The 56715-nt window shown below is 63.9% G+C and carries 57 protein-coding genes (1 of these 57 only partly in view); 25 read left to right on the plus strand and 32 right to left on the minus strand.

What is annotated here, in order from left to right:
* Positions 1–249 precede the first annotated feature (249 nt).
* Positions 250–1497, plus strand: coding sequence for a DUF2254 domain-containing protein (locus tag ACSVIK_RS19925; protein WP_442445953.1), 1248 nt, complete (start codon positions 250–252; stop codon positions 1495–1497).
* A 60-nt stretch (positions 1498–1557) separates the two neighbouring features.
* Here ACSVIK_RS19925 and cysN read toward each other — a convergent pair whose 3' ends face one another.
* The 4 genes from cysN to ACSVIK_RS19945 all read right to left on the minus strand — a co-directional run bounded on the left by cysN (position 1558) and on the right by ACSVIK_RS19945 (position 5700).
* Positions 1558–3453, minus strand: coding sequence for a sulfate adenylyltransferase subunit CysN (gene cysN, locus ACSVIK_RS19930; RefSeq protein ID WP_442445954.1), 1896 nt, complete (start codon positions 3451–3453; stop codon positions 1558–1560).
* A 49-nt stretch (positions 3454–3502) separates the two neighbouring features.
* Positions 3503–3844: a four helix bundle protein gene (locus ACSVIK_RS19935; RefSeq protein WP_442445955.1), complete on the minus strand. Its 342-nt coding sequence runs from the start codon at positions 3842–3844 to the stop codon at positions 3503–3505.
* Between the two features lie 48 nt (positions 3845–3892).
* Positions 3893–4810 (minus strand): sulfate adenylyltransferase subunit CysD, encoded by a 918-nt coding sequence (gene cysD, locus ACSVIK_RS19940; RefSeq protein WP_442445956.1) that lies wholly within the window; start codon positions 4808–4810, stop codon positions 3893–3895.
* 131 nt (positions 4811–4941) lie between these two features.
* On the minus strand, positions 4942–5700 hold the full coding sequence (locus ACSVIK_RS19945) for a Nif3-like dinuclear metal center hexameric protein (RefSeq protein ID WP_442445957.1): 759 nt from the start codon (positions 5698–5700) through the stop codon (positions 4942–4944).
* A 111-nt stretch (positions 5701–5811) separates the two neighbouring features.
* On the opposite strand from ACSVIK_RS19945, the gene algW reads away from it, so the two are divergent.
* Positions 5812–6954, plus strand: a complete 1143-nt coding sequence (gene algW / locus ACSVIK_RS19950; protein WP_442445958.1) for a Do family serine endopeptidase AlgW — start codon at positions 5812–5814, stop codon at positions 6952–6954.
* A gap of 119 nt (positions 6955–7073) precedes the next feature.
* On the plus strand, positions 7074–7793 hold the full coding sequence (locus ACSVIK_RS19955) for a DUF4198 domain-containing protein (RefSeq protein WP_442445959.1): 720 nt from the start codon (positions 7074–7076) through the stop codon (positions 7791–7793).
* Positions 7794–7838: 45 nt separating this feature from the next.
* On the opposite strand, the gene hisC is transcribed toward ACSVIK_RS19955, so the two are convergent.
* From hisC to ACSVIK_RS20005, 10 genes are all read right to left on the minus strand, one after another.
* On the minus strand, positions 7839–8891 hold the full coding sequence (gene hisC, locus ACSVIK_RS19960; RefSeq protein ID WP_442445960.1) for a histidinol-phosphate transaminase: 1053 nt from the start codon (positions 8889–8891) through the stop codon (positions 7839–7841).
* 100 nt (positions 8892–8991) lie between these two features.
* Positions 8992–10302 carry a histidinol dehydrogenase gene (gene hisD, locus ACSVIK_RS19965; RefSeq protein ID WP_442445961.1) on the minus strand — a complete coding sequence of 437 codons (1311 nt, stop codon included), beginning with the start codon at positions 10300–10302 and terminating at the stop codon, positions 8992–8994.
* Between the two features lie 125 nt (positions 10303–10427).
* A complete protein-coding gene (gene hisG / locus ACSVIK_RS19970) occupies positions 10428–11063 on the minus strand; it encodes an ATP phosphoribosyltransferase (protein WP_442445962.1) in 636 nt (211 codons plus the stop codon).
* Positions 11064–11243: 180 nt separating this feature from the next.
* Positions 11244–12509 carry a UDP-N-acetylglucosamine 1-carboxyvinyltransferase gene (murA, locus tag ACSVIK_RS19975; protein ID WP_442445963.1) on the minus strand — a complete coding sequence of 422 codons (1266 nt, stop codon included), beginning with the start codon at positions 12507–12509 and terminating at the stop codon, positions 11244–11246.
* A gap of 22 nt (positions 12510–12531) precedes the next feature.
* The gene (locus ACSVIK_RS19980) at positions 12532–12771 is read right to left on the minus strand and encodes a BolA family protein (RefSeq protein WP_220802712.1); all 240 of its coding nucleotides are present in this window, start codon (positions 12769–12771) and stop codon (positions 12532–12534) included.
* Positions 12772–12896: 125 nt separating this feature from the next.
* Positions 12897–13205: an STAS domain-containing protein gene (locus ACSVIK_RS19985; protein ID WP_442445964.1), complete on the minus strand. Its 309-nt coding sequence runs from the start codon at positions 13203–13205 to the stop codon at positions 12897–12899.
* Complete coding sequence (locus tag ACSVIK_RS19990; protein ID WP_442445965.1) at positions 13202–13831, minus strand: MlaC/ttg2D family ABC transporter substrate-binding protein; 630 nt, start codon at positions 13829–13831, stop codon at positions 13202–13204. Before ACSVIK_RS19990 ends, ACSVIK_RS19985 begins: the two co-directional genes overlap by 4 nt.
* Positions 13832–13845: 14 nt before the next feature.
* Positions 13846–14316, minus strand: coding sequence for an outer membrane lipid asymmetry maintenance protein MlaD (gene mlaD / locus ACSVIK_RS19995; protein ID WP_442445966.1), 471 nt, complete (start codon positions 14314–14316; stop codon positions 13846–13848).
* Positions 14316–15113 (minus strand): lipid asymmetry maintenance ABC transporter permease subunit MlaE, encoded by a 798-nt coding sequence (gene mlaE, locus ACSVIK_RS20000; RefSeq protein WP_442445967.1) that lies wholly within the window; start codon positions 15111–15113, stop codon positions 14316–14318. Before mlaE ends, mlaD begins: the two co-directional genes overlap by 1 nt.
* Complete coding sequence (locus tag ACSVIK_RS20005) at positions 15113–15922, minus strand: ATP-binding cassette domain-containing protein (protein ID WP_442445968.1); 810 nt, start codon at positions 15920–15922, stop codon at positions 15113–15115. The genes mlaE and ACSVIK_RS20005 overlap by 1 nt, the downstream gene beginning before the upstream one ends.
* Before the next feature lie 241 nt (positions 15923–16163).
* Here ACSVIK_RS20005 and ACSVIK_RS20010 point away from each other — a divergent pair, with 241 nt between their 5' ends.
* From ACSVIK_RS20010 to ACSVIK_RS20055, 10 genes are all read left to right on the plus strand, one after another.
* A complete protein-coding gene (locus ACSVIK_RS20010; protein WP_442445969.1) occupies positions 16164–17138 on the plus strand; it encodes a KpsF/GutQ family sugar-phosphate isomerase in 975 nt (324 codons plus the stop codon).
* A complete protein-coding gene (locus ACSVIK_RS20015) occupies positions 17138–17659 on the plus strand; it encodes a KdsC family phosphatase (protein ID WP_442445970.1) in 522 nt (173 codons plus the stop codon). Before ACSVIK_RS20010 ends, ACSVIK_RS20015 begins: the two co-directional genes overlap by 1 nt.
* Positions 17660–17667: 8 nt before the next feature.
* A complete protein-coding gene (gene lptC, locus ACSVIK_RS20020) occupies positions 17668–18234 on the plus strand; it encodes an LPS export ABC transporter periplasmic protein LptC (protein ID WP_442445971.1) in 567 nt (188 codons plus the stop codon).
* Complete coding sequence (lptA, locus tag ACSVIK_RS20025; protein ID WP_442445972.1) at positions 18221–18760, plus strand: lipopolysaccharide transport periplasmic protein LptA; 540 nt, start codon at positions 18221–18223, stop codon at positions 18758–18760. The genes lptC and lptA overlap by 14 nt, the downstream gene beginning before the upstream one ends.
* Entirely contained in the window at positions 18760–19485 is a 726-nt protein-coding gene (gene lptB / locus ACSVIK_RS20030; protein ID WP_268178965.1) for an LPS export ABC transporter ATP-binding protein, read from the plus strand. Before lptA ends, lptB begins: the two co-directional genes overlap by 1 nt.
* A gap of 136 nt (positions 19486–19621) precedes the next feature.
* On the plus strand, positions 19622–21115 hold the full coding sequence (locus ACSVIK_RS20035; protein ID WP_442445973.1) for an RNA polymerase factor sigma-54: 1494 nt from the start codon (positions 19622–19624) through the stop codon (positions 21113–21115).
* A 101-nt stretch (positions 21116–21216) separates the two neighbouring features.
* Positions 21217–21525, plus strand: coding sequence for a ribosome hibernation-promoting factor, HPF/YfiA family (gene hpf, locus ACSVIK_RS20040; RefSeq protein ID WP_442445974.1), 309 nt, complete (start codon positions 21217–21219; stop codon positions 21523–21525).
* Between the two features lie 12 nt (positions 21526–21537).
* Complete coding sequence (ptsN, locus tag ACSVIK_RS20045) at positions 21538–22002, plus strand: PTS IIA-like nitrogen regulatory protein PtsN (RefSeq protein WP_442445975.1); 465 nt, start codon at positions 21538–21540, stop codon at positions 22000–22002.
* Between the two features lie 2 nt (positions 22003–22004).
* Entirely contained in the window at positions 22005–22862 is an 858-nt protein-coding gene (gene rapZ, locus ACSVIK_RS20050; protein WP_442445976.1) for an RNase adapter RapZ, read from the plus strand.
* A 15-nt stretch (positions 22863–22877) separates the two neighbouring features.
* Positions 22878–23150: an HPr family phosphocarrier protein gene (locus ACSVIK_RS20055; protein WP_442445977.1), complete on the plus strand. Its 273-nt coding sequence runs from the start codon at positions 22878–22880 to the stop codon at positions 23148–23150.
* Between the two features lie 284 nt (positions 23151–23434).
* Here ACSVIK_RS20055 and ACSVIK_RS20060 read toward each other — a convergent pair whose 3' ends face one another.
* The 6 genes from ACSVIK_RS20060 to pmbA all read right to left on the minus strand — a co-directional run bounded on the left by ACSVIK_RS20060 (position 23435) and on the right by pmbA (position 28725).
* Positions 23435–24316, minus strand: coding sequence for a ZIP family metal transporter (locus tag ACSVIK_RS20060; RefSeq protein ID WP_442445978.1), 882 nt, complete (start codon positions 24314–24316; stop codon positions 23435–23437).
* Positions 24317–24327: 11 nt separating this feature from the next.
* Entirely contained in the window at positions 24328–24939 is a 612-nt protein-coding gene (locus ACSVIK_RS20065; protein WP_442445979.1) for a superoxide dismutase, read from the minus strand.
* A gap of 12 nt (positions 24940–24951) precedes the next feature.
* Positions 24952–25404, minus strand: coding sequence for a hypothetical protein (locus ACSVIK_RS20070; RefSeq protein WP_442445980.1), 453 nt, complete (start codon positions 25402–25404; stop codon positions 24952–24954).
* A gap of 85 nt (positions 25405–25489) precedes the next feature.
* A complete protein-coding gene (locus ACSVIK_RS20075; protein WP_442446007.1) occupies positions 25490–26863 on the minus strand; it encodes a class II fumarate hydratase in 1374 nt (457 codons plus the stop codon).
* Position 26864: 1 nt separating this feature from the next.
* Positions 26865–27257: a FagA protein gene (locus ACSVIK_RS20080; protein ID WP_442445981.1), complete on the minus strand. Its 393-nt coding sequence runs from the start codon at positions 27255–27257 to the stop codon at positions 26865–26867.
* A gap of 121 nt (positions 27258–27378) precedes the next feature.
* Positions 27379–28725, minus strand: a complete 1347-nt coding sequence (gene pmbA, locus ACSVIK_RS20085; protein ID WP_442445982.1) for a metalloprotease PmbA — start codon at positions 28723–28725, stop codon at positions 27379–27381.
* A 137-nt stretch (positions 28726–28862) separates the two neighbouring features.
* Here pmbA and yjgA point away from each other — a divergent pair, with 137 nt between their 5' ends.
* Positions 28863–29381 (plus strand): ribosome biogenesis factor YjgA, encoded by a 519-nt coding sequence (gene yjgA / locus ACSVIK_RS20090; RefSeq protein WP_268178976.1) that lies wholly within the window; start codon positions 28863–28865, stop codon positions 29379–29381.
* Between the two features lie 105 nt (positions 29382–29486).
* Here yjgA and tldD read toward each other — a convergent pair whose 3' ends face one another.
* The 8 genes from tldD to mreB form a co-directional block, all read right to left on the minus strand.
* Entirely contained in the window at positions 29487–30929 is a 1443-nt protein-coding gene (tldD, locus tag ACSVIK_RS20095; protein WP_442445983.1) for a metalloprotease TldD, read from the minus strand.
* Between the two features lie 2 nt (positions 30930–30931).
* A complete protein-coding gene (locus tag ACSVIK_RS20100; RefSeq protein ID WP_442445984.1) occupies positions 30932–31777 on the minus strand; it encodes a carbon-nitrogen hydrolase family protein in 846 nt (281 codons plus the stop codon).
* 49 nt (positions 31778–31826) lie between these two features.
* Positions 31827–35645, minus strand: a complete 3819-nt coding sequence (locus ACSVIK_RS20105) for a YhdP family protein (protein ID WP_442445985.1) — start codon at positions 35643–35645, stop codon at positions 31827–31829.
* A gap of 14 nt (positions 35646–35659) precedes the next feature.
* Positions 35660–37117, minus strand: coding sequence for a ribonuclease G (gene rng / locus ACSVIK_RS20110; protein ID WP_442445986.1), 1458 nt, complete (start codon positions 37115–37117; stop codon positions 35660–35662).
* A gap of 218 nt (positions 37118–37335) precedes the next feature.
* Positions 37336–37932, minus strand: coding sequence for a Maf family protein (locus ACSVIK_RS20115; protein WP_442445987.1), 597 nt, complete (start codon positions 37930–37932; stop codon positions 37336–37338).
* Positions 37933–37981: 49 nt separating this feature from the next.
* On the minus strand, positions 37982–38470 hold the full coding sequence (gene mreD / locus ACSVIK_RS20120; RefSeq protein WP_442445988.1) for a rod shape-determining protein MreD: 489 nt from the start codon (positions 38468–38470) through the stop codon (positions 37982–37984).
* Positions 38470–39381 (minus strand): rod shape-determining protein MreC, encoded by a 912-nt coding sequence (gene mreC / locus ACSVIK_RS20125; RefSeq protein ID WP_442445989.1) that lies wholly within the window; start codon positions 39379–39381, stop codon positions 38470–38472. Before mreC ends, mreD begins: the two co-directional genes overlap by 1 nt.
* 201 nt (positions 39382–39582) lie before the next feature.
* Positions 39583–40620 (minus strand): rod shape-determining protein MreB, encoded by a 1038-nt coding sequence (gene mreB, locus ACSVIK_RS20130; RefSeq protein ID WP_268178983.1) that lies wholly within the window; start codon positions 40618–40620, stop codon positions 39583–39585.
* Between the two features lie 239 nt (positions 40621–40859).
* On the opposite strand from mreB, the gene gatC reads away from it, so the two are divergent.
* The 6 genes from gatC (at position 40860) to ACSVIK_RS20160 (ending at position 46376) form a co-directional block, all read left to right on the plus strand.
* Positions 40860–41147 (plus strand): Asp-tRNA(Asn)/Glu-tRNA(Gln) amidotransferase subunit GatC, encoded by a 288-nt coding sequence (gene gatC / locus ACSVIK_RS20135; protein WP_268178984.1) that lies wholly within the window; start codon positions 40860–40862, stop codon positions 41145–41147.
* Positions 41148–41162: 15 nt separating this feature from the next.
* Positions 41163–42614, plus strand: coding sequence for an Asp-tRNA(Asn)/Glu-tRNA(Gln) amidotransferase subunit GatA (gene gatA / locus ACSVIK_RS20140; RefSeq protein WP_442445990.1), 1452 nt, complete (start codon positions 41163–41165; stop codon positions 42612–42614).
* 124 nt (positions 42615–42738) lie between these two features.
* Complete coding sequence (gene gatB, locus ACSVIK_RS20145; RefSeq protein WP_442445991.1) at positions 42739–44184, plus strand: Asp-tRNA(Asn)/Glu-tRNA(Gln) amidotransferase subunit GatB; 1446 nt, start codon at positions 42739–42741, stop codon at positions 44182–44184.
* Between the two features lie 61 nt (positions 44185–44245).
* Entirely contained in the window at positions 44246–44665 is a 420-nt protein-coding gene (locus tag ACSVIK_RS20150; protein ID WP_442445992.1) for a septal ring lytic transglycosylase RlpA family protein, read from the plus strand.
* Between the two features lie 236 nt (positions 44666–44901).
* Positions 44902–45996: a calcium/sodium antiporter gene (locus ACSVIK_RS20155; RefSeq protein WP_442445993.1), complete on the plus strand. Its 1095-nt coding sequence runs from the start codon at positions 44902–44904 to the stop codon at positions 45994–45996.
* A gap of 2 nt (positions 45997–45998) precedes the next feature.
* Positions 45999–46376: a carboxymuconolactone decarboxylase family protein gene (locus ACSVIK_RS20160; protein ID WP_442445994.1), complete on the plus strand. Its 378-nt coding sequence runs from the start codon at positions 45999–46001 to the stop codon at positions 46374–46376.
* Between the two features lie 83 nt (positions 46377–46459).
* Here ACSVIK_RS20160 and ACSVIK_RS20165 read toward each other — a convergent pair whose 3' ends face one another.
* The 4 genes from ACSVIK_RS20165 to ACSVIK_RS20180 all read right to left on the minus strand — a co-directional run bounded on the left by ACSVIK_RS20165 (position 46460) and on the right by ACSVIK_RS20180 (position 50061).
* Positions 46460–46981 carry a hypothetical protein gene (locus tag ACSVIK_RS20165; protein ID WP_442445995.1) on the minus strand — a complete coding sequence of 174 codons (522 nt, stop codon included), beginning with the start codon at positions 46979–46981 and terminating at the stop codon, positions 46460–46462.
* 43 nt (positions 46982–47024) lie between these two features.
* Entirely contained in the window at positions 47025–47966 is a 942-nt protein-coding gene (locus ACSVIK_RS20170; protein WP_442445996.1) for an AEC family transporter, read from the minus strand.
* Positions 47967–48231: 265 nt separating this feature from the next.
* Complete coding sequence (locus ACSVIK_RS20175; protein ID WP_268178992.1) at positions 48232–48792, minus strand: response regulator transcription factor; 561 nt, start codon at positions 48790–48792, stop codon at positions 48232–48234.
* Between the two features lie 15 nt (positions 48793–48807).
* Complete coding sequence (locus tag ACSVIK_RS20180) at positions 48808–50061, minus strand: ATP-binding protein (protein ID WP_442445997.1); 1254 nt, start codon at positions 50059–50061, stop codon at positions 48808–48810.
* A 1165-nt stretch (positions 50062–51226) separates the two neighbouring features.
* Between ACSVIK_RS20180 and ACSVIK_RS20185 the strand changes: the two genes are divergently transcribed.
* From ACSVIK_RS20185 to ACSVIK_RS20205, 5 genes are all read left to right on the plus strand, one after another.
* Positions 51227–51940: an SIMPL domain-containing protein gene (locus tag ACSVIK_RS20185; protein WP_442445998.1), complete on the plus strand. Its 714-nt coding sequence runs from the start codon at positions 51227–51229 to the stop codon at positions 51938–51940.
* A 221-nt stretch (positions 51941–52161) separates the two neighbouring features.
* A complete protein-coding gene (locus ACSVIK_RS20190) occupies positions 52162–53760 on the plus strand; it encodes an ABC transporter substrate-binding protein (RefSeq protein ID WP_442446008.1) in 1599 nt (532 codons plus the stop codon).
* Between the two features lie 44 nt (positions 53761–53804).
* Complete coding sequence (locus tag ACSVIK_RS20195; protein ID WP_442445999.1) at positions 53805–55406, plus strand: ABC transporter substrate-binding protein; 1602 nt, start codon at positions 53805–53807, stop codon at positions 55404–55406.
* 158 nt (positions 55407–55564) lie between these two features.
* Positions 55565–56575 (plus strand): ABC transporter permease subunit, encoded by a 1011-nt coding sequence (locus tag ACSVIK_RS20200; protein ID WP_442446000.1) that lies wholly within the window; start codon positions 55565–55567, stop codon positions 56573–56575.
* Between the two features lie 114 nt (positions 56576–56689).
* A protein-coding gene (locus tag ACSVIK_RS20205; protein WP_442446001.1) for an ABC transporter permease subunit crosses the window boundary here: on the plus strand, positions 56690–56715 show its 5' end (the start). The gene runs 877 nt beyond the window's last position; the window shows 26 of its 903 coding nt (coding positions 1–26); it begins with the start codon at positions 56690–56692; the stop codon falls past the right edge of the window.

The raw sequence follows: 56715 nt of genomic DNA on the forward strand, positions 1-56715 counted from the left end.
CCGGATGATCGGGCGGAGGGTTTTGGTTACTTTGCCCGCAAAGTGACTCGCCCGGGAGGGCGAAACCAAAAACATCAGCAAAAACGCGGCTATTCGGAACAAACACAAGAGCAACTAACACCGTATTGCCAGTCCGGTGTCAACCAGCTACTCCCCTGAAAGTGCGAAGAACCTTATTTTTGCCCCACACATGCTCTACCGGGCAAGGCCAGCTATGATCGGAAGCGTTTCCCTCCCCAAGGACATCTCATGTCGCGCTGGCAATGGCTCCTGACAAGACTGACCCGGCAGCTCTGGTTTCGCGCCACGCTGATCGGTGCACTGGGCATCGCCGCCGCAGCCCTGGCCACCCTCACCGAATACCTGTTGCCCTGGAGCTTGCCAACCACCATCGGCTCCGATGCGGTGGACGGCATTCTCAATATCATCGCCTCGAGCATGCTGGCGGTAACCACCTTCAGCCTCAGCGTGATGACCTCGGCCTACAGTGCCGCCACCAGCAACGTCACGCCGCGCGCGATCAAGCTGTTGATCGAGGACCGCCTGACACAGAACGTGCTGTCCAGCTTCATCGGCTCGTTCCTGTTCAGCATCGTCGGTATCGTCGTGCTCAAGACCGGCGCCTACGGTGACAAGGGGCGCTTCGTCCTGTTCATCGTGACCATCGCCGTGATCGCCCTGGTGGTGGTCAGCCTGCTGCGCTGGATCGATCACCTGACCCGCCTGGGCCGTGTTGGTGAGACTACCGAGCGGGTCGAGGCAGCGACTCAGCGCGCCATCGATTGGCGCTGCGCGAACCCCTATCTGGGTGGCAGGCCGGCGCCCGCCAACCAGGCCATCCCCGACAGCGCTCTGCAACTGGCCGCTGAAACGGTCGGCTATGTGCAGCATGTCGACATGGCAGCCCTGGCGGCGCAAGCCGATTGCCTGGACAGCGATATCCACCTGCTGGCAGAGCCTGGCACCTTCGTCTACCCCGATACGCCGCTGGCCTGGATCCCCAGCCCGTGCCAGGGCGACGAGGCCGAGCAGGCACTGAAATGCATCCGCGAGGCATTCACTATCGGCAAGGAACGCAGTTTCGAGCAGGATCCACGCTTCGGCCTGGCCGTACTCAGCGAAATCGCCTCCCGCGCCTTGTCACCGGCGGTCAACGATCCGGGCACGGCAATCGACGTGCTGGGCCGCCAGGCGCGCATTCTCTGCACCTGGGCACGGGATCAGAAAACCGATCAGGAACCACGCTTCCCGAGGGTCTGGGTGGAGGCGCTGCACACGCAGAGTCTGTTCGAGGATGCCTTCAATCCCATCGCCCGCGACGGCGCTGCCCTGATCGAGGTGCAGATGAAGTTGCGCAGAACCCTCCTGGCGCTCAGCCAGATGGGTGATACGGCTTTCCGCCAGGCCGCCTTCGAGCAGGCGCAGCGCGCCCTCGAGCGAGCCGAGCAGGCCATGGATCACGAAGCGGACAAGCAGCGTTTGCGCGAGATTCGTTGACCACCGGCAGATAGCACAACGCCGGGCATGAACCCGGCGTTGCAGAAGTGAAGCAAGCGGTTAGATGGCGCCGCGGCTGCGCAGCAACTCCAGCACCGCCTTGACGCCCTCCTCGACCGACTGCGTCTGGGTATCGATCACCAGATCGGCATCCAGCGGCACGTCGTAGGGGAAGCCCTCGCCCGGGATGTTGTCACCGCCGGCTGCATACAGGCCCTGCGGGTCGCGCTCGGCGCAAATCTGCGGCGACGCCTGAACGTAGACAGTGACCAGACGTTCGCTGCCGATCAGCGCCTTGGCCTGCTCACGCCCCTCGGCATCCGGAGCGACGAAGGCCGCCAGGGCGATCAAACCGGCCTCGTTGAACTGCCGCGCCACGTGCGCGGCACGGCGCCAGTTCTCGGCACGCCCGGCACGATCCTGCGGCAAGCCCTTGTTCAGGTCGTGACGCAGGTTTTGGCCATCGAGCACGTAAACGGCACGGCCCATGTCGAACAGCTTGCGCTCGACCGCATAGGCCAGGGTGCTCTTGCCGGCGCCGGACAGGCCGCTGAACAGCACGGTGGCCGGCTGCTGGCCGAAGCGCGAGGCGCGCTCCTCGGTGGACACGTGGGCCAGACGGCCATGCTGACCACCGCCATGGCCGACCGGGTCGGCGATGATCATGCCGGCACCGACGGTGCCATTGGTCAGGCGGTCGATGACGATGAAGGCACCCGTGGTGCGGTTGTGCTCGTAGCCATCGAGGGCAATCGAGGCATCCAGCGCCACCTTGACCCGGCCGATCTCGTTGAGCTTGAGCTCGCTGGCGGCGCCCTGCTCCAGGGTGTTGACGTCGACGCGATGGACGATGCTGGGGATCGAGCCCGGCACGTAGCTGGTGGCGCGCTTGATGTCGTATTTCTTGCCCGGCAGCATCGGCTCTTCGCCCATCCACACCAGCATGGCCTCGAAGCTGTCGGTGACCTGCGGGCGATTGTCGGCATGCACCAGCATGTCGCCACGGGAGACGTCGATCTCGTCTTCCAGGGTCAGGGTGATGGCCTGGCCCGGGCCGGCGTGCTCCAGCTCACCCTCGAAGGTGACGATGGACTTGACCCGGCTGCTCTTGCCCGAGGGCAGCGCCATCACCTCGTCGCCCTTGCGCACGATGCCGCTGGCCAGCGTGCCGGCGAAGCCACGGAAGTTGAGGTTGGGGCGGTTGACGTACTGCACCGGGAAGCGCAGGTCGTCGAAATTGCGGTCGCCGGAAACCTCGACGGTCTCGAGAATCTCCATCAGCGACTGGCCGGTGTACCAGGGCGAGCGCTCGGACTTGTTCACCACGTTGTCGCCCTTGAGCGCCGACATCGGCACGAACTCAAGGGTGGTCGGACGCAGGTCGATCTTTTCGGCGAAGGCCAGGTAGTCGGCCTTGATCTGCTCGAACACGCCCTGATCGAAGTCCTTGAGATCCATCTTGTTGACAGCGACGACGATGTGCTTGATGCCCAGCAAGGAGGTGATGAAGCTGTGGCGCTTGGTCTGGGTCTGCACGCCGTAGCGGGCGTCGATGAGAATGATGGCCAGATCGCAGGTGGAAGCGCCGGTGGCCATGTTGCGCGTGTACTGCTCATGGCCGGGGGTGTCGGCGATGATGAACTTGCGCTTGGCGGTGGAGAAGTAGCGGTAGGCCACGTCGATGGTGATGCCCTGCTCGCGCTCGGCCTGCAGACCATCGACCAGCAGCGCCAGGTCGATGTCGTCGCCGGTGGTGCCGACCTTCTTCGAGTCCTTGGTGATGGCCTCCAGGTGATCCTCGTAGATCATCTTGGAGTCGTGCAGCAGACGGCCGATCAGCGTGCTCTTGCCGTCGTCGACGTTGCCGCAAGTGAGAAAACGCAGCAGTTCCTTGCGTTCGTGCTGGGCCAGATAGGCGAGGATATCCTCGCTGATCAAATCGGATTGGTGACTCATTCTTCGTAGCTCCAAGCTGCAAGCTTCAAGCGGCAAGCCAAAGCGGTGGCTAACCTGAGATTCTGTTGATCAACCCGCTGAGCATTCTGGAAAGCTCTCGGGTTTCCTGTATCCACTGTGCTGCAAGCGAAGCGGGAACGTAGCCTATTTCACTGCCTATCATCAGTTGGGTTCGCAGTTCCGCACACGAGCCCTTGGCAATGCGCAGGTAGTGGCACTTTTCCTTGCCGCTACCTCGCTCCATTCCCTCGGCAATATTGCTGGGAATGGACAAGGCCGAACGCCCTAGCTGATCACGAAAGCCATAATCACGGCAGTCCTGAAGCCCTCGGTAGATCTGCACGGCCAGTGACTTCGACCGTTGCCAGACATCCAGTTTCTCGAAATCCATTTCGCCCGGCTCCATTCCGCTTGAAGCTTGTCGCTTGCAGCTTGTGGCTTAGAAATATCCCTGACGTTTTTTCTCTTCCATCGATCCGGCGGCATCGTGATCGATCACTCGGCCCTGACGTTCGGAAGTACGGGTCAGGAGCATCTCCTGGATGATGTCCGGCAGCGTGGTCGCAGTAGATTCCACGGCACCGGTCAGCGGGTAGCAGCCAAGGGTACGGAAGCGCACCATCTTCTTGGTGATGCTGGCCTTCTGCTCGGGCGTCAGGTGTTCGAGAATGCGCTCGTCGTCGATCATGATCAGCGCGCCGTTCATCTCGATCACTTCGCGCTCGGCGGCGAAGTACAGCGGCACGATGGGAATCTGCTCGAGGTAGATGTATTGCCAGATGTCCAGCTCGGTCCAGTTCGACAGCGGGAAGACGCGGATCGACTCGCCCTTCTTCACCTTGCCGTTGTAGACGTTCCACAGCTCAGGGCGCTGGTTCTTGGGATCCCAACGGTGCTTGCTGTCGCGGAAGGAATACACGCGCTCCTTGGCCCGCGACTTCTCCTCGTCGCGGCGCGCACCACCGAAGGCGGCATCGAAGCCGTACTTGTCCAGCGCCTGCTTGAGGCCTTCGGTCTTCATCACGTCGGTGTGCTTGGCACTGCCGTAGGTGAAGGGGTTCATGTCCTGCGCCACGCCATCGGGATTGATGTGGGTGATCAGGTCGAGGCCCATTTCACTGACCATCTTCTCGCGGAAGCGGTACATGTCCTGGAACTTCCAGCGGGTGTCGACGTGCAGCACCGGGAACGGCAGCTTGCCGGGGAAGAATGCCTTGCGGGCCAGGTGCAGCATCACGGCGGAATCCTTGCCGATGGAATAGAGCATCACCGGGTTGTCGAATTCGGCGGCCACTTCACGAATGATGTGGATGCTTTCCGCCTCTAGCTGCTTGAGATGGGTCAGTTTGTCGAGCATGGCTACTCACGGTTTGCTGTTATGGGCCGGCGGGCCGTGGACGAGCGGGCACTCTAACACAGCGTCTGCTTATAGCCAGGACGCTGGTTAGACCAAAAGGTTCTAGCGTTATATCGAGAGGAAAGCCCGAATCACACCGGGTTCGGGCAATCGATGAACAGGTGCTCGAGGGCGAAACGCCGGGCCAGGTATTCACCCAGCGCCTGCACGCCGTAACGCTCGGTGGCGTGATGGCCGGCAGCGATGAAGCTCATGCCATTCTCGCGGGCGCTGTGGAAGGTCTGCTCGGAAGCTTCGCCGGTGAGGTACAGGTCGACACCCGCGGCAATCGCCTGGTCGATATAGCCCTGACCGCCGCCAGTGCACCAGCCGACCCGGCGAATCGGCCCGTCGCCCTCGACCAGCAGCGGCTCACGACCCAATACCTGCTGCACGTGTCGGGCGAAGTCGGCGGCACTCATTGGCTCGGCCAGCGAACCGACCAGGCCTACGGTACGCGGGTTGTCCGGCTCCAGCGGGCCCTCGACGACGATGCCGAGCTGGCGCGCCAACTGCACGTTGTTGCCCACTTCGGAGTGCACGTCCAGCGGCTGGTGATAGGCCAGCAGGCTGATGTCATGGGCCAGCAACGCCTTGAGGCGTCGCTGCTTCATGCCGGTGATGCAGGGGTTCTCGCCCTTCCAGAAATAGCCATGGTGCACCAGCAATACGTCGGCCTCGGCCTCGATGGCCGCCTCGATCAGCGCCTGACTGGCGGTCACCCCGCTGACGATGCGCAGCACCTGGGGCCGCCCCTCGACTTGCAGGCCATTGGGGCAGTAATCACTGATGCGTGACGAATTGAGTAAACGGTCAGCTTCGCCAACCAAAGTAGACAAGGCAATGGCCATTAAGATTCCTCTCAAGCTATTGCGAGGCCGCTGCCTTATTGCGGCGTACCTCACTATAATGCGCCACCTTAAGGGGCGCCTCTAACCCCCGCAACCCTCAGGATTGTCTCGATGCCACAGGCACTGCGTTTTCTCGGCTGGCCCCTGCTGGTCGGCGTGCTCATCGCCCTGCTGCTGATTCAACGCTACCCGCAGTGGGTCGGCCTGCCCAGTACGGATGTGCAACTGTTGCAGGCACCTGCCTCCAAACGCGCGCAGGCAGGCCCGGTGTCCTATGCCGATGCCGTGGACATCGCCTCGCCCGCCGTGGCCAATCTGTACACCACCAAACTGGTGAGCAAGCCGAGCCATCCGCTGTTCGAGGATCCGGCCTTCCGTCGTTTCTTCGGCGACAACCTGCCCCGCCAACAGCGTATGGAATCGAGCCTGGGTTCGGCCGTACTGATGAGCAAGGAAGGTTATCTGCTGACCAACAACCATGTGGTCAGCGGTGCCGACGAGATAGTCGTGGCCCTCAAGGACGGTCGTGAAACCCACGCGCGCCTGGTCGGCAGCGACCCGGAAACCGATCTGGCGGTTCTCAAGATCGACCTCGACAATCTGCCTGCCATGACCCTGGGGCACTCGGACAACCTGCGCATCGGCGACGTCGCCCTGGCCATCGGCAACCCCTTCGGCGTCGGCCAGACCGTGACCATGGGCATCATCAGCGCCACCGGCCGTAACCAGTTGGGCCTCAACACCTACGAGGACTTCATCCAGACCGATGCTGCCATCAACCCGGGCAATTCCGGCGGCGCACTGGTGGACGCGCGTGGCAACCTGGTGGGCATCAACACCGCGATCTTCTCCAAGTCCGGCGGCTCGCAGGGCATCGGCTTCGCCATCCCGGTCAAGCTGGCGCTGGAAGTGATGCAGGCGATCATCGAGCACGGCCAGGTGATTCGTGGCTGGCTGGGCATCGAGGTGCAGCCACTGACCCCCGAGCTGGCCGAGTCCTTCGGCCTGGAAGGACGCCCCGGCATCGTGGTGGCCGGTCTTTACCGCGATGGCCCGGCGCAGAAGGCCGGGCTGCAACCCGGCGATCTGATCCTCAGCATCGACGGTCAGCCGGCAGGCGATGGACGCCGTTCGATGAACCAGGTCGCTCGCACCAAGCCAGGCGACAAGATCCGCATCGAAGTCCTGCGCAATGGCAAGACCCTCGACCTGACGGCCGAAATCGGCGTCCGCCCTCCCGCCAACGGTAATTGAGTCAACGCGACCTGACTTCAGCCAAGGTCGCTTGCAGTGCAAATGAAACGTTATTACATTTGCAGCCTTGCATCAGCCCGACCAGGAACTGATGCCCCGCCCTTATCTGGAGATTGTTCATGCGTCTGAGTACCTGCCTGCTGCTCACCGGCCTGTTCGCGTGCGGTAACGCCCTGGCCCACGGCCTGTGGACGGAACAGCGGCGCGGCAATATCGAAACGGTTTACGGGCATGGTGAAGAAGACAATGCCTTCGACGCCACGAAGATCAGCGGTGCCTGGGCCTACGACAGAAACGGCAAGATGATTCCGGTGACGGTCGAGCGCCTGGCCGACCATGCCCGCCTGCAACCGCTCAAGCCACCGGCGATCATGGCCGTGGCACTGGATAATGGCGCCTGGTCGAAGACCCCGGATGGCCAGTGGATCAACCAGGGGCGCAGCCAGGTGCCGAACTCCACGCAGTCGCTGCACACCTACAAGTACAGCCTGGCGATCTACAGCGAAGGCGCCAGGCTGCCGGACTTGAAACAACTGAAAATGGTCATCCTGCCGGAGCTGGATCCGCTGGAAGTCGGCCCAGGCAAGCCACTGCCGGTGCGCGTGCTGGTGGACGGCAAGCCCATGGCTGGCGTCAAGCTGGTGGGCGATTACCGGGGGGCGCCGGACGAGATCAGCGCCACCACCGATGCCGATGGCCGCGCCGAGGTGATAGTGCGCAATCAGGGGCTCAACATCATCGCCGCCGAGGTCGAGCTGCCGGTCAAGGGCGACGCCGATATAGAAACGCGCGGCCTGTTCGCCTCCCTGACCTTCGTTGGCCAGGGTCATCATCATTGATCGAGCGCTGCAGGCGCGACTTGGTGCGCGCCTGCAGCGAGCCGCTTACAAGCCTTGCAGGGCTTCCAGCAAGGCCTGGTTCTGCTCCGGCGTGCCGATGGTAATGCGCAGGAACTGAGCGATGCGCGCCTGCTTGAAGTGACGCACGATCACCCCTTGCTCGCGCAGGCCGGCCGCCAGGGTGGCCGCATCCTTGCCCGGGTGACGGGCGAAGACGAAATTGGCCGCCGACGGCAACACCTCGAAGCCCAACCCTTGCAAGCCAGCCACCACCGCTGCGCGGCTGTCGATCACCTGCTGGCAGGTATTCTCGAAGTAGGCGCGATCCTCGAACGCCGCCGCCGCACCGGCAATGGCGATGCGATCGAGCGGATAGGAGTTGAAGCTGTTCTTGATCCGCTCCAGCGCTTCGATCAGATCGGGGGGACCGACCGCGATACCGACGCGCAGCCCCGCCAGCGAGCGCGACTTGGACAAGGTCTGGGTGACCAGCAGGTTGGGGTACTGGCCGACCAGGGCGATGGCCGTCTGGCCACCGAAATCGACGTAAGCCTCATCCACCAGCACCACGGAATCCGGGCTGTTCTGCAATAGGCGCTCGATGGCGTCGAGCGCTAGCAAGCAGCCGGTCGGCGCATTGGGATTGGGGAAGATGATGCCGCCGTTGGGCCGAGCATAGTCCTCGACGCGAATCTGGAACTGCTCGTCCAGCGCCACCTGCTGGTATTCGATACCGTACAGGCCGCAATACACCGGATAGAAGCTGTAGCTGATATCCGGGAACAACAGCGGCGCGTCATGCTGGAACAAACCGTAGAAGGCATGCGCCAGTACCTCGTCGGAGCCGTTGCCGACGAATACCTGGCTGGTCTGCACGCCGTAATAGTCGGCCACCGCCTGCTTGAGGCGATCACCGTTGGGATCGGGGTACAGGCGCAGGTTGTCGTTGACCTCGGCCTGCATCGCCGCAATGGCCTTGGGCGACGGGCCGTAGGGGTTCTCGTTGGTGTTGAGCTTGACCAGCTTGCTCAGCTTGGGTTGCTCACCCGGTACGTAGGGCACCAGGTCTTTGACGAAGGGGCTCCAGAATTTGCTCATCTGCCCTTCTCTCCTCGAATGAGTGGCTTGGGGTGATGGGTCTCGCTGCGCTCGACCCATCCTGCGAAGCTGCTTGAAGCTTGTCGCTTGCAGCTTGCCGCTAGCTTTTTATGCGGTACTCGGCGCTACGGGCGTGCGCGGTCAGCGACTCGCCACGGGCCAGCACCGAGGCGCTCTTGCCCAGCTCCGACGAGCCATCCGGCGAGCAGAAGATGATCGACGAGCGCTTCTGGAAGTCGTATACCCCCAGCGGCGAGGAAAAGCGCGCGGTGCCGGAAGTGGGCAGCACGTGGTTGGGGCCGGCCACGTAGTCGCCCAGTGCTTCTGCGGTGTAACGGCCCATGAAGATGGCGCCGGCATGGCGAATCTCGGGCAGCCAGGCCTCCGGATCGGCCACCGACAGTTCCAGGTGCTCGGGGGCGATGCGGTTGGCCACCTCGATGGCCTGGGCCATGTCCGCCACCTGGATCAGCGCACCACGCCCCTCCAGCGAGGTGCGGATAATCTCGGCACGCTCCATGGTCGGCAGCAGCTTGGCGATGCTCTCGGCCACGCGATCGAGGAAGGCGGCATCCGGGCTGACCAGGATCGACTGGGCGTCCTCGTCGTGCTCGGCCTGAGAGAACAGATCCATGGCGATCCAGTCCGGATCGGTCTGGCCGTCACACACCACGAGAATCTCCGACGGGCCGGCGATCATGTCGATGCCCACCTTGCCGAACACATGACGCTTGGCAGTGGCGACGTAGATATTGCCGGGGCCGACGATCTTGTCCACCGGCGGCACGCTCTCGGTGCCATAGGCCAGCGCGGCCACGGCCTGGGCGCCACCGATGGTGAACACGCGGTCGACGCCGGCGATGGCGGCGGCAGCGAGAACGATCTCGTTGATCTCGCCACGCGGCGTCGGCACCACCATCACCACCTCGGGCACGCCAGCGACCTTGGCCGGAATGGCGTTCATCAGCACCGAGGACGGATAGGAGGCCTTGCCGCCCGGCACGTACAGGCCGGCGCGATCCAGCGGGGTAACCTTCTGCCCCAGCACCGTGCCATCGGCTTCGCTGTAGCGCCAGGAATCCTGCTTCTGCTTCTCGTGGTAGCTGCGCACGCGCTCGGCGGCGACTTCCAGCGCCTGGCGCTGTTCGGCGCTGATGCGGGTCAAGGCCAGCTCCAGACGCTCACGCGGCAAGATCAAGTCGGCCATGGAGGCGACCTCCAGGCCATCGAAACGCTGGGTGTATTCCACCAGGGCAGCATCGCCACGCTGGCGCACGGCCTGGATGATTTCCAGTACGCGCTGGTTGACGCCATCGTCGGACACACTCTCCCAGCTCAGCAGATGATCCAGGTGTCGGGCGAAGTCCTGGTCAGCGGCGTTGAGTCGGCGAACAGCAATGGGAGCGGTCATAGCGAAAGCCTCATTAAATGGCGGTTTCTCGGGCGCCCGTAATGTAGCAAGCCCACCGTGCGGGCACCCAAGAAAAATGGCTATGACACGGATAGGCTGCCGCGACCAGAGGTCGCGGTGAGGAATCAGCCTTGGTGTCGCGCCTCGATGGCGCCACGCAGGGTTTCGATCAGGGCCTGGATGCGCGCGTGCTGCATCTTCATCGAGGCCTTGTTGACGATCAGCCGCGAACTGATGGTAGCGATCAGCTCTTGCGGCTCCAGACCGTTGGCACGCAGGGTGTTGCCGGTGTCGACCACGTCGATGATCTTGTCGGCCAGCCCCACCAGCGGTGCCAGCTCCATCGAGCCGTACAGCTTGATGATGTCGACCTGACGGCCCTGCTCGGCATAGTAGCGCTTGGCGACGTTGACGAACTTGGTGGCCACGCGCAGACGCCCCTTGGGCTCCGGCGCGCCGACCTTGCCGGCGGTCATCAGCTTGCACTTGGCGATCTGCAGATCCAGCGGCTCGTAGATGCCCTGACCGCCGTACTCCATCAGCACGTCCTTGCCCGCGACGCCAAGGTCGGCAGCACCGTGCTCGACGTAGGTGGGCACATCGGTGGCCCGCACGATCAGCAGACGCACATCATCCTGAGTGGTGGGGATGATCAGCTTGCGGCTCTTGTCCGGGTTCTCGGTCGGTTCGATACCCGCCGCCGCCAGCAACGGCAGGGTGTCATCGAGAATGCGGCCTTTGGACAGGGCAATGGTCAGCATGGAACGGTTTCCTTGAGCGGAAGCGGCCGCGCCAAAATGGGTGGCCACATTACTTTCTGCGATCTCGCGAGCTAGAGTCATGCAAGGCAAAAACAGGCGAGGAAGCGCAGTTTACAAGTTGTAAATGAGCATTCCGAGCCTGTTTTTAACGCCGCAGGACCGACGCGCAGCAGATCGCCATCAGCCCGGAACGCGGCGGATCTTGGCGCCCAGCAACTGCAGTTTTTCCTCGATGCACTCGTAACCACGGTCGATATGGTAGATGCGGTCGATCAGCGTGTCGCCATCTGCCACCAGCGCAGCCAGCACCAGGCTCGCCGAAGCGCGCAGGTCGGTAGCCATCACGGGCGCACCCTTGAGTGCCTCGACACCGGTGACGACGGCGGTATTGCCCTCGACCAGGATGTTGGCGCCCATGCGCAGCATCTCGTAGACGTGCATGAAGCGGTTCTCGAACACCGTCTCGATGATGGTGCCGGTGCCTTCGGCCACCGCGTTCAGAGCGATGAACTGCGCCTGCATGTCGGTGGGGAATGCCGGGTAAGGCGCGGTACGCAGGTTGACGGCCTTGGGCCGCCTGCCCTTCATGTCCAGCTCGATCCAATCGGCACCGGTGGTGATTTCCGCACCCGCTTCCTGCAGCTTGGCCAGCACGGCCTCCAGGGTCGAAGGATCGGCGTCCTTGACCTTGACGCGACCGCCGGTGACGGCAGCGGCGACCAGGTAGGTGCCGGTTTCGATACGGTCGGGCATGACGTTGAAGCGCGCGCCATGCAGACGCTCGACGCCGTCGATGATGATGGTGTCGGTGCCAGCGCCCTGGATCTTCGCGCCCATGGCGATCAGGCAGTTGGCCAGGTCGACCACCTCAGGCTCGCGCGCGGCGTTTTCCAGCACGCTGCGGCCCTTGGCCAGGGTGGCGGCCATCATGATGTTCTCGGTGCCGGTGACGCTGACCACATCGAAGAAGAAGTGCGCGCCGCGCAGGCCGCCTTCCGGCGCCTTGGCCTTGATGTAGCCGCCTTCCACGTCGATCTTCGCGCCCATGGCTTCGAGGCCACGAATATGCAGGTCGACCGGACGCGAGCCGATGGCGCAACCGCCCGGCAGGGCCACCTCGGCCTCACCGAAACGGGCCACCATGGGGCCGAGCACCAGGATCGAGGCGCGCATGGTCTTGACCAACTCGTAAGGCGCGACCAGGGTCTTGATGGCGCGGGCGTCGACTTCCACCGCCAGCTTCTCGTCGATCACCGGCTCGATGCCCATGCGCCCGAACAGCTCGATCATGGTGGTGATGTCGTGCAGGTGCGGCAGGTTGCAGATGGTGACGGGCTCGTCACCCAGCAGGGTAGCGGCCAGGATCGGCAGCGCGGAGTTCTTCGCCCCGGAGATGCGAATTTCGCCATCGAGGCGCACGCCACCGGTAATGATCAGTTTGTCCATAGGAGTCTCGTCGCCCGCAGGCTCAGGAACGCGCGGCCCAGTCGGCCCGGCTGAAGAATTTCATGGTCACGGCGTGGATGCTGCCATCGGCGATCCAGGCGTTGAGATGGGCATAGATCTGCTGCTGGCGCTTGACCGGGCTGAGAGCGGCCAGCTCGTCGCTGATCAGGTTGAGCTGGAAGTTGCAGCCTTCGCCTTCCACTTCCACCTGGGTATTCGGGAGTTTTTCCTCTAGGAGGCTTTTCACTTCTGCAGCCTGCATGCTCGACCTCGATTGACGCAGTTGGGCCCTGGGCCCGCGGGTCGGCCATCATACAAAAAAGCCCCTCGCCTGCGAAGCCCGCATGATGCGCCAGCGACGGCAGGCCTGCCGACCCGTTCGCAGATTCAGGCCTGCAGCGGCAGCAGCTCCAGCAAGCCGCTGACCTCGGCCACCTCGCGCATGTCTTCGGGCAACTCGCTGATCACCAGCTCCCGTCCGGCTTGCCGCGCATCGCGCATGAAGGCCAGCAACAGGGCCAGGCCAACGCTGTTGGACTTGCTCACCGCACTGCAGTCGAGCTGCAGCCGGGCAGCGCCGCTGGCGAGGATCAGCCGACCGCCCTGCTCGCGCAGGGCCGGCCCACTGAGATGATCGATCACACCGCTGAGCGCGAGCTGCCCAGGGGCACGCTCGACGATCTCGGCGCGACTCACGATTGGCCCCGTGCCTGACGCGCCTTGGCCACGGTATCGGCCCAGGTATCGATGACCTTGTCCAGGTCGTTGCGATTGGCCTGCATGGATTGGGCGAACTGATCGCGGAACAGCTTGCCGACGTTGATGCCATTGATGATCACGTTGCGCAGCTTCCAGGTGCCATCCTCCGCGACCATGGTGTAGGACAACGGGTAGACCACGCCTTTGCCGTCACGGATTTCCATACCGACCGAAGTCCGCTGCGGATCCTCCGCGGCGCCTGGCAACACACGGATGTCCTGGTTGTCGTATTCGAGCAGGGCATTGCCGTAGAACTGCATCAGGCTGCGCTTGAAGTTTTCCTGGAATCGGCGCATCTGCTCCGGCGAGGCCTGGCGCGAATAGCGCACGGTCATCACCCCGCGGGAGATGCCTTCGACGTCCACCACCGGCCCGAGGATCTGGTTCAGCGCGTCATAGAAGCTGGACGGGTCGTTGCGGTATTGCTCCTTGTTGGCCTTGAGATCGGCCAGCAGGGTCTCGGTGGTCTGCTGCACCACCTCATGAGCGCTGGGCGCAGCGAACGCCAGCAGCGGCAATGCAGCCAGCATGGCCAGCAGAGAGTTACGCAGGGTCTTGAGCATGGTTTTGCCCCTCATCACTTGGCTTCGTCTTTATTGACCGAATTGAGCAGGAACTTGCCGATCAGATCCTCCAGCACCAGCGCCGACTGGGTGTCGTGGATGGTGCTGCCGTCCTTGAGCACGGCCTCCTCGCCACCCACGCTGATGCCGATGTATTTCTCACCGAGCAGGCCAGCGGTCAGGATCGAAGCGGTGGAATCGTCCGGTAGATTGTTGACCTGACTGTCGAGTTCCAGGGTGACACGCCCCATGTAACTGTCGTGATCCAGGTCGATCGCACTGACCTTGCCGATGGTCACGCCGGCCATGGTTACCTTGGCGCGCACCGTGAGCCCGGCGATGTTGTTGAAATAGGCGTAGACCTTGTAGGTATCGCCAGCGGCACCGACGCTCAGGCCACTGACACGCAGGGCAAGCAGCAGCAAGGCCAGCAGACCGGCCAGGAGGAACAGGCCGACACCAATCTCCAGCGTGCGGTTTTGCATCAGAAATCTCCAAACATCAAAGCGGTCAGAATGAAGTCCAGCCCGAGCACGGCCAGCGAGGCGTACACCACGGTACGCGTGGTGGCGCGGCTGATGCCTTCGGACGTGGGCTCGCAGTCGTAACCCTGGAACACGGCGATCCAGGTCACCACGAAAGCGAAAACGACGCTCTTGATCACACCATTGAGCACATCGTCGTAAAAGGAAACGCTGTTCTGCATATTGGCCCAGAACGAGCCCTCGTAGACGCCGAGCCAGTCCACGGCAACCATCGCCCCGCCCCAGATGCCCACCACGCAGAAGATCATGGCCAGCAGCGGCATGGAGATGAACCCCGCCCAAAGGCGTGGCGCGACGATGTACTTGAGTGGATCGACGCCGATCATCTCCAGGCTGGAGAGCTGTTCGGTGGACTTCATGTTGCCGATCTCGGCGGTCAAGGCCGAGCCGGCACGCCCAGCGAACAGCAGCGCCGTCACCACCGGGCCCAGCTCACGCAGCAGGGTCAGGGCGACCATCTGCCCTACCGCTTGCTCCGAACCATAGCTGACCAGGATGTTGTAGCCCTGCAGCGCCAGTACCATGCCGATGAAAACGCCTGACACGACGATGATCGCCAGCGACATCACGCCCACCGCGTAGAGCTGCTTGATCAGCAGTTGCAGGGGCTTGCCAGCCCGACTGCGACCGAACACGGCATGCCCGAGGAACAGCACCGAACGCCCCAGCGTGGCCACCACATCGATACCCGCACGGCCGAACAGGCGCACCCGTTCCAGCGGAGAAGTTCTACGCATCAAGGATTCCCCAGCAAGTCGTCGCGATAATCGGGTGCCGGATAATGGAAAGGCACCGGGCCATCCGGAATGCCCTTCATGAACTGGCGAATCCGCGGATTATCGGAATTCATCAGTTCATCCGGGGTGCCATGCCCGAGCACCTGGGCATCGCCGACCACATAGAGGTAATCGGCGATACTGGCCGTTTCCGCCAGATCATGGGACACCACTACACTGGTGATGCCCAGCGCATCGTTGAGCAGGCGGATCAGGCGCACCAGCACGCCCATGGCGATGGGATCCTGGCCGACGAACGGTTCGTCGTACAAAAGGATCTGCGGATCCAGAGCAATCGCCCGCGCCAGGGCCACCCGCCGCTTCATGCCGCCGGACAGCTCGTCCGGCATCAGTTCGACGGCACCGCGCAAACCGACCGCCTGCAGTTTCAGCAGGACGATGTCACGAATCATCTCTTCCGGCAGTTTGGTGTGTACGCGCAACGGAAAGGCCACGTTCTCGAACACATCGAGATCGGTGAACAACGCACCACTCTGAAACAGCACACCCATCTGCTTGCGCATGTCGAACAGCTCGTCGCGCGACAGCTTGGGCAGACTGACCCCGGCGACCCGCACGTCACCGGCGGACGGGCGCAGCTCGGCGGCGATCAGGCGCAGCAGCGTGGTCTTGCCACAGCCGGACGGCCCCATGATGCCGGTGACCTTGCCACGCGGAATGCGGATGTCCACCTTGTCGAAAATGGCCCGCGAACCACGCTGGAAGCTGACGCCCTGCAGCTCGATCGCGTAATCGTGTTCGGCGCTCATCTGAACTCCTTGAGAATCAAGCCTTCCTGGCAGACGCCACCTCCCATGCTCGGAGACACAACTGCTGGATGGCCGAAATGGCCGCGGACTATAGCATTTGCTGCCCCTACGGCCCAGAGTACGGATTTGTAACGTTCAGATTCATGACAGCTTTGCGAGCCAGTTTGCGAATTGGAAAAGGTGAGCACGTCATCCTTTATCGGTATAATCCCCGCCTTTTCACCCGAAGCAGCCGCCGTACATGAGCCAACGCCCCGATCTGATCGAAACCGCCCGCCGCACCATCCGCATGGAAATCGAAGCCGTGCAGGATCTGCTGCCACGCCTCGACGCCAGCTTCGTCAAGGCCTGCGAGATGATCCTCGACTGCAAGGGGCGCGTGGTCGTGGTCGGTATGGGCAAGTCCGGGCACATCGGCAACAAGATCGCCGCGACCCTGGCCAGCACCGGCACCGCCGCCTTCTTCGTCCACCCAGCCGAAGCCAGCCACGGCGACATGGGCATGATCACCAAGGACGACATCGTCCTGGCCCTGTCCAACTCCGGCACCACCGCCGAAATCGTCACCCTGCTGCCGTTGATCAAACGCTTGGGCATCCGCATGATCAGCATGACCGGCAACCCGGAATCACCGCTGGCCAAGGCCGCCGAGGCCAATCTCGACGCCCGCGTGGCGCAGGAAGCCTGCCCGCTCAACCTGGCCCCCACCTCCTCTACCACCGCCAGCCTGGTGCTGGGCGATGCTCTGGCCATCGCCCTGCTGGAAGCGCGCGGCTTCACCGCCGAGGACTTCGCCTTCTCCCATCCCGGCGGCGCCCTGGGTCGACGCCTGCTGCTCAAGGTGGAGAACGTCATGCATGGCGGCGATACCCTGCCCCAGGTGCAACGCGGTACCAGCCTGCGCGATGCCCTGCTGGAAATGACCCAGAAGGGCCTGGGCATGACCGCCGTGCTGGAGCGCGATGGCCGCCTGGCCGGTATCTTCACCGACGGTGACCTGCGCCGCGCCCTGGACAAGGGCATCGACGTACGCCAGGCGCTGATCGACGAGGTTATGACCCCGCACGGCAAGACCGTACATGGCGAAATGCTCGCCGCAGAAGCCCTGAAAATCATGGAAGACAACAAGATCAGCGCCCTGGTGGTGGTCGATGCAGAAGACCGCCCGGTGGGCGCCTTCAACCTCGGCGACCTGCTGCGCGCAGGAGTGATGTGATGAATACCTTGCTGCAACGTGCCCGCGCCGTGAAACTGGCCGTGTTCGATGTCGATGGCGTGCTCACCGATGGCCGCCTGTACTTCCTCGAAGACGGCAGCGAGTTCAAGACCTTCAACACCCTCGACGGCCATGGCATCAAGATGCTCATGGCCGCCGGTGTGCGCACCGCCATCATCAGCGGGCGCAAGACCCCGGTGGTGGAGCGGCGTGCCAACAACCTCGGTATCCAGCATCTGTTCCAGGGCCGCGAGGACAAGCTTGTGGTACTCGACGGTCTGCTCGCCGAACTCGGCCTAAACTATGAACAGGTCGCCTATCTGGGCGACGACCTGCCGGATCTACCGGTCATGCGCCGCGTTGGCCTGGGCATGGCCGTGGCCAGCGCCGACGGCTTCGTCCGCCAGCACGCCCATGGCGTGACCCAGGCGCGTGGCGGCGAAGGGGCCGTGCGCGAATTCTGCGAACTGATCATGCGTGCCCAGGGCACGCTGGACGCGGCGCAAGCCGCTTACCTGTAGGGCACGACATGCCACGCAAAGCGCTCAACCTGCTGATATTCGCCTTGATCGCCGTACTCGTCGGCGCGCTCGGCTACTGGAACATCGCTCCGGAAACCAGCCGCACGCCGCAACAGGCGGACAGCGACGAGACCATCGACTTCTACGCCATCGGCGCGCACACCGTGCAGTTCCAGGACGATGGCAAGCTGCACTACCGCATGACCGCCGACAAGCTCGAGCACGTCAAGAGCACCGACATCACCCAGGTGCAAAACCCCAAACTGGATCTGTACCGCGGCACCAACCTGCCGTGGAAGGTCACCAGCCAGCGCGCCGAGGTGTCCCCCGGCGGCAAAGAGGTGGAACTGATCGACGACGTGCGCATTGCCCGTACCGACGCCAAGAACCGCCCCACCATCATCACCAGTAGCCGCATGACCGTAATTCCTGACAAGGAATATGCGCAGACCGAGCAAGCCGTTAGAATCGTCGCGGCCAACGGGGTGACCACGGCACAAGGAATGAAAGCGTACTTGAATGACGGCAGGATGCTCCTGCTGTCCAACGTAAGAGGCCAGCATGAGGTTCGTTAACACCCTCCCCCTGATTCTCAGCCTCGGCGCCGCATTGGGAAGCGCGGCTGCCTGGGCTCTGCCCTCCGATCGCGACCAGCCGATCCGCATCCAGGCCGATACCGCCGAACTGGATGACAAGCAGGGCGTGGCGGTCTATCGCGGCGACGTGATCATCACTCAGGGTACCCTGAAGATCACTGGCGACACCGTGACCATCACCCAGACCGCCAGCGGCGACATCGACGTGTTCACCTCGGTGGGCAACCTCGCCTACTACGAGCAGAAGCCCGCCGTGGACAAGGAAATCGTCAAGGCCTACGGCAAGACCATCCAGTACTTCGCCAGCAACGAACGCATCGTGCTGATCGACCAGGCCAAGGTGATCCAGGAAGGCAATACCTTCGAGGGCGAGAAGATCGTCTACGACACCCGCCGCCAGATCGTCAACGCAGGACGCGCCACCGGCAACAACGTCAGCGTGCCGCGTCCGCGCATCGACATGGTCATCCAACCCAAGAACAAACCCGCGGATCAACAGCAGTAATGGCCATTCTCAAAGCCCAACACCTGGCCAAGAGCTACAAGGGCCGCCAGGTCGTACGCGACGTCAGCCTGAACATCGAGAGCGGCCAGATCGTCGGCCTGCTCGGCCCCAACGGTGCCGGCAAGACCACCTGCTTCTACATGATCGTCGGCCTGGTGCAGGCCGACCAGGGACGTGTGCTGATCGACGACCTCGACGTCAGCCACCAGCCCATGCATGGTCGTGCCCGCGCTGGTATCGGCTACCTGCCGCAGGAAGCCTCGATCTTCCGCAAGCTGTCGGTGGCCGACAACATCATGGCCATCCTCGAAACGCGCAAGGATCTCGACCGCGCCGGGCGCCAGGCGGAGCTGGAGAACCTGCTGCAGGAATTCCACATCCACCACATCTCGGGCAACCTGGGCATGAGCCTGTCCGGTGGTGAACGGCGTCGCGTGGAAATCGCCCGCGCCCTGGCCACCAACCCCAAGTTCATCCTGCTCGACGAACCCTTCGCCGGTGTCGACCCGATCTCGGTGGGGGACATCAAACAGATCATCCATCACCTCAAGACCAAGGGTATCGGCATTCTCATCACCGATCACAACGTACGCGAGACCCTGGACATCTGCGAAACGGCCTACATCGTCAACGATGGCCAACTGATTGCCGAAGGCGACGCCGAGACCATCCTCGCCAACCAGACGGTGAAAGAGGTTTATCTGGGCCACGAGTTCCGTCTGTAAAACATCCATATTTAGATGACGGAAATAGGACAGCCCCTAGGCAAGGACGAGATTTTCAGGCATATAATTTGCTTCCTGGCGGCGCTTCGGCGCCCTGATGTGGAAGGCGTAACTCGCCGGTAAATTAAGGTCTGCAATGAAACCATCGCTAGTCCTCAAGATGGGCCAGCAGCTGACGATGACCCCGCAGCTGCAACAGGCCATCCGCCTCCTCCAACTGTCTACCCTGGATCTGCAGCAGGAAATTCAGGAGGCGCTGGAATCCAACCCCATGCTCGAGCGCCAGGAAGACGGCGACGACTTCGACAACAGCGACCCGATGGCCGACGGTGCGGAAAGCGCCGCACCCGCTCAAGCCAAGGAAGACAGCTTCCAGGAAACCACACCGAGCGTGGACAACCTCGAAGATGGCGAGTGGAACGAGCGCATCCCCAACGAGCTGCCGGTCGATACCGCCTGGGAAGACATCTACCAGACCAGCGCCAGCAGCCTGCCGAGCAACGACGATGACGAGTGGGACTTCACCACCCGTACCTCCAGCGGCGAGAGCCTGCACAGCCATCTGCTCTGGCAACTGAACCTGGCGCCGATGTCGGACAAGGATCGACTGATCGCCGCCACCCTGATCGACTGCATCAACAACGATGGCTACCTCGAAGAAACCCTCGAGGAAGTGACCGAGTCCTTCGACCCCGAACTGGATATCGAACTGGATGAAGTCGCAGTGGTACTGCACCGCATCCAGCAGTTCGAGCCGGCCGGCATCGGCGCCCGCGACCTGCGCGAGTGCCTGCTGTTGCAACTGCGCCAGCTCCCCGCCAGCACGCCCTGGCTGAGCGATACCCAACGCCTGGTCAGCGAGCACCTGGAACTGCTCGGCAGCCGCGATTACGCCCAGCTCATGCGCCGCACCAAGCTCAAGGAAGACGAGCTCAAGCAGGTCATCGAACTGATCCAGCGCCTCAACCCGCGCCCCGGTTCGCAGATCGAATCCAGCGAGCCGGAATACGTGGTGCCGGACGTCATCGTGCGCAAGCACAACGGCCGCTGGCTGGTGGAACTGAACCAGGAAGCCATGCCGCGCCTGCGCGTCAACGCGCAGTACGCCGGCTTCGTCAAACGCGCCGACTCCAGCGCCGACAACACCTTCATGCGCAACCAGTTGCAGGAGGCGCGCTGGTTCATCAAGAGCCTGCAGAGCCGCAACGAGACCCTGATGAAGGTGGCCACGCAGATCGTCGAGCACCAACGCGGCTTTCTCGACTATGGCGACGAGGCCATGAAGCCCCTGGTGCTGCACGACATCGCCGAGGCGGTGGGCATGCACGAGTCGACCATCTCGCGCGTAACCACGCAGAAATTCATGCATACCCCGCGTGGCATTTACGAGCTGAAATACTTCTTCTCCAGCCACGTCAGCACCTCCGAAGGCGGCGAATGCTCGTCGACGGCGATCCGCGCCATCATCAAGAAACTGGTGGCCGCGGAAAACGCGAAAAAGCCGTTGAGCGACAGCAAGATCGCTGGTTTACTGGAGGCACAAGGCATCCAAGTCGCCCGTCGCACGGTGGCCAAGTACCGCGAATCCCTCGGTATCGCCCCCTCCAGCGAACGCAAGCGACTGATGTAAGCAAGATCGACTGTTCGCCCATGGCGAGCGGGCCACAGTGTTCCGGTGGTGGGCCTCAAGTCAGGCCCATCTCTTACACAAGGCAACAAGGAGAAAGCGGTATGCAAGTCAACATCAGTGGACATCAGCTGGATGTGACCGACGCCCTGCGTGACTACATCGGCGAGAAACTCGGCCGACTGGAACGCCACTTCGACAAGATCACCAACGTTCAGGTGACCATGGAGGTCGAAAAGCTCAAGCAGAAGATCGAAGCCACCCTTCACGTTGCTGGCGGTGAGGTCGTCGCCAACGCCGAACATAACGACATGTACGCCGCCATCGACCTGCTGGCAGACAAACTCGACCGTCAACTCATCAAGCACAAGGAAAAGCAGCTCGATCGCCTGCAAGGCGCCACAGCCCGCTGACATTTCCCTTCCATGATCCGACTTGAAAATATCCTGACCCCCGGCCGTTCCCTGGTGAACGTGCCGGGCGGCAGCAAGAAGCGCGTGCTCGAACAGATTGCCAGCCTGGTCGCCCGCGACCTCGACGAGCTGGACAATCAGGACATCTACGAAAGCCTCATCGCCCGCGAGAAGCTCGGCTCCACCGGCTTCGGCAACGGCATCGCCATCCCCCACTGTCGCCTGGCCGGCTGCAGCGCACCGATCAGCGCCCTGTTGCGCCTGGACACGGCGGTCGACTTCGACGCCATCGACGGCGCGCCGGTCGATCTGCTGTTCGTCCTGCTGGTACCGGAAGCCGCCACCGACGCCCACCTCGAACTCCTGCGCCAGATCGCCAGCATGCTCGACCGCCAGGACGTGCGCGAACGCCTGCGCCAGGCACCGACCAGCGAAGCGCTCTACCAGGTGGTCGTGGACATCCAGAACGGTCAATAACCATGCGCCTGATCATCGTCAGCGGTCGCTCCGGCTCCGGCAAGAGCACTGCCCTCGATGTACTCGAAGACAACGGTTTCTACTGCATCGACAACCTGCCGGCCAGCCTGCTGCCGGATCTGGCCGAACGTTTCCTGCCGCATAGTGACCTGATGCTGCCGCAGGTCGCGGTCTCCATCGACGCACGCAACCTGCTCAGCCAGCTACGGCGCTTTCCCGAACTGCTAGAAGAAGTACACAAGCACGGCATTCGCTGCGAGGTGCTCTACCTCGACGCCGAAGACGACACCCTGCTCAAGCGCTTCTCGGAAACTCGTCGGCGCCACCCGCTGACCAACGACAATCGCTCGCTGGCCGAAGCCATCGCCTACGAAAGCCAGTTGCTGGCGCCAATCATCGACCTGGCCGACCTGAAGATCGACACCACGCGCCTGAATCTCTACCAGTTGCGCGACACCCTCAAACTGCGCCTGCTCGGGCAGACGCAGAGCGGTACGGCCTTTCTCGTCGAATCCTTCGGTTTCAAGCGTGGCATGCCGGTCGATGCCGACCTGGTATTCGATGCCCGCTGCCTGCCCAACCCCTACTGGAAGCCGGAGCTGCGCGATTTTTCCGGCCTCGATCAGCCGGTCGTCGAGTATCTGGCGGCACAACCGGAGGTCGAAGAGATGTATCAGGACATTCTCACTTACCTGGAGAAGTGGTTGCCGCGCTTCGCCGCCAGCAACCGCGCCTACGTGACCATCGCCATCGGCTGCACGGGCGGGCACCATCGTTCGGTGTACCTGGCCACACGCCTGAGCGAAGCCCTCAAGCATTCGCTGAAGAACGTCCAGGTTCGCCACCGCGACCTCAGCTAAGGAATCCCTGCCGCGATGCCAACCCGCGAAGTCACCATCATCAACAAACTCGGCCTGCACGCCCGCGCTGCCGCCAAATTCGTCGGCGTCGCCAGCCAGTACCCCTGCCAGGTGCGCATCGGCCGCAGCAGCGACAGCCTGGTGGACGGCAAGAGCATCATGGCGGTGATGATGTTGGCGGCCGGCAAGGGCACCCCGGTGCACCTGCACACCGAAGGCGAGCAGGACGAAGCGGCCATGCAGGCGCTGATCGCACTGATCGACAACTATTTCGACGAGGGCGAATAAAGCAGCTACAAGCTGCAAGCCTCAAGCCTCAAGCCTCAAGACATCCCATTTGTTGCCAACGTGCACGGAGCGCCCGGTATACGCGACGCCGTAGGGTGCGCCGTGCGCACCAAGCCGCTGCATCCGAAGTACAAGCGGTGCGCACAGCGGCCCCCTACGAACTGTAGGAGCGAGCTCTGCTCGCGAACGCAGGTAACGCCAAAAGCTTCGCGAGCAGAGCTCGCTCCTACACATGTACAAAGGTAGCCCAGATGTAATCCGGGAGCCCCCCGGATTACTCCGGGCTACGCCAGCGCCGTATCCAGCACCATCATCAGGCAGAAGCCCGCCGCCAGGGCCAGGCAGGCTTCGCTGCCATGCCCTTCGCGCTGCGACTCGGGCACGACTTCATGGATCACCACGAACAGCATCGCTCCCGCTGCCAACGCCAGGCCCCAGGGCAGCAGTAGCTGCGAGATGCCCACCAACCAGGCGCAGAGCACCGCGAACAACGGCTCCACCAGGCCCGAGGCCACGCCAATCAGCATCGCCTTGCCGCGCGCCATGCCGACGCTGGCCAGGCCCAGTGCCACGATCAATCCCTCGGGCATGTCCTGCAGGGCAATGCCGATGGCCAACCCCTGCGCACCACTCAAGCCTGCACCAGCCGCGACGCCGACCACCATGCCTTCGGGCACGTTGTGTGCGGTGATGGCGATGACGAACAGGACGAGCCCGGAGGCCAGGCTCTGCTCACCTTGCCGTTGCGCCAGGCGGCGCCCCAACAGGTGCATGGCAACCACCCCCAGCAACACGCCAATACTGGCCAGAGCGCCCGCGCCCCAGGCCGAGAAGCCTTGTTCCCCGGCCACCTCGAGTGCTGGCACCAGCAGGGAAAACACCGTGGCCGCCAGCATCACCCCGGCGCCGAAGCCCAGCAGACTGTCACGCATGCGTGCGGACAAGTTGCCCATGCACAATACCGGCAAGGCCCCCAGAGCCGTGCCGGAAGCGCACAGCAGGCCAGCCTGCAGCGCTTGCAGCAGACGAGGTTGCGCGCTCTGGTCGAGCAGCACCAGGGCCTGGATCAGCAGCAGCAGGCCACCACAGAAGAGGATGGCGCCACCCAGCAGGTAGCGGAAGATGGGGCCATTACGGCCAAGCGCAACAGCCTGCGTCACGCGCATACCTTGCCAGCTCAACCCATGGCCTGGCGGTAGCGACGCGCCACTTCATTCCAGTCGATGACATGGTAGAAGGCGCCGATGTATTCCGGGCGACGGTTCTGGTAGCGCAGATAATAAGCGTGCTCCCACACATCCAGGCCAAGAATCGGCGTGTTGCCATGCATCAGCGGGCTGTCCTGGTTGGCGCTGCTTTCCACCACCAGGCGCTTTTCCGGGGTCAGGCTCAGCCAGGCCCAGCCACTGCCGAAGCGGCTCAGGGCAGCCTTGGTGAAGGCCTCCTTGAAAGTAGCAAAACCACCCAGTTGGCTGTCGATGGCTGCGGCCAGCTCGCCACTCGGCTCACCACCGCCACTGGGTGACATGACCGTCCAGAACAGGCTGTGGTTGGCATGCCCACCACCCTGGTTGATCACCGCTGCATGCAGCGCTTCAGGCAGCTCGGCCAGTTCGCGCAGCAGGGTTTCCACCGGCACCTCCTCGTACTGGCTGCCCTGCAACGCGGCGTTGAGGTTGTTGATGTAGGTCTGATGATGCTTGCTGTGGTGGATCTCCATGGTCTGCGCATCGATGTGCGGTTCCAGGGCATCGTAGGCGTAAGGCAGGGCTGGCAGACTGTGCGGCATGGACGAACTCCTTCAGTGATAGACAGGGCCCGGGCCGCACGAGCAACCCGGATGCGGCGTACAGGCATGACGGCGGGCAGCTCCGAGCAGACGATCAGTGCGCGGAAAGGCGCCGTACTCGGCGATGAATTGCAGCAGTTCCAGATAGGTGCGCTGGCTGTGCCTGAGCGCCGCCTGCTGCAGTGCTTCGGGCAGCGCGTGATTGCCCAGGATGCTAAGCAGGCGCTCATGGCAGGCGCAGAGGTTTTCCGCAGCCGACTCCGCTTGCTCGAGCGTCAGGTGCAGGTCGGCCAGGTTGTGGTGGGAGACGACGAATGCCGCCACCGCCTGCTCGTGATCAGCCCAGCGCCCCAGCAACACCTGCGCCTCGGCCAGCGCCTGCAGGTACAGCTCGCGCGCCTGAACCCAATCCCCCTCGATAAAACAGCGATTGCCCGCTTCGATGACGGTCTTCCAGTGCTCCATGACAGCCCCTTGCCGAAACGGCAGTTGCGATGAACGAATCGAGGGCAACGACGGTGGCCGACCACGCACTGCCCTTGTCAGGCCTTCAGAGCCCGCCCTCGGTGAGTCTTTCCGGGTTCAGCAACTGCTCCAGTTGCTGGCGCGACAGATCCGTGTGCTGCAGCGCGACCTCGATGATCGGCCGCCCCTCGCGATAGGCCTGCTTGGCGATTTCGGCGGCCTTGAGGTAACCGATGATGGGGTTCAGCGCCGTGACCAGGATGGGGTTGCGTTCCAACGCTTCCTTGAGCTTGGCCTGGTTGACCTTGAAGCTGGCGATGGCACGGTCGGCCAGCAGACGGCTGACATTGGCCAGCAGATCGATGCTGCCCAGCAGGTTGTCGGCGATCAGCGGCAGCATGACATTCAGCTCGAAGTTGCCGGACTGCCCGGCGATAGCGATGGTGGCGTCATTGCCCATCACCTGCGCGGCGACCATGGCGGTGGCCTCGGGGATCACCGGATTGACCTTGCCCGGCATGATCGAGGAGCCCGGTTGCAATGCCTCCAGTTCGATCTCGGCCAGGCCGGCCAGAGGCCCAGAGTTCATCCAGCGCAGGTCGTTGGCGATCTTCATCAAGGACACCGCCAGCGTCCTGAGCTGCCCGGACAGCGCCACGGCGGTATCCTGCGAGCCGATCAGGGCGAAGAAATTCTGCCCAGGGGTGAAGATGATGCCACTCAGAGCGCTCAGCTCCAGGCAGAACGACTCGGCGAAACGCGGGTGCGCATTGACCCCGGTGCCCACCGCCGTACCGCCCTGCGCCAGCGCCTGCAGGCTCGGTTGCAGAGCGCGCAGATGCTCGATGTTGGCCTGGATCTGCTGGCCCCAGCCGTCGAGCACTTGGCTCATGCGCACCGGCATGGCGTCCATCAGATGGGTGCGCCCGGTCTTGACGTAGGGCTGCACCTCCAGGGATTTCTCGCACAGCACCTTGAGCAGGTGGCCCAGCGCCGGCAGCAGACGCTCGTGCAATTCGAGAGCAGCGCTGACGTGGATGGCCGTGGGGATGATGTCGTTACTGCTCTGGCCGCAATTGACGTGGTCATTGGCGCTGACCGGGCTGCCCAGAATACGGCTGGCCAGGGTGGCGATCACCTCGTTGGCGTTCATGTTGGAGCTGGTGCCGGAGCCGGTCTGGAACACGTCCACCGGAAAGTGCTCGAGGCAATCGCCGGCCAGCAGTTCCTGGCAGGCCGCCACTATGGCATCGCCCATGGCCGCATCGACCTGCTGCAGCTCGACGTTGGCCCGTGCCGCTGCTGCCTTGGCCAGCAGCAGGGCGCGGATGAACGCCACCGGCATGCGCCGCCCGGACACTGGGAAATTGTTCACTGCACGTTGCGTCTGCGCGCCGTACAGGGCTGCGCTCGGCACCTCCAGCTCGCCCATGCTGTCGCGCTCGATGCGCGTGGCCATGTCATTCATAGGGATGTCCTTGTGCGGGTTCGTCGAAACGGAGGGAAGGCTGCAGACGCAGGGTCGCCAGCCGGTTGCGAAGATGGTTCAGGCGCTGCTGACGCTGGCGCGTGACGGCCAGTCGATCCAGGGCATAGAGCGGCCGCCAGGCATGGTCGAGACACAGGCAGCGCCAGTGCCAGGGCAAGGCCCGATCCACGGCGCTGTCGAGGAGCAGTTCGAGCAGGCGCTGCCACATGCTCCAGGCCTGCAGTTGGCCACTGCGCACCAGCTTGCAGCCGTGGAGTTGATGCAGGTCGAGCAGACGCGGCTCGTCAGGCTGCAAGGCGCAACGAATACGCCAGCCTTGCCAATGCCAGCAATCCAGACAGGAGGAGGAATGAGGATGGAACATGAGGACCCACAAGCCAATTACGTAATGATATTTATTACCATTTGGCAAACATAATCAACACGCAAACTGTGTGGGCTTGTCGAATCCGGCGCCCGCAGGGCGCCGAAGCATTCGAGGAAACTCAGCTACCAGCGACGGTCATCTTGTCGATCAGTACCGAGCCGGTGCAGATATTGCCGCGTCGCTCCAGGTCGCTGCCGACCGCGAGGATCTGGCGGAACATGTCACGCAGGTTGCCGGCGATGGTCACTTCCTGCACCGGAAACTGGATTTCACCGTTCTCCACCCAGAAGCCCGCCGCGCCGCGGGAGTAGTCACCCGTCACCAGGTTCAGGCCCTGCCCCATCAGCTCGGTGACCAGCAAACCACGGCCCATGCGGCGGATCAGCGCCTGCTGATCTTCATCGCCATGGGTGACGAACAGGTTGTGCACGCCACCGGAGTTGGCCGTGCTGGGCAACCCCAGCTTGCGCCCGGAATAGGTGCCGAGCACGTAGGACACCAGCTCGCCCTTGTCCACGAAAGGCTTGGCGTAGGTGGCCAGGCCATCGCCATCGAAGGCCGCGCTGCCCAAGGCACGCGGCAGGTGCGGGCGCTCGTCGAGGCTCAGCCACTCGGGGAACAGACGCTGGCCCAGCGCCCCTTCGAGGAAGGAAGAATGGCGATACAGATTGCCGCCGGAAATGGCTGCCAGCAGATGACTGAACAACCCACCGGCCAGCTCGGCGGCGAACAGCACCGGCACCTCGCAGGTCGGCACCGGTCGCGCGCCCAGACGACTGACCGCCCGCTCGGCGGCGCGCTGGCCGATACCGGCTGCATCGGCCAGCAGCTCACCCTGGCGATTGACGTCGTACCAGTAGTCGCGCTGCATCTGCCTTTCACCCTCGGCGATCATCACGCAGCTCAGGCTGTGCCGGGTGCTGGCGTAACCGCCGATGAAACCGTGGCTGTTGCCGTACACGCGGCAGCCCTGATGGGTGTTGAGGCTGGTGCCATCGGCATTCTTGATGCGCTTGTCGGCGGCGAAAGCTGCCGCCTCACAGGCCAGGGCTTGCTCCACGGCCTGCTCGGGGGTGATCGACCAGGGGTGGTAGAGATCCAGCTCCGGCAACTCGCGCGCCATCAGGGCGGCATCGGCCAGGCCCGCGCACTCGTCTTCGGAAGCATGCTTGGCAATGGCCAGGGCCGCTGCCACGGTTTCGCGAATGGCTGCCTCACCCGTGGCCGAGGTGCTGGCCGAGCCTTTGCGCTGGCCAACGTAGAGGGTGATGCCGAACCCCTGGTCACGATTGAATTCGACGGTTTCCACCTCGCCCTGGCGTACCGTGGTGGAGAGCCCCTGGCCAGCCGACACGGCCACCTCGCAGGCACTGGCCCCCTGGCGCGCAGCCTCGGCGAGGATGGCTTCGACCTGCTCCTGCAGTGCCGGCAGGGCCTGTGGCCCGATCAGTTCTACGTCACTCATAACCTCTCCTAGAAAGGCAGCTTCAAGCTGCGAGTCTCAAGCTACAAGTGAAGCCGAAGCCGCTCTTGGCTTGCAGACTGCAGCTTGAAGCTTGTAGCTGCTGTTATCATGGCGGCATTTCCTTCTGGATCCGCCCCATGTCTGATTCCTACGACGACTTCTCCCTGGAGAAAAGCAAATCCCAGGTCAAGCGCGAGCTGCATGCCTTGCAGGATCTCGGTGAGCGTTTGACCACCCTCAAGCCGGATCTGCTGGCCAAGCTGCCACTGACCGACGCCCTGCGTCGCGCCCTGGCCGAAGCCCCCAAACATACGGCCAATGCCGCACGCAAACGTCACATCCAGTTCATCGGCAAGCTGATGCGTGAACAGGATGTCGAGGCGATCCTCGCCCTGATCGACCAGGTGGACAGTTCCACCCGTGAATACAACGAGCGCTTCCATGCCCTCGAACGCTGGCGCGACCGCCTGATCGGCGAAGGCGACAGCGCCCTGGAAAGCTTCGTCGAGCTCTACCCCGAGGCCGACATCCAACACCTGCGCGGGCTGGTGCGTCATGCCCAGCACGAAGCGGCGCGCAACAAGCCACCAGCCGCCGCGCGCAAGGTGTTCAAGTACATCCGCGAGCTGGACGAGATTCAGCGCGGTTTGCGCTAAAAAAGCAGCTACAAGCTGCAAGGCGGGTAACCGCCCCCCGCAAGCTGCAAGTAAAAGCGACTTTGCTCCTCCCTTGAGGCTTGTCGCTTGCAGCTTGAAGCTGCCTCATGCGCCAGTTCCACCGACCGTTATCGCGTCGATCTTCAGGGTCGGCTGGCCGACGCCCACCGGCACCGACTGGCCGTCCTTGCCACAGGTGCCGACGCCGCTGTCCAGGGCCAGGTCGTTGCCGACCATGGACACCCGGCTCATGGCCTCCGGGCCGTTGCCGATCAGGGTGGCGCCCTTGACCGGCGCGGTGATCTTGCCGTCCTCGATCAGGTAGGCCTCGCTGGTGGAGAAGACGAACTTGCCGCTGGTGATGTCCACCTGGCCGCCGCCGAGATTGGCGCAGTAGATGCCCTTCGTCACCGAACGGATGATTTCTTCCGGGTCGCTCTCGCCGGCCAGCATGTAGGTGTTGGTCATGCGCGGCATCGGCAGGTGCGCGTAGGACTCGCGGCGGCCATTGCCAGTGGCGGCCGCGCCCATCAGGCGGGCATTGAGCTTGTCCTGCATGTAACCCTTGAGCACGCCGTTCTCGATCAGCGTGGTGCACTGGGTCGGCGTGCCTTCGTCATCGACACTGAGCGAGCCACGACGCTCGGCCAGGGTGCCATCGTCGACGATGGTGCACAGGCTCGACGCCACCTTCTGCCCGATCTTGCCGCTGTAGGCCGAACTGCCCTTGCGGTTGAAATCCCCCTCCAGACCATGGCCAACCGCTTCGTGCAACAGCACACCGGACCAGCCGGCGCCCATCACCACCGGCATGCTGCCGGCCGGCGCGGCGATGGCTTCGAGGTTGACCAGTGCCTGGCGCAGCGCCTCGCGGGCATAGCTCATGGCGCGGTCTTCCGCGAGGAAGAAACGGTAATCGGTACGCCCGCCACCGCCATGGCCGCCGCGCTCGCGACGCCCGTTCTGCTCGACGATGACGCTGACGTTGAAGCGCACCAGCGGGCGGATGTCGGCGCTGAGGCTGCCGTCATGGGCAGCCACCAGAATGCGATCCCAGACCCCGGCCAGGCTCACCGTCACCTGTTTGATGCGCGGGTCGAGCGCCCGCGTGGCGCGGTCGATACGCTGCAGCAGCTCGACCTTCTCGGCGCGGCTCAGCACATCCAGCGGATTGTCCTCGCCGTAGAGCTGGCTCACCTGCGGGCTGACGAAGGCCTGCACGCGAGCCTGCTGGCCGGCGCGCGAGATCGAGCGCGCAGCGCGGGCCGCCTGGTTCAGCGCATCGAGGCTGATGGCGTTACTGTAGGCGAAGCCGGTCTTCTCACCGGACTGGGCGCGTACGCCGACGCCCTGGTCGAGGTTGAAACTGCCTTCCTTGACGATGCCATCCTCCAGCACCCAGGTTTCCGAGACCTGGCTCTGGAAGTACAGATCGGCGGCATCGATGCCCGGCCCAGCGACCTCGCCGAGCACGCTGGCGAGGCTGTCGAGCGTGAGATTGCCGGGGGCGAGCAGGTGCTCGCTGACGGATTGCAACATGGTATTCATGGTCACTCCACAACGGACGCGGAAACGTCCGACAAATCGAATCGGCGGTGCTGCTGCACCGGCATGCGTTGACGAATGGCCGCCTGTTCGGCGGCATCACGGGCCGCCATCAAGGCGCCCTCGCCCTGATCCTGTTCGACCAACACCTTACCCCAGGGATCGATGATCGCCGAATGGCCGAAGGTCAGCCGCGCTCCCGGGTGCTCGCCACCCTGCCCGGCCGCCAGCACATAACACTGGGTCTCGATAGCGCGAGCACGAGTCAGCACCTGCCAGTGCGCGGCGCCGGTCACGGCGGTGAAGGCCGCTGGCACGCTGATCAGCTCGGCACCGGCTTCGCGCAGCAGCACGAACAGCTCGGGGAAGCGCAGGTCATAACACACGCTCAGGCCCAGGCGCCCCACCGGAGTATCCGCCACCACCACGCGCTGGCCATGGGCGAAATCGTCCGACTCACGGTAACGGCCACGGTTATCGGCCACGTCGACATCGAACAGGTGCAGCTTGTCATAGCGGGCCGCACGCTCGCCCTGCTCGTCGATCAGCAGCGAACAGGCGCGCGGCTTGCCTTCGGCATCATCATCCGGCGGCAACGGCAAGGTGCCGGCCACTATCCATAAGCTGAGGTCACGGGCGGCGCGTTTCAACCAGGGCAGGATCGGCCCCTCGCCCAAGGCCTCGGCACGGCCGACGGCGGCCAGGTCACGGCGGCCCATGGCGGCGAAGTTCTCCGGCAGTACGGCGAGGCGCGCCCCGCCCTGTGCGGCACGCTCCAACATGCGCCGCGCCAGGCGCAGGTTGGTTTGCACGTCGTCCTGGCTGACCATCTGGATCACGGCGAGGTTCATGGCTGGGCTCATGGCTTAGGGTTGCCCCAGGGTACGCCAAGACGCGACCTCATTGCGGTTTTTCAAAGGGTTTGTCGAAGGTGATCTCGGGATTCTGCAGGGGGCCCTTGACGTCGTACTGCACGCTGGCGAAACGTGCCACCTTGTCGCCCAGCAGTTTGTCGACGACGAACAGCGCGCCACCGATGGCCGGTGCGCCGACGATCAAGGCCGCCAGTGGCAGGTTGTTGGTCACCGGCAGGGTCACCAGCAACTTGGCATCGATCTGCTCGTTGCGCATGTCGAGCTTGCCATCGAGTTCCAGGTTGCTCGAAGGGCCGGTCAGGGTGATGGGCTCCTGGGTGACGAACAGGCCGTCGGTGGCTTGCAGGTTGCCCTTGACTCGATCGTAGCTCAGCCCCTTGCCCAGCAGGTCGGAAAAGTCCAGACGCAGACGGCGACCAATGGAGTTGAAGTTGAGCAGGCCGAATACACGCAGGGCCTGCGCCGAGCCCTGCACTTCGACGAACTGCCCCTTGCGCAGGGACGGATCGAGGTTGCCGGAGAAACGCTTGAGCGAAAGCCAGGCGGGCGAGCCGGGCCAGGTGCCATCGACATCCACACGGAAGCGTTCGCTGGTCACGCTCGGCGCGAAGTTCCAGGCCAGCAACACCTTGCCCAGGTCTTCGCCCTGTACACGGCCCTTGTACCAACTGCTGGTATTGCCCGGCGTGCCGCGCCAACCGGCACTGCCACCGATCTTCAGCCCTTGCAGATCGAGATCCAGATCCTCGAAACGCACGCCTTGCGCCTCCGGCCGCACTTTCAGCGACCAGGCGCCGAGCAGTTTGTCGCCACGCCAGACCTGGTCGATGCGGATGTCCAGCGCCGGAATCCGCCGCAGGTCGAAATCGCCCAGAGGGTCGGGGGCGTCGGCCGGTTTGGCAACGCTCGGGTCGGCAGCAGGCAGGCGCACATGCTGCAGGTCGGCGGTGATCGGCGTGGCCTTGGCATCGGGTAGCAGCACACGTCCGGCAGCCAGTTCGCTATCGACTTGCAACGCCCAGGCTTCGCCTTGCCGGCTCAAACCTGCGCTCAGCCCCTGGATCTCCTGGCCAAAGCCACGGAACAGGCCGATATCCAGCTGCGCGCCTTTGAACAGGCGCTGGCTCTGTTCGTCCACCGCCACCTTGTGCTTGTTCAACACAGCCTGCCAGGCGTCCCAGTCCAGCTCGTCCAGGTGCCCGCGCAGGCGCAGGCCCGGCTGGCTCGGCAGGCTCGCCGTGGCGTTGCCCAGCAACAGTTCACCACGCCCCTCGGCCAGGGCGCCCGGTGGCGCCGCCAGGCTCAGGCTGGCCAAGTCGGCGTATTGCGCCCAATAGCGGCGTTCATTGCCGGAGAGGGTCATGCGCCAGTCGGCATAACGCTCTTCGCTGGCCGCCTTGCCGAACGGCGCCGGCAGCTCGACGGCCACGCCACGCAGATTGGAGTCGACGCGCAACTGGCTGTCATCACCTGCCAGCGTCAGGCGCAGGCGATAGGGCAGCAAGCCACTCACCGGCAGGCTCGGCGGCGCCTTGAGCCACTGCTGCAGGGCAGCGACCTCCACTTGGCCGCGCAGATCGAAGCGGGTGCGTGCCTCGCCGCGCGAGCCATCGGCGATGATGCGGCCGCTGATCGGGCGGCCGAACACCTCGGCACTCACCTTGGGCGCGCTGAGGCCCTTGGCACTGTCGAAACGAAACGCGCCCTTGATGCGGCTGAGCTGCAGATCGGGGTTGGCCAGTGTCAGGCTCGCCCCTTCGCTGGCAAAGTCGACCACCACGCCAGGCGCCGGGCCTTTCTGCAGGGGGATGTCCAGTTGCAGGTGCCCGCTCAGCGGGCCTTCGCCACGCCAACCGGCGAATATCTGCTGAGTTCCCAATGGCGCTTCCTGCAGCAGCTTGAGGGCGTCGGGCAAGCTGCTTTGCACCTCGCCTTCGAGCTTCAGATGCGGCGGCTTGCCATCGTGCAGCAGGGCGATATCGGCATTGACGTCGCTCACCTGGCTGTCCAGCAGGCGCCCTTGCTGCAGGCGCACGCGCACGGCATCGGGCTCGATCAGCACATCGGCACGCCCCTCGCGCAGTGCCGGCCAGCCAGGCTGGAAGGCCAGCTCGGCATCGCTGACGCGGAAGAACAGGCTCATGCTGTGGGCTTCACGCGGCGCCCCCTTGTTGACCGAGCCCTGGTACTGGAAGTAGCCCTCCTGCACCTTGCCCCCTTTGATCGCCGTCTGCAGCCACTGGGCGAGCGCATCGTTCATGGCCGGCGAGCGTGTCGGCAGGTACTTGCGGGTATAGGCAGCATCGCCATCGCGCAGACCCACGCGCAGATCCATGTAGTCCTCGGCCTCGGGATCGCTCAGCAGGCGAATGAGCATATCGCCGGCGAGCTGCCCCTCCTCGCCCTCCACACGCATGTACGGGCTGGCCAGGGTCAGCCCCTGCTCGTTCCACTGCCAGATCAGCCGCGCCTGGGCATGGCGATAGCGCCAGGGCTCAGGAAACAGATGGTCGAGGTGCAGGGCGAAATCATCGGCATTCAGGCGCAGCTCGCCATTTTCCAGATCGCCCGAGACGCTGCCGGTGACGTTTTCCACGGCCGGCGCGCCATGATAGGCCGATACGCCCACACGCTCGAGGTTGGCGGCGTACTTGAGGCGCTCGGCGCCGCTGGCCGCCGGGAAATAGTCGAGCATCAGGTTGCTCAGCGCACCAACCGGGGCCAGGCCCGCCAGCGCCTGCTCGCCGGCCTCCGGCATGGGCGCCAGGGCTGCCACCAGCGGCGCCCAGGCGGCCAGGTCGAGGCGATCGGCGGTGAGCGCCCAGTGTGGTTGATCGGCCTCGCCACGGCGCTTCAGTCCAACGTGCAGCTCGCCAAGGCGTTTCTGCTCATGAGTCAGCGCCAATGAGTCGATCTGCGCCGTGAGGCCATCGTCGTCCTGTGCGAAGAAGGCGTTGAAGGCCAGATCCTCGAGATTCAGCGGTGCGCGCTTGGCATAGCCGACCTGCACCTGCGGCGCATGCACGCGCAAGGCGCCGCGCTGCACCTGGGTGCCCTGGGCGTTCAACCACAACTCACCACCACCCTGCAGGCGTTGCAGGTGCCAGTCGCCGGTCAGGCGGGGCGGCAGCCAGGTGGCCCAGTCGCTCTGCGGCAGGCTGAGATAAAGCTCGGATTGCGCTTCGCGCCAGCGCTGGGGCTGCATGCGAGTGCGCAGACGCAGCGCCACTGGCTGACCATCGGGCAGCAGGAAACGGCCATCGAGTCGCTGGCTGGAGCCGCCGTAACGCAGGCTCAGGTTGAGGTAGCTGAACAGTAGCGGCTCGTGCTGGTAGGGCTGCAGCACCGCGCGGCTGTCGAGTAAGGTGACACGCTGCAGCACCTGCAAGCGTTCGAGCACCTGCGCCACGTCCAGCGCGGGCGCATGCCGTTGCGGCATGCCGCGCAGGTGCCAGGCGCCCTGCTCGTCCTCGCGCAGGTCGAGCTGCAGGCCCTGCACCTGCAGGTGGGCGATGCGCGGCGCCCGCGCCAACAGGCTGCCGAGCACGTCGGGAATCACCTGCACCTGATCCAGGCTCAGGCCTTCGCCAGCGGCGCCCAGCTCGACATCATGGGCCACCAGCAAGGGCGCAAAGCCCTGCCAGCGCCCCTCCAGCCGGCCGATGCGCAGCGGCATGCCCAGCTCGGCACTGGCGCGATCCTCCAGCTCCAGGCGGTATTCGGCCACCAATGGCAGCAGTTGACGACCCAGGCTGACATAGAGCGCGGCCAGCACCAGCAACGCCGCGCACAGGCCCAGGCCCCAGCGCAGCAGCGTGGCCAGCAGCGCAGCGAGACGATTCATCTCAACCCCCACGCTCAGAGCAGCACCACATCGTACTGTTCCTGGGAGTACATGCTTTCCACCTGAAACTTGATGGTGCGGCCGATGAAGGCCTCGAGGTCGGCGACGTTGCCCGACTCCTCATCGAGCAGACGATCGACCACCTTCTGGTTGGCCAGCACCCGGTAGCTTTCCGCCTGGTAGGCGCGGGCCTCGCGCAGGATTTCGCGGAAGATCTCGTAGCAGATGGTTTCCGGCGTCTTCAGTTTGCCGCGTCCCTGGCAGGCGCTGCAGGGCTCGCAGAGAATCTGTTCGAGGCTCTCGCGGGTGCGCTTGCGGGTCATCTGCACCAGGCCCAGTTCGGTGATGCCGATGATGTTGGTCTTGGCATGATCGCGTTCGAGCTGCTTCTCCAGGGTGCGCAATACCTGGCGCTGGTGCTCTTCGTCGATCATGTCGATGAAGTCGATGATGATGATGCCGCCCAGGTTGCGCAGGCGCAGTTGCCGGGCAATGGCCGTGGCCGCTTCCAGGTTGGTCTTGAAGATGGTTTCTTCGAGGGTGCGATGGCCGACGAAGGCGCCGGTGTTGACGTCGATGGTGGTCATCGCCTCGGCCGGATCCACCACCAGATAACCGCCGGACTTCAGCGGCACCTTGCGCTCCAGCGCCCGCTGAACCTCGTCCTCGACGCCGTACAGGTCGAAGATCGGTCGCTCGCCCGGATAGTGCTCCAGCCGATCGGCGATTTCCGGCATCAGCTCGGCGACGAACTGGGTGATCTTGCCGAAGGTTTCCCGCGAGTCGACGCGGATCTTCTCGGTGCGCAGGCTGACCAGGTCACGCAGGGTGCGCAGCGCCAGCGACAGATCCTCGTAGATCACACTGGGCGCCTTGGCGCTCTGGATCTGCGCACCGATCTGATCCCACAGGCGGCGCAGGTAGCGAATGTCGATGAGAATTTCATCGGCCCCGGCGCCCTCGGCGGCGGTACGCAGGATGAAGCCACCGGCCTCTTCGATGCCCTCGGCGGCCACGCAATCGGCGACCACCTGCTTGAGGCGCTCGCGCTCGGCCTCGTCCTCGATCTTCAGGGAAATGCCCAGGTGGCTGGTGCGCGGCATGTACACCAAATAGCGCGAGGGAATCGACAGTTGCGTGGTCAGGCGTGCACCCTTGCTGCCGATGGGATCCTTGGTCACCTGCACCACCAGGCTCTGGCCTTCGTGCACCAGGGCGCTGATCGGCTCCACCGCCGAGCCCTCGCGGGTGGAGATTTCCGAGGCGTGGATGAAGGCGGCGCGTTCCAGGCCGATGTCGACGAAGGCCGCCTGCATGCCCGGCAGCACCCGCACCACCTTGCCCTTGTAGATGTTGCCGACGATGCCGCGCTTCTGCGTGCGCTCGACGTGCACCTCCTGCAGAACGCCGTTTTCCACCACCGCCACGCGCGACTCCATCGGCGTGATATTGATCAGAATCTCTTCGCTCATGCATCCGTCCTGATGGATTAGCTGCCCGCTCGGCGTGGCAGAAAGTTTAACAGGCTGTTGAAAACTACCTGCGTTGCCATTGCTGCGTTAAAAACAGGCTCAAAATGCTCATTTACAACTCGTAAAGTCGAACGCGACTCCGAGCGTTTTTCGCCTGTTTTTGCGGGGCCGCCATCGGTATTGCACTGGCTGCCTCGCCTACGTTTTTCAACGGCCTGTTAGTTCGCGGGCCGAGTTTGCCAGCAGGCGATGCCGAAATCGCCCAGCAATTGCGCCGTTTCGCACAAGGGCAGGCCGACCACCGCCGAGTAACTGCCCTCGATGCGGCTGACGAACACCGCCGCCAGCCCCTGAATACCATAACCGCCGGCCTTGTCGCAGGGCTCGCCACTGGCCCAGTAGGCGGCGATCTCGGCCTCGCTCAGGGCGCGAAAGGTGACATCGCTGCTCACCACCTGCGCCACCTCACGCTCTCGACTGACCAGGGCCACGGCCGTCATCACCTGATGAGTACGTGCGGACAGCCTGCGCAACATGTGCTGAAAGTCGGCGAAATCCTGCGGTTTGCCAAGAATCTCGTCATCGATCACCACGCTGGTGTCGGCACCCAGCACCACGGCAGCGGCTGGTTCACCCAGGGCCTGCAGGCCGGCACGCGCCTTTTCCCGAGCCAGGCGCTCTACATAGGCCTTTGGCAGTTCATCTGGCAATGGGGTTTCATCTATCGAGGCAATTTGCGTGACGCAGGGCACGCCGATCTGGGCCAAGAGTTCACGACGGCGGGGCGAAGCGGAGGCCAGGAACAGCTCGGCCATGCGGGTATCTCCCTTGGCGAACCGCGACCGGCCTGGAGGCGGGTCGCGCTCAGTTGACGTTGAGGCGCAGGTGCAGGCTGCGCAGGGCGACGCACACCCAGGGCCAGAGCAGGGCACTGACCACGGCTGGCAGGATGAACGCCAGGGTCGGCGGGCGGTTGCCGGTCAGGGCGTTGAGCCATAGCTGCACCAGTTGCGCCAGGCCGAACACCACCAGCAGCACCATGCTCTGCTGCCACATGGGGAACATGCGCAGACGCTGGTGCAGGCTCAGCACCAGGAAAGTGATCAGGGTCAGGATCAGCGCGTTCTGCCCCAACAACGTGCCGAACAGCACGTCCTGCGCCAGGCCGAGTATCCAGGCGGTGGTCATGCCGACGCGCTGCGGCAGCGCCAGCACCCAGTAGGTGAGAAACAGCGCAACCCACAAGGGCCGGCCGATCTGCATGAACTCCGGCATGGGCGATACGCTGAGCAACAGGCCGATGGCCAGGCTGAGCCAGATCACCCAACCATTGCGTGCTTGGCTTGCGACCATCAGTGGGCCTCCTCAGCGGGTGCGCTCGCGGTCGGCGCGGCGGCCTCGGCAGCCGGGGCCGGCGTGCGCCCCTGCTCGGCCTCGCGGTCGGCGGCCTCCTGAGCTTCTGCCGAATCGTTGGCGCGCTGCTCCGGGGTGCGTCGATCGGAGAACACCAGCAGCAGGTAACGGCTGCGGTTCAGCGCAGCGGTCGGCGTGGCGCGAACGATGGCGAAGGGTTGCCCGGAATCGTGGATGACCTGCTTGACCGTGGCCACCGGATAGCCCGCGGGAAAACGCTGGCCCATACCGGAGCTGACCAGCAGGTCGCCCTCCTTGATATCGGCGGTATCGGCGACATGGCGCAGCTCCAGGCTCTCCGGGTTGCCGGTGCCGACGGCGATGGCACGCAGGCCATTGCGGTTGACCTGTACCGGAATGCTGTGGGTGGTGTCGGTGATCAGCAGCACGCGCGCGGTGTAGGGCATGATTTCCACCACCTGCCCCATCAGCCCACGGGCATCGAGCACCGGCTGGCCGAGGAACACGCCATCCTTCTCACCCTTGTCGATGAGGATGCGGTGGGTATAGGGGTTGGGGTCGACGCCGATCAGCTCGCTGACCAGCACGTCGTCGTCCACCAGTGCGGCGGAATTGAGCAGTTCGCGCAGGCGCACATTCTGCTCGGTGAGGGTGGCCAGCTTCTGCAGGCGCCGCTGCAGCAGCAGCGCTTCGGCCTTGAGCTTCTCGTTCTCGGCCATCAGCTCGTTGCGCGAGGAGATCTGCTGCGTGGCATTTTCCCAGGCGCGCACCGGCAGGTCGGCCATCCAGTAGAAGGGCGTGAGCACCAGGCCCATCTGGCTGCGCACCGGCTTGAGCGCATCGAAGCGCGCGTCGACCACCATCAGCGCAGCCGAGAGCACGGCAAGCACCAGCAGGCGGATACCCAGCGAGGGACCTTTGGCGAAGAGCGGCTTAATGACCTGCTCCTTGAGCGCCAGCGGATTGAACAGCGCGCGAAATCATGCGGATGGCGAACCAGTCAGCGGAAATAGGGCCGAGTGTACTGCAATGCTTGAATGTGCGCGTGCCGCCCGGAGGCGGCACGACAAGCGAACCGGGAGCAGAACCACTCACTCGGTGGAGAGCAGGTCCATGGCGTGGCGATCCATCATCTCCAGCGCCTTGCCACCACCACGGGCGACACAGGTCAGCGGGTCTTCGGCGACGATCACCGGCAGGCCAGTTTCCTGGGAGAGCAGCTTGTCCAGGTCACGCAGCAGCGCGCCACCGCCGGTCAGCACCAGGCCACGCTCGGCGATGTCCGAGGCAAGCTCAGGCGGCGACTGCTCCAGGGCACTCTTGACCGATTGGACGATGGCCGCCAGGGACTCCTGCAGCGCTTCGAGCACTTCGTTGGAGTTGAGGGTGAAGCTGCGCGGCACGCCCTCGGCCAGGTTGCGGCCACGCACGTCCACTTCGCGGATCTCGCCGCCCGGGTAGGCGGTGCCGATTTCCTGCTTGATGCGCTCGGCGGTGCCTTCACCGATCAGCGAGCCGTAGTTGCGGCGCACATAGGTGATGATGGCTTCGTCGAAACGGTCGCCACCGACGCGGACGGATTCGGCATAGACCACGCCATTGAGGGAGATCAGCGCGATTTCGGTGGTGCCACCGCCGATATCGACGACCATCGAACCACGGGCTTCTTCCACTGGCAGGCCGGCACCGATAGCAGCGGACATCGGCTCTTCGATCAGGAACACCTCACGGGCACCAGCGCCCAGGGCGGATTCGCGGATGGCGCGGCGCTCCACCTGGGTCGACTTGCACGGCACGCAGATCAGCACGCGCGGCGATGGCTGCAGGAAGCTGTTCTCGTGCACCTTGTTGATGAAGTACTGCAGCATCTTCTCGCAGACGCTGAAGTCGGCGATCACGCCGTCTTTCATCGGGCGAATCGCGGAAATATTGCCAGGGGTACGGCCGAGCATGCGCTTGGCCTCGGTACCGACGGCGACGACGCTCTTCTGGTTGCCGTGGGTACGGATGGCGACCACGGAAGGTTCGTTCAGGACGATACCGCGCTCGCGCACGTAAATAAGGGTATTGGCAGTGCCCAGGTCGATCGACAGATCACTGGAAAACATGCCACGCAGTTTCTTGAACATTAGGAGAGGACCCTAGGCAACGCGTGGGTAAAAGTCAGACGCGGAGAAACCCGCGGGTAAAAAAGTGCGGCAAACTCTAACAACGGCAGGGATTTTGAGCAAGGCGGCAATATGATAGATTGCCTGTTTTTCCGGGCCTTGCAGCCGCACGCCGCGGCCTTTGACCGCCAGCACGCGATATCCGTTCCCTGCAGCCTGTACTGCGCAGCCTTTCTGCCAATCTTCCACTGGAGACCCCCATGGCGCTTGAACGCTCCGAGGTGGAAAAAATCGCCCACCTGGCCCGCCTGGGCCTGAATGAAAGCGATATTCCGCAAACCACCGAAACCCTCAACAGCATCCTCGGCCTGATCGACCAGATGCAGGCCGTCGACACCCAGGGTGTCGAGCCCCTGGCTCACCCGCTGGAGGCCACCCAGCGCCTGCGTGCCGACGTGGTCAGCGAGAGCAACCAGCGCGACGCCTATCAGGCCATCGCCCCGGCCGTGGAAAGCGGCCTGTACCTCGTGCCGAAAGTCATCGAATAAAGGAAAGGGCCCGCCATGCATCAACTGACCCTCGCCGAGATCGCCAAGGGCCTCGAGGCCAAGCAGTTCTCCGCCGAAGAGCTGAGCCGTGCCCTGCTGGCACGCATCAAGCAGCTCGACCCGCAGCTCAACAGCTTCATCAGCGTCACCGAAGATATCGCCATCGAGCAGGCCAAGGCCGCCGACGCCCGCCGCGCGGCCGGCGACAATGGCGCCCTGCTCGGCGCCCCCATCGCCCACAAGGATCTGTTCTGCACCCAGGGCGTGCTGACCTCCTGCGGCTCGAAGATTCTCACCGGCTTCAAGGCGCCCTACGACGCCACCGTGGTCGAGAAATTCAAGGCTGCCGGCAGCGTCATGCTCGGCAAGCTGAACATGGACGAGTTCGCCATGGGCTCGGCCAACGAATCCAGCCACTACGGCCCGGTAAAGAACCCCTGGGATCTGACCCGCGTACCGGGTGGCTCCAGCGGCGGCTCCGCTGCCGCCGTGGCGGCGCGCCTGCTGCCGGCCGCCACCGGCACCGACACCGGCGGCTCGATCCGCCAGCCGGCGGCGCTGACCAACCTCACCGGCATCAAGCCCACCTACGGCCGCGTGTCGCGCTGGGGCATGATCGCCTACGCCTCCAGCCTCGATCAGGGCAGCCCGCTGGCCCGCACTGCCGAGGACTGCGCGCTGCTGCTCGGTACCATGGCCGGCTTCGATGCCAAGGATTCCACCAGCGTCGACCAGCCGGTGGACGACTACCTGGCGGCGCTGGCTCAGCCGCTGGCCGGCCTGCGCATCGGCCTGCCCAAGGAATACTTCAGCGCCGGCCTCGACGCGCGCATCGGTGAGAAGGTGATGGCCGTGGTCGAGGAGCTGAAAAAGCTCGGCGCCACCGTCAAGGACATCAGCCTGCCGAACATGCAGCACGCCATTGCGGCCTATTACGTGATCGCACCAGCCGAGGCCAGCTCCAACCTGTCGCGCTTCGACGGCGTGCGCTTCGGCTATCGCTGCGAGAACCCGGTCAACCTCGAAGACCTGTACAAGCGCTCGCGCGGCGAAGGTTTCGGCGCAGAAGTGAAACGACGCATCATGGTCGGCACCTACGCCCTGTCTGCCGGTTACTACGACGCCTACTACATCAAGGCGCAGCAGATCCGCCGGCTGATCAAGAACGACTTCGTCGCGGCGTTCAAGGATGTCGACCTGATCCTCGGCCCGACCACGCCGAACCTGGCCTGGAAACTCGGCGAGAAGAACGCCGACCCGGTGTCCGCCTATCTGGAAGACATCTACACCATCACCGCCAACCTCGCTGGAATTCCTGGCCTGTCGATGCCGGCCGGCTTCGTCGATGGCCTGCCGGTGGGCGTGCAATTGCTCGGCAACTATTTCCAGGAAGGTCGCCTGCTCAACGTCGCGCACCAGTACCAGCAGGTCAGCGACTGGCATAAACAAGCACCGAGCGGCTTCTAGGCCATGGCGCAGCCATGCGGCCTTTTCCTCTCTCCCACTCTTTGCTTATGAAGAATGGGAGAGGGTGGCGCGTAGCGCCGGGAGAGGGTTTGTCCATGCCATACAGGATCGAGGAACACTAAAGATGCAATGGGAAACCGTGATCGGGCTCGAGATCCACGCTCAGCTCAGCACCCAATCGAAGATTTTCTCCGCCAGCGCCACCAGCTTCGGCGCCGAGCCCAACACCCAGGCCAGCCTGGTCGACCTCGGCATGCCCGGCACCCTGCCGGTGCTCAACGCCGAAGCCGTGCGCATGGCCTGCAAGTTCGGCCTGGCCATCGACGCCGAGATCGGCCCGCGTAACATCTTCGCGCGCAAGAACTACTTCTACCCGGATCTGCCCAAGGGCTACCAGACCAGCCAGATGGATCACCCCATCGTCGGCAAGGGCCATCTGGACATCACCCTGGAAGACGGCACGGTCAAGCGCATCGGCATCACCCGCGCGCACCTGGAAGAGGACGCCGGCAAGAGCCTGCACGAAGACCTCCACGGCATGAGCGGCATCGACCTCAACCGCGCCGGTACGCCGCTGCTGGAGATCGTCTCCGAACCGGACATTCGCTCGGCCAAGGAAGCCGTGGCTTATGTGAAGGCCATCCACGCCCTGGTGCGCTACCTCGGCATCTGCGACGGCAACATGGCCGAAGGCTCGCTGCGCTGCGACTGCAACGTGTCCGTGCGCCCGAAAGGCCAGGAAGCCTTCGGCACCCGCGCCGAGATCAAGAACGTCAACTCCTTCCGCTTTATCGAGAAGGCCATCAACCACGAGATCCAGCGCCAGATCGACCTGATCGAGGACGGCGGCAAGGTGGTGCAGGAAACCCGCCTGTACGACCCGAACAAGGACGAGACCCGCTCCATGCGCGGCAAGGAAGAAGCCAACGACTACCGTTACTTCCCCTGCCCCGACCTGCTGCCGGTGGTGATCGAGCAAAGCTTCCTCGACGAGGTGCGCAGCCAATTGCCGGAGCTGCCGACGCAGAAGCGCGAGCGCTTCCAGAGCCAGTACGGCCTGTCCACCTACGACGCCAGCGTACTCTCGGCCAGCCGCGAGATGGCCGAGTACTTCGAGGAAGTGACCAAGGTCTGCAGCGACGCCAAGCTGGCCGCCAACTGGGTGATGGGCGAGCTGTCCAGCCTGCTCAACAAGGACGGCCTGGAGATCGAGCAATCGCCGGTTTCCGCCGAACACCTGGGCGGCATGATCCTGCGCATCAAGGACAACACCATCAGCGGCAAGATCGCCAAGATGGTGTTCGAGGCCATGGCCGCCGGTGAAGGCAGCGCCGATGCCATCATCGAGAGCAAGGGCCTCAAGCAGGTCACCGACTCCGGCGCCATCGAGGCGATGCTCGACGAAGTGCTGGCCGCCAACGCCGAGCAGGTCGAGCAGTACCGCGCAGCGGACGAAGCCAAGCGCGGCAAGATGTTCGGCTTCTTCGTCGGTCAGGCCATGAAGGCCTCCAAGGGCAAGGCCAACCCGGGGCAAGTGAACGAACTGCTGAAGAAAAAGCTCGAAGGGTGAGCCTCGAGCCAACGAAACGACGCCGGGCTTGCCCGGCGTCTTTCCATCTGGAGAACCCGTGATGACCACCCGTAGCCCGGATGCAATCCGCGAACCTGCAGCGCCCCGAATCGCATCCGGGCTACGCACCTTGGCCTTGCTCGGCGCTCTCGCCCTGCTCGGTGGTTGCTCCACCTTCGGCGGCGTGGGCAGCAGCGAAACCGGCGAGGCCTCGTACTACGCTCAGGCGCACCACGGCAAACGTACCGCCAGCGGCGAGCGCTTCAACCAGAACGCACTGACCGCCGCCCACCGCACCCTGCCCTTCGGCACGCAAGTACGGGTGACCAACCTGAACAACGAGCGCAGCGTGGTGGTGCGCATCAACGATCGTGGCCCTTTCGTGCGCGGGCGCATCATCGACGTTTCGCGCGCCGCCGCCGAGCGCCTGGGCATGCTGCGAGCCGGCGTGGTGCCGGTGCGCATAGAGGTGCTGGAGTGAAACAGAGCCTGTAACAAATCGCTGCGACAGCCCCCTGGCGCCGCAAGATGCCATCGCTACACTAGCAGGCCGTTGAAAAATGTAGACGAGGCAGGCTGGCCTAGGCAAAAACAGCCGAGAAAGCGCAGTTTACGTGCTGTAAATGAGCATTTTGAGGCTGTTTTTAACGACGGCCAGGCAACGCAGGTAGTTTTTCAACGGCCTGCTAGCCGCACTTTTCCTGGAGTTTCTCTGCAATGACCCTGATGACCTACGTCTACCTGATCTCCGGCCTGGTGTTGCTGGTAGCCGGTGCCGAAGTACTGGTGCGCGGCGCGGCCAAGCTGGCCGCGCAGTTCGGCATTCCGCCGCTGGTGATCGGCCTCACCGTGGTGGCCTTCGGCACCAGCGCGCCGGAAACCGCAGTCAGCGTGCAATCGGCCTTCAACGGCAGCGGCGACCTGGCCATCGGCAACGTGATCGGCAGCAACATCGCCAACGTTCTGCTGATTCTCGGCGTGACCGCCCTGGTCGCGCCGCTGATCGTTTCGCGCCAACTGATCCGCCTCGACGTGCCCATCATGATCGGCGCCAGCCTGGTGGTCTACGCACTCGCCTGGGACGGCTCGCTGAGCCGTCTCGACGGCGCCCTGCTGTTCGCCGGCGTGCTGAGCTACACCGGCTTCCTGATCTACAGCGCGCGCAAGGACAAGAGCAACCAGGACGACGAGTTCGCCAAGGAGTTCGGCCTCGACGAGCAACCCAAGCCCTATGCCTGGGTCATCAATCTCGGTCTGGTGGTGGTCGGCCTCGGCCTGCTGGTGGGCGGCTCCAACCTGCTGGTCGAAGGTGCCGTGCAACTGGCCCGTACCCTGGGCCTGTCGGAACTGGTGATCGGCCTGACCGTCATCGCCATCGGCACCTCGCTGCCGGAACTGGCCACCTCGATCATCGCCGCCTTCAAGGGTGAGCGCGACATCGCCGTGGGCAATATCGTCGGCAGCAATATCTTCAACCTGCTGTGCGTGCTGGGCCTGGCTTCCCTGGTTTCGCCCGCCGCCATCCCGGTCGCCGCCAACGCCCTGGCCTTCGACTTCCCGGTGATGATCGCCGTGGCCGTGGCCTGTCTGCCGATCTTCTTCAGCGGCTATCGCATCAATCGCTGGGAAGGTCTGCTGTTCCTGGCCTATTACGTGGCCTACACCTTCTACCTGGTGATGTTCAGCACAGGTCGCCCATTCGCCCAGAGCTTCGGTGACGCGATGATCGGCTATGCCCTGCCGCTCACCGCCATCACCCTGGTGATCATCGCCGGGCGCGCCTGGCACAAACAACGTGACCAGGAGGCATGAACATGAGCGATAACCACGAGCGCGGCCTGCAGGTGCGCAGAGAAGTGATGGGCGATGCCTATGTCGACCGCGCCCTGGGCAATGCCAGCGAATTCACTCAACCGCTACAGGACTTCGTCAACGAGCACGCCTGGGGCGGCGTCTGGACGCGCGAAGGCCTGCCCCGCGCGACCCGCAGCCTGATCACCCTGGCAGCGCTGACCGCACTGAAATGCCCGCAGGAACTCAAGGGCCACGTCCGCGGCGCCCTGAACAACGGCTGCACGGTCGAGGAAATCCGCGAAACCCTGCTGCACTGCGCGGTATATGCCGGCGTTCCGGCCAGCATCGACGCCTTCCGCGCGGCGCAGGAAGTGATCGAGGAGTGGCAGAAGCAGTAGGGTGCGCTATGCGCACCAGTTCTTGCTAACGGCTATAGACCTTCGATAGAAACAGGCTGCGCTCTCGACAGCGATGCCAGGCGTCATGCATGGGCATGAACCTGCCGCACATCCCGCCCCAGTTCCGCGAGCAGCGCCTGGGTCAGGGCTTCATCCAGCCACCAGTTACAGAAGCCCACCCCCAGGTTACCGAACGCCCAGGGCATGGGCAGGAACTGCCAATCATGCAAGCGGCTGGCGCGGCTACAGGCTGGACAGCTCAGCGTCACATCATCTTGCCCAGCGAACCAACTGCCGACAGCGTCGTCCCAGGCAATCGCTTCAACGGCTGAGACCTGCCGACAGCTCGGACAGGCCAATCCATCCAGACCACTGTCGCCGGCATGGAACACGGTGCGCTCCTGCACGAGCTGAACGCCGCAGTACTCGATGCGCGGATCAGGCCCCTGCGCCCCGGCCCCCGGCGGATAAAGGCCGGTGTTCGGACTAGGTGCCGCCACGACTATCTTGTGCTCGATCAACCAATTCAGTATTCGACTGGCCCGTACCTGCGCCTCATCCTCGGAGGCACACTGCACAACGAACCAATGGACGGAATCCCCCATTTTTCTCTCCTTGAAAACCCCGGTTCGCAACGGTGCTGAAAGCCTAGATCCAGCCACCCCATTGCAAAAGCAGCAAACCGGCGTTTATGCACAGCACGGCGGCCAGGGTGGTGATGACGATGATTGCCGCTGCAAGTTCGTGATTGGCGCCCACAGCGCGGGCCATGACGAAGCTGGCCGCTGCCGTGGGGCTGGCGAAGTAGAGGAAGAGGATCGCCAGATCCGCCCCACGAAAGCCCCACAGCCAGGCGCCCAGGGTGCTCAGCAGTGGCAGCCAGACCATTTTCATCAGGCTCGCACCTATGGCCACGCCACTGCTGCGGCGTAGCGAGGCCAGGCTCAGCGTGCCACCAATGCAGATCAACGCCAGCGGCAGGGTCATCTGGGCGAAATATTCCGCCGAGGTCAGCAGCCAATGCGGCAAGGGGACCTGCCAGTAGGCGAAGGGCACGGCCAGCAGTACGCCGATGATCAGCGGGTTCTTCAGAATGCTCAGGGCGATGACCTTGACGCCGGGCTTCACCCCCGGGCTGTAGATGGCCAGCACCACCGCCGAAAGCGCGTTGTAGCAGAGGATCACCACCGCCGCGAGCAGGGAGCCGACCGACAGGCCATAGTCGCCATACATGCTGGTGGCCAGGGCCAGGCCGACGATGCCGTTGTTGCCGCGAAAGGCGCCCTGGGTGTAGATGCCGCGCTCGGCGAAAGGCACTCGCCAGACCGCCCAGGCCCAGGCGAGGAAGAACGAAGCCACGGTGGCCAGGAAGAAGTAGCTCAGCAGTTCCGGCTGCAGCGCCGTATCCAGATCGGCCTTGACCACACCGAGGAAAAGCAGCGTCGGCATGGTGCCGCGAAAGACCAGGCTCGAGGCGATATCGATGAAGGCACCATCGATCCAGCGCAAACGCTTGAGCACCACGCCGAGAAACAGCATGGCGAATACGGGGGCCGTGACGGCGAGGGTTTGGGCAGCGACGGCGAACATGTCCACACCTGGAGGGATGCCTGGCCGCCTATGTTAGCTGGCTAAGCATTTTCCGGCCATGGGCAAGCGCCTGTCGCGGCTGAAGCCGCTCCCACAGTCTCAGAGGCGTAGGGCGGACTCAGGAGCCTAAGCGAACAGTCCGCCGGGCCATGCCGAGCCAGGCACCAGAACCCACGCCCCATACTCCCGCCAACGGCATAATGCTGATCACCGCCCGGTATGCCCTACGGCTTTACCTGTCGCGGCTGACGCCCCTCCCCCAAGCTCAGCGCCGTACCGGGCGCTTCTGCAATTTGCGTTGCAGGGTACGGCGGTGCATACCAAGAGCACGGGCGGTGGCGGAGATGTTGCCTTCGTGCTCGGCCAACACGCGCTGGATGTGCTCCCACTGCAGACGATCCACCGACATCGGGTTTTCCGGCACCAGACTGTCGAGGTCGGCATGCTGCGACAACAGCGCGGTAAGCACATCGTCGGCGTCGGCCGGTTTGCACAGGTAGTTGGCGGCGCCACGTTTGATCGCCTCCACCGCCGTGGCGATGCTGGAATAGCCGGTGAGGATCACCACGCGCATCTCCGGGTCGAGCTCCAGCAGCTTGGGCAGCAGCACCAGGCCGGAGTCGCCTTCCATTTTCAGATCGACCACGGCGTAGTCGGGCAGGTCTTCCTTGGCCAGGGCCAGGCCCTCGTCGGCACTGGAGGCGGTGGAGACGCGCAGGCCGCGGCGGCTCATGGCGCGCGCCATGACGCGGGTAAAGGTGGGGTCATCGTCCACCAGCAGCAGGTGCGGGTGTTCTTCACCCTCGAACAGGGATTCTTCGCTCATGCTTGGTTTTCCTTGTCAGGCCACGCCGTAGGTACGCGGCAACTTCAATTCGGTGAGGGTGCCGCCTTCTTCGTGGTTATACAGCTTAACCGTGCCGCCGGCGCGGGTCACGCTGGCCTGGCTGAGGAACAGGCCGAGGCCGAAGCCTTTGCCCTTGGTGGTGAAGAAGGGTCGGCCAAGCTGCTCGGCGATGGCCAGCGGCACACCAACGCCATGGTCACGGATGCTCAGGCGCAACCACTGGTGATCCCAGTCGAGGCGGATGTCGAGCTTGTCCGGGCAGGCATCGGCAGCGTTGTTTAGCAGGTTGAGCAACGCCTGGGTGAGATCGGCCGGCGGCATGATGCGCGGCGGCGTACCACGGCCCAGGCACTGATAGCGGTAGCTGGCCTCGGGGCGCATCAGGTGCCAACGGTTGAGGGTGGTTTCCAGCCACTCGACGCTGGACTGCTCCACTACCGCCTGGCGCCGATCGTTCTCGGCGGCGCGCACCAGTTGCTGCAGGGTGTACTTGCACAGCTTGACCTGCTCTTGCAGCAGCGCCAGGTCGTCCTGCAGGGCCGGCTTGTCGCGGTATTCCTGGCGCAACTCCTTGAGCAGCACGCTCATGGTGCCCAGCGGTGTACCCAGCTCATGGGCAGCGCCAGCGGCCTGGGTGGCCACGGCCAGCAGTTGCTGGTCACGCATGTTTTCCTCGCGGCGCTCGGCGCGCAATTCATCCTGGCGGCGCAGTTCCTCGGCCATCTTGGCGACGAAGAAGGTGATCAGCGCAGCGGCCAGGGCGAAGCTCAACCACATGCCGTAGACCAGCAGGCTCTCGCGGGCGGCGGGCAGCTCCAGCGGGTGCGTCCACACCAGCAGCAGGGTGTAGCCGGTCAGAGCCAGGCCGGAGAGGACGATGGTGAACATCCACGGCAGGATCGCGGCAGCGATGGTCAGCGGCACCAGATAGTAGGAGACGAAGGGGTTGGTCGAGCCGCCCGAGTAATACAGCAGCACGCTGTGGATGATCAGGTCGCAGGCCAGTTGCACCGCGTACTCCACCTCGGTGACCGGCCAGGGCCCGCGCAGGCGCAGGGCCGTGCCCAGGCACAGCAGCAGCGAGATGCCGAGGGTCACCGACAGCTGCATCCAGGGCAGCATGAGGATGCCCGACTTGTAGGCCAGGCCCACCGAGCCGGCCTGGGCGGCGAGCACGAGAATACGGATGAGGGTCAGGCGCCAGAGGTTCTGGCGGCTGGCGGACAGTAGCTGAACGGGTTCGAGCATGACGACTCCATTGGTTGGAGCCGAGTATAACCAAGCCAGTCGCGGCCTTCCGCCGCTGCGGCAACCGGACGCACGGAGGGGAAAGGGTCTTGGTAATTTTGATCGGGGCGTGTCTGTTTGAAACCGGCTGGCAATACGGTGTTGGTTGTTCTTAATGCCTGTTCCGGATTGCCGCGGTTTTGTTGACGTTTTTGGTTTCGCCCTCCCGGGCGAGTCACTTTGCGAGCAAAGTAACCAAAACCCTCCGCCCGATCATCCGGCCCTCGCTACGCGAGGGTTCGCTCACTCCATCGCCGCTCCAGAGGCCCGCCCCGGTGGGCCATCCATGGCCCATCGCGGCTCTCGCGACATCCATGTCGCTCAACCTCTTCCACGACGATTCCGTTCGCCCTCCTGGGCGGGCTCTGCACGCGCCTGAACCTGCGGTAACTCCATGGGACTCTATGCGCTTGGATATTGGGTCAGCCTCAGGGCTGACCAGAATGCCGCCTGAAAGCCGGCAAGCTATCCACGCGCATGAAACTACGCGAATGAAAGTTTTGGTTTAACTTGACGACCCAATCGCGACTTCATCGCTACCAGAAGACGCCAGGCTTACCTTGAAATGCCAGTCCGTTCAGGCGCGCAAATGCCCCCTTCAGGAGGCCGAACGCAGGCATTGCGCAGGGGGCGAGCGGCATGGATGCCGCGAGAGGCGTAATGGGCCAGGGATGGCCCATGTACGCCGACCCCGGAGCGATGCCGGAGTGAGGGAAGTCGAGCGCAGCGAGACCCGGATGGCGGGGGTGCGTTTCTTTTGCTTACTTTTCTTTGCGCACTTCAAAGAAAAGTGAGTCGCCCGAGGGGGCGAAACAAGGAGTTTATGAAGGCACCTGAGCGGCGTCCAAAACATCTAAGGATGGTCTGAAACAGCCCTTCCTTGAAGAATATAGCCCTGCAACAATGAGGGCTACAGGGCAGTGAATTCGCCAAGTAGGTGCTTTTTCAGAGTTTTCCCAACGAACCAATACGAGCTACCACACAAACTTGCCAGTCCAGTATCAACATTGATTCCCCCAGGCTGTCCAAGAACAACAAAAAAGCGCACCACTTAACCCCATTCACGTTCCCCTGTCGTCTAACCTCGGGAAACGGCCATTACGGCCACTGAAAAAGGAACTGCCTCATGCGAAACCTGACCCGCCTCGCCACTGCCCTCGCCCTGACTGCCGCCAGCCTGGCCAGCAGCGCCCTGTTCGCCGACGAGGCGCGCTACAACCAGATCGCCCTGCGCGCCGAGGTGAATCAGGAAGTGGCCCACGACCTGATGCACGTCGCCCTCTATACCGAATCGCAAAACACCGACCCGGCCAAGCTGGCCGCCGAGATCACCAACACCCTCAACAAGACCCTGGAGCAGGCGCGCCAGGTCAAGGGCGTGGCGGTCAAGCTGGGCAGCCGCAACAGCTACCCGGTCTACGATGACAAGGGGCAGAAGATCACGGCCTGGCGCGAGCGCGCCGAAGTGCGCCTGGAAAGCGCCGACTTCGCCCGCCTGTCCACCCTCACCGGCGAGTTGCTGCAATCGATGAAGATGGCCGGCATGGACTTCAGCATCGCCAGCGATACCCGCAAGGCCCGCGAAGACGCCATGCTCAAGGACGCGGTCAATGCCTTCAAGGCACGCGCGCAACTGGCCACCGAAGCGCTCGGCGGCAAGGGTTACAAGCTGGTCAGCCTGAGCCTCAATACCGGCGGTTTCCAACCACCGATGCCCATGCGCGCCTACGCGGCCAAGGGCCTGGAGCGGATGGACGCAGCGCCGACGCCGCAGATCGAAGCCGGCACCAGCCAGGTCACGGTCAGCGCCGACGGCGTCATCGAAGTGCAGATGCCCTGAGCCACGCCCCATGTCGAAGCAACGCCGCTATCGAGCGATAGCGGCGTTCTGCCACCTGGCACCACTGTTCTTTCATAAATGCGACAACGGGTTACAGAGTCGTCACACAACCCGAGCTGAACGCCGCCTGCCTCTTGCCTCAGGCACATGCCCTGCATAGCTTGCCAGGAGGCCCTCACAAGGGGCTCCTCGCCAACAAGCAAAAAAACGATGAGGTCATGATGCGCAAGAACGCCACTATCCAGGCTTTGCTTACCGCTGGGCTGATTGCCAGCGCCCCCCTCGCCAGCGCCGCCAACCTGGTGTTCTGCTCCGAGGGCAGCCCCGCCGGCTTCGACCCGGCCCTGTACACCACCGGCACCGATTTCGACGCCTCGGCGGAAACCATCTTCAACCGCCTGACCCAGTTCGAGCGCGGCGGTACCAAGGTTCAGCCCGGCCTGGCCGAGAGCTGGACGGTCTCCGACGACGGCCTGGTCTACACCTTCAAGCTGCGCCCCGGGGTGAAGTTCCACACCACCGACTACTTCAAGCCCAGCCGCGAATTCAACGCCGACGACGTGCTGTTCACTTTCGAGCGCATGCTCGACAAGGATCACCCGTTCCGCAAGGCGTACCCCAGCGAGTTTCCCTACTTCACCGACATGGGCATGGACAGCAACATCGCCAAGGTGGAGAAGCTCGACGACATGACCGTGCGCTTCACCCTCAACCAGGTGGATGCTGCCTTCATCCAGAACCTGGCCATGAGCTTCGCCTCGATCCAGTCCGCCGAGTACGCCGACCAGCTTCTCAAGGCTGGCAAGGCCGCCGACATCAACCAGAAGCCCATCGGCACCGGCCCCTTCGTGTTCAGCCGTTACCAGAAGGACGCGGTGATCCGCTACAAGGGCAACAAGGACTACTGGAAGCCTGAAGACGTGAAGATCGACAACCTGATCTTCGCCATCAACACCGACGCCTCGGTGCGCATGCAGAAGCTCAAGGCCGGCGAATGCCATGTCACCCTGTTCCCGCGCCCGGCGGACATCGAGTCGCTGCAGAAGGATCCCAACCTGCAGATGCCCGAGCAGGCCGGTTTCAACGTCGGCTACATCGCCTACAACGTCACCCACCCGCCGCTGGACAAGCTGGAAGTGCGCGAAGCGCTGGACATGGCGGTGAACAAGCAGGCCATCCTCGATGCCGTGTACCAGAAGACTGGCCAGCTTGCCGTCAATGGCATGCCGCCGACCCAGTGGTCGTATAACGAAGACATCCAGGATCCGCCCTTCGACCCGGAAAAGGCCAAGGAACTGCTCAAGGCCGCCGGCGTCAAGGAAGGCACCGAGATCACCCTGTGGGCCATGCCGGTGCAACGCCCGTACAACCCCAACGCCAAGCAGATCGCCGAGATGCTGCAGGCCGACTGGGCCAAGATCGGCATCAAGGCGCGCATCGTCAGCTATGAATGGGGCGAGTACCTCAAGCGCGCCAAGGCCGGCGAGCATGACGCCATGCTGATCGGCTGGAGCGGCGACAACGGTGACCCGGACAACTGGCTCGGCACCCTCTACGGCTGCGATGCAGTCGACGGCAACAACTTCTCCAAGTGGTGCTACGAGGACTACGACAAGCTGGTCAAGGCCGCCAAGCGCACCACCGATGTGGACAAGCGCACCGAGCTGTACAAGCAGGCGCAGGTGATCCTCAAGCGCGAGGTGCCGATCACCCCGCTGGCGCACTCCACGGTGTACCAGCCGATGCGCAAGGAAGTGCATGACTTCCGCATCAGCCCCTTCGCGCTGAACTCCTTCTACGGTGTGAGCATCGACAAGTAGTGATGCGTGCGGCGCCCGCAAGGGCGCCGCCTCGAGGAGTTCCCATGCCAACCCTGCCTTTTCTGCGTGCCGGCCTGGTGCTGGCCGCGCTATTTACCGGGCCCGTGCTGGCTGCCAGCGACAGCCTGGTGGTATGCACGGAAGCCAGCCCCGAAGGCTTCGACATCGTCCAGTACACCGCGGCGGTAACCGCCGATGCCTCGGCGGAAACCCTGTTCGAGCGCCTGGTGGCCTTCGCCCCCGGCAGCAGCGAAATCGTCCCGGCCCTGGCGCAGAGCTGGGCGATCAGCGATGACGGCCTGAGCTACACCTTCACCCTGCGCCAGGGGGTGAAGTTTCACGGCAACGCGGATTTCACCCCGAGCCGCGACTTCAACGCCGACGATGTGCTGTGGAGCTTCCAGCGCCAGCTCGACTCCAACCACCCCTGGCACAAACTGTCGCCGCGCGGCTTTCCCTTTGCCGAGGCCATGGGCATGGCGCAGTTGATCGAGCGCATCGACAAGCTCGACGAGCACCGCGTACGCTTCGTGCTCAAGCATCCGGAAGCGCCTTTCCTGGCCAACCTGGCCATGGGCTTCGCCTCCATCTACTCCGCCGAGTACGCCGACCACCTGCTCGCCGCCGGCACGCCCGAGCGCCTCAACAGCCAGCCCATCGGCACCGGCCCGTTCATCTTCGAACGCTATGCCAAGGACGCCCAGGTACGCTTTCGCGCCAACCCCGACTACTGGGATGGGCCGCCGAGTATCAAACGCCTGCTGCTGGCCATCACCCCCGAGCCCAACGTGCGCCAGCAGCGGCTCAAGGCCGGTGACTGTCAGATCGCCCTGTACCCGCGCCCGGTAGATATCCCCGACCTCAAGCGCGAGCCAAAGCTGCAGGTGCTGGAGCTGGACTCGCTGCTGACCGCCTACATCGGCATCAACACCCGCCACCCACCGCTGGACGACGTGCGCGTGCGCCAGGCGCTGAACCTGGCCTTCGACAAGGCCACCTACGTTCGCGCGCAGTTTGGCGAAGGCAATGCCACACCGGCCGTGGCGCCCTATCCCGACACCCTGTGGGGCAGCGACCCGACGCTGCAGGACTGGCCACACGACCCCGAGCGCGCCCGCCAGTTGCTGGCCCAGGCCGGCCTTGGCGAGGGCTTCAAGCTGTCGATCTGGACCCGCCCAGGCGGCGGCCCGACCAACCCCAACCCGGGCATCGGCGCACAGATGCTGCAGGCCGATCTCGCCGCCGTCGGCATTCACAGCGACATCCGCGTGTTCGAGTGGGGCGAGCTGATCAAACGGGCCAAGAATGGCGAGCATGACCTGGTGTTCATGGGCTGGGCCGGCGACAACGGCGACCCGGACAACTTCCTCACCCCCAACCTGTCCTGCGCCGCCGCCGAAAGCGGCGAGAACCAGGCCGGCTGGTGCAACGAGGCCTTCGATGCGCTGATCACCCAGGCGCGCCAGGAACCCGAACAGAGCAAACGCGCCGCGCTCTATCGCCAGGCCCTGGCGATCTTCCATGAGCAGGCGCCGTGGATTCCCCTGGCCCACCCCAAGCAGTTCGCGGTCATCCGCAAGGGGGTCGAAGGCTTCGTCCTCAGCCCGTTGGGCTCGAACAACTTCACCCGGGTGAAGCTGCCATGAGCCACCCGCGCCAAGTTTTTGTGGGAGGGGCTTCAGCCGCGAAGCTGTCGCCGCTCAAGCGTCTCCCACAAGGCGCATACCGATCATCGGCAATATCCACAAAAACGCCGGGCCACGCAGCTCGGTGCGTACATACCGTCATGGAGTAAAACCGCCTGATGCTGTCATTTATCGCCAGACGCCTGGGGCTGTTGATCCCCACCTTCTTCGGCGTCACCTTGCTGACCTTCGCGCTGATCCGCCTGATCCCCGGTGACCCGGTGGAAGTGATGATGGGCGAACGCCGCGTCGACCCGGAAATGCACGCCCAGGCCATGGAGCGCCTGGGTCTGAACAAGCCGCTGTACGCGCAGTATTTCGACTACATCGGCCAACTCGCCCAGGGCGACCTGGGCAAATCGCTACGCTCGAACGTGGGCGTCTGGAACGAGTTCATCACCCTGTTCCCGGCCACCATCGAACTGTCCCTGGCCGCCTTGCTGTTCGCCGGCACCCTGGGCCTGGTGGCCGGAGTGGTCGCCGCACTCAAGCGTGGCTCGCTACTGGATCACGGGGTGATGGGCATAGCCCTGACCGGCTATTCCATGCCGATTTTCTGGTGGGGCCTGCTGCTGATCATGTTCTTCTCGGTGAACCTGGGCTGGACGCCGGTTTCCGGGCGCATCGACCTGCTTTACGACATCCCGCCGGTGACCGGCTTCATGCTCATCGACACCCTGCTGGCCGACGAGCCCGGCGCCTTCGCCGATGCCCTGCAACACCTGATCCTGCCCGCCATCGTGCTCGGCACCATCCCCCTGGCGGTGATCGCCCGCATGACCCGCTCGGCCATGCTCGAAGTGCTGCGCGAGGACTATATCCGCACCGCGCGGGCCAAGGGCCTGTCGCCGGCACGGGTGGTGTTCGTGCACGGCCTGCGCAACGCGCTGATCCCGGTGCTGACCGTGTTCGGCCTGCAGGTCGGCACCCTGCTGGCCGGCGCGGTGCTGACCGAAACCATCTTCTCCTGGCCCGGCATCGGCAAATGGCTGATCGAAGCCATCGGCGCCCGCGACTACCCGGTGGTGCAGAACGGCATCCTGCTGATCGCCTGCCTGGTGATCCTGGTCAATTTCACTGTGGACATTCTCTATGGCCTGGCCAATCCACGCATTCGTCATCAGAAGTAAGGAAGGTGTGATGAATCGTCTCGTAGGGTGCGCTGTGCGCACCATGGTTGTGGATCAACATTCGGTGCGCACAGCGCACCCTACCAAGTTCATCCTCATGGAGGGGGCACACCCATGACCACCTCCGCCACCCTCGACCA

The organism is Pseudomonas sp. NCHU5216, from assembly GCF_052156495.1.
Classification (GTDB): domain Bacteria; phylum Pseudomonadota; class Gammaproteobacteria; order Pseudomonadales; family Pseudomonadaceae; genus Aquipseudomonas.

Coding starts and splice junctions, on each gene's coding strand:
- ACSVIK_RS20115 (WP_442445987.1), bottom strand. CDS start 37,932: ATGGCCGAGCTGTTCCTGGCCTCCGCTTCGCCCCGCCGTCGTGAACTC.
- ACSVIK_RS19955 (WP_442445959.1), top strand. CDS start 7,074: ATGCGTCTGAGTACCTGCCTGCTGCTCACCGGCCTGTTCGCGTGCGGT.
- ACSVIK_RS20080 (WP_442445981.1), bottom strand. CDS start 27,257: ATGTTCCATCCTCATTCCTCCTCCTGTCTGGATTGCTGGCATTGGCAA.
- ACSVIK_RS20175 (WP_268178992.1), bottom strand. CDS start 48,792: ATGAGCGAAGAATCCCTGTTCGAGGGTGAAGAACACCCGCACCTGCTG.
- hisG (WP_442445962.1), bottom strand. CDS start 11,063: ATGCTGACCATTGCCCTGTCCAAAGGCCGCATTCTCGATGACACCCTG.
- gatA (WP_442445990.1), top strand. CDS start 41,163: ATGCATCAACTGACCCTCGCCGAGATCGCCAAGGGCCTCGAGGCCAAG.
- ACSVIK_RS20105 (WP_442445985.1), bottom strand. CDS start 35,645: ATGAATCGTCTCGCTGCGCTGCTGGCCACGCTGCTGCGCTGGGGCCTG.
- hisD (WP_442445961.1), bottom strand. CDS start 10,302: ATGACCGCTCCCATTGCTGTTCGCCGACTCAACGCCGCTGACCAGGAC.
- ACSVIK_RS20015 (WP_442445970.1), top strand. CDS start 17,138: ATGAATACCTTGCTGCAACGTGCCCGCGCCGTGAAACTGGCCGTGTTC.
- mreB (WP_268178983.1), bottom strand. CDS start 40,620: ATGTTCAAGAAACTGCGTGGCATGTTTTCCAGTGATCTGTCGATCGAC.
- ACSVIK_RS20055 (WP_442445977.1), top strand. CDS start 22,878: ATGCCAACCCGCGAAGTCACCATCATCAACAAACTCGGCCTGCACGCC.
- ACSVIK_RS20165 (WP_442445995.1), bottom strand. CDS start 46,981: ATGGGGGATTCCGTCCATTGGTTCGTTGTGCAGTGTGCCTCCGAGGAT.
- ACSVIK_RS20005 (WP_442445968.1), bottom strand. CDS start 15,922: ATGAGCGCCGAACACGATTACGCGATCGAGCTGCAGGGCGTCAGCTTC.
- ACSVIK_RS19925 (WP_442445953.1), top strand. CDS start 250: ATGTCGCGCTGGCAATGGCTCCTGACAAGACTGACCCGGCAGCTCTGG.
- ACSVIK_RS20170 (WP_442445996.1), bottom strand. CDS start 47,966: ATGTTCGCCGTCGCTGCCCAAACCCTCGCCGTCACGGCCCCCGTATTC.
- ACSVIK_RS20010 (WP_442445969.1), top strand. CDS start 16,164: ATGAGCCAACGCCCCGATCTGATCGAAACCGCCCGCCGCACCATCCGC.
- yjgA (WP_268178976.1), top strand. CDS start 28,863: ATGTCTGATTCCTACGACGACTTCTCCCTGGAGAAAAGCAAATCCCAG.
- ACSVIK_RS20195 (WP_442445999.1), top strand. CDS start 53,805: ATGCCAACCCTGCCTTTTCTGCGTGCCGGCCTGGTGCTGGCCGCGCTA.
- gatB (WP_442445991.1), top strand. CDS start 42,739: ATGCAATGGGAAACCGTGATCGGGCTCGAGATCCACGCTCAGCTCAGC.
- tldD (WP_442445983.1), bottom strand. CDS start 30,929: ATGAATACCATGTTGCAATCCGTCAGCGAGCACCTGCTCGCCCCCGGC.
- cysD (WP_442445956.1), bottom strand. CDS start 4,810: ATGCTCGACAAACTGACCCATCTCAAGCAGCTAGAGGCGGAAAGCATC.
- ACSVIK_RS20100 (WP_442445984.1), bottom strand. CDS start 31,777: ATGAACCTCGCCGTGATCCAGATGGTCAGCCAGGACGACGTGCAAACC.
- ACSVIK_RS20060 (WP_442445978.1), bottom strand. CDS start 24,316: ATGCGCGTGACGCAGGCTGTTGCGCTTGGCCGTAATGGCCCCATCTTC.
- mlaD (WP_442445966.1), bottom strand. CDS start 14,316: ATGCAAAACCGCACGCTGGAGATTGGTGTCGGCCTGTTCCTCCTGGCC.
- rapZ (WP_442445976.1), top strand. CDS start 22,005: ATGCGCCTGATCATCGTCAGCGGTCGCTCCGGCTCCGGCAAGAGCACT.
- mlaE (WP_442445967.1), bottom strand. CDS start 15,113: ATGCGTAGAACTTCTCCGCTGGAACGGGTGCGCCTGTTCGGCCGTGCG.
- ACSVIK_RS19935 (WP_442445955.1), bottom strand. CDS start 3,844: ATGGATTTCGAGAAACTGGATGTCTGGCAACGGTCGAAGTCACTGGCC.
- rng (WP_442445986.1), bottom strand. CDS start 37,117: ATGAGCGAAGAGATTCTGATCAATATCACGCCGATGGAGTCGCGCGTG.
- murA (WP_442445963.1), bottom strand. CDS start 12,509: ATGGACAAACTGATCATTACCGGTGGCGTGCGCCTCGATGGCGAAATT.
- ACSVIK_RS20180 (WP_442445997.1), bottom strand. CDS start 50,061: ATGCTCGAACCCGTTCAGCTACTGTCCGCCAGCCGCCAGAACCTCTGG.
- algW (WP_442445958.1), top strand. CDS start 5,812: ATGCCACAGGCACTGCGTTTTCTCGGCTGGCCCCTGCTGGTCGGCGTG.
- ACSVIK_RS20200 (WP_442446000.1), top strand. CDS start 55,565: ATGCTGTCATTTATCGCCAGACGCCTGGGGCTGTTGATCCCCACCTTC.
- cysN (WP_442445954.1), bottom strand. CDS start 3,453: ATGAGTCACCAATCCGATTTGATCAGCGAGGATATCCTCGCCTATCTG.
- ACSVIK_RS20065 (WP_442445979.1), bottom strand. CDS start 24,939: ATGCCGCACAGTCTGCCAGCCCTGCCTTACGCCTACGATGCCCTGGAA.
- gatC (WP_268178984.1), top strand. CDS start 40,860: ATGGCGCTTGAACGCTCCGAGGTGGAAAAAATCGCCCACCTGGCCCGC.
- ACSVIK_RS20185 (WP_442445998.1), top strand. CDS start 51,227: ATGCGAAACCTGACCCGCCTCGCCACTGCCCTCGCCCTGACTGCCGCC.
- ACSVIK_RS20070 (WP_442445980.1), bottom strand. CDS start 25,404: ATGGAGCACTGGAAGACCGTCATCGAAGCGGGCAATCGCTGTTTTATC.
- ACSVIK_RS19980 (WP_220802712.1), bottom strand. CDS start 12,771: ATGCAGGCTGCAGAAGTGAAAAGCCTCCTAGAGGAAAAACTCCCGAAT.
- ACSVIK_RS20160 (WP_442445994.1), top strand. CDS start 45,999: ATGAGCGATAACCACGAGCGCGGCCTGCAGGTGCGCAGAGAAGTGATG.
- lptB (WP_268178965.1), top strand. CDS start 18,760: ATGGCCATTCTCAAAGCCCAACACCTGGCCAAGAGCTACAAGGGCCGC.
- ACSVIK_RS20150 (WP_442445992.1), top strand. CDS start 44,246: ATGACCACCCGTAGCCCGGATGCAATCCGCGAACCTGCAGCGCCCCGA.
- hisC (WP_442445960.1), bottom strand. CDS start 8,891: ATGAGCAAATTCTGGAGCCCCTTCGTCAAAGACCTGGTGCCCTACGTA.
- lptA (WP_442445972.1), top strand. CDS start 18,221: ATGAGGTTCGTTAACACCCTCCCCCTGATTCTCAGCCTCGGCGCCGCA.
- lptC (WP_442445971.1), top strand. CDS start 17,668: ATGCCACGCAAAGCGCTCAACCTGCTGATATTCGCCTTGATCGCCGTA.
- ACSVIK_RS20155 (WP_442445993.1), top strand. CDS start 44,902: ATGACCCTGATGACCTACGTCTACCTGATCTCCGGCCTGGTGTTGCTG.
- pmbA (WP_442445982.1), bottom strand. CDS start 28,725: ATGAGTGACGTAGAACTGATCGGGCCACAGGCCCTGCCGGCACTGCAG.
- ACSVIK_RS19945 (WP_442445957.1), bottom strand. CDS start 5,700: ATGGCCATTGCCTTGTCTACTTTGGTTGGCGAAGCTGACCGTTTACTC.
- ACSVIK_RS20075 (WP_442446007.1), bottom strand. CDS start 26,863: ATGGCCACGCGCATCGAGCGCGACAGCATGGGCGAGCTGGAGGTGCCG.
- ACSVIK_RS19990 (WP_442445965.1), bottom strand. CDS start 13,831: ATGCTCAAGACCCTGCGTAACTCTCTGCTGGCCATGCTGGCTGCATTG.
- ptsN (WP_442445975.1), top strand. CDS start 21,538: ATGATCCGACTTGAAAATATCCTGACCCCCGGCCGTTCCCTGGTGAAC.
- mreD (WP_442445988.1), bottom strand. CDS start 38,470: ATGGTCGCAAGCCAAGCACGCAATGGTTGGGTGATCTGGCTCAGCCTG.
- hpf (WP_442445974.1), top strand. CDS start 21,217: ATGCAAGTCAACATCAGTGGACATCAGCTGGATGTGACCGACGCCCTG.
- ACSVIK_RS20190 (WP_442446008.1), top strand. CDS start 52,162: ATGCGCAAGAACGCCACTATCCAGGCTTTGCTTACCGCTGGGCTGATT.
- ACSVIK_RS20035 (WP_442445973.1), top strand. CDS start 19,622: ATGAAACCATCGCTAGTCCTCAAGATGGGCCAGCAGCTGACGATGACC.